General features: G+C 72.4%; 60 protein-coding genes and 1 riboswitch (2 of these 61 running past the window's edge). Of the genes, 21 read left to right on the top strand and 39 right to left on the bottom strand.

Annotated features, from left to right (window positions below; all coding sequences use genetic code 11):
* Positions 1 to 787 carry the 5' portion of an alpha/beta fold hydrolase gene (locus ACZ7KF_RS26810; RefSeq protein WP_471080002.1) on the bottom strand. 44 nt of this gene lie to the left of the window's left edge, so only the first 787 of its 831 coding nucleotides appear in the window; its start codon is at positions 785 to 787; its stop codon lies beyond the left edge, outside the window.
* 99 nt (positions 788 to 886) lie between these two features.
* Complete coding sequence (locus ACZ7KF_RS26805) at positions 887 to 1540, bottom strand: NADPH-dependent F420 reductase (RefSeq protein WP_471080126.1); 654 nt, start codon at positions 1538 to 1540, stop codon at positions 887 to 889.
* 121 nt (positions 1541 to 1661) lie between these two features.
* On the opposite strand from ACZ7KF_RS26805, the gene ACZ7KF_RS26800 reads away from it, so the two are divergent.
* On the top strand, positions 1662 to 2546 hold the full coding sequence (locus ACZ7KF_RS26800) for an RNA polymerase sigma-70 factor (RefSeq protein ID WP_471079999.1): 885 nt from the start codon (positions 1662 to 1664) through the stop codon (positions 2544 to 2546).
* Between the two features lie 258 nt (positions 2547 to 2804).
* The gene (locus ACZ7KF_RS26795; RefSeq protein WP_471079996.1) at positions 2805 to 3566 is read left to right on the top strand and encodes a GntR family transcriptional regulator; all 762 of its coding nucleotides are present in this window, start codon (positions 2805 to 2807) and stop codon (positions 3564 to 3566) included.
* Between the two features lie 207 nt (positions 3567 to 3773).
* Here the strand turns inward: ACZ7KF_RS26795 and ACZ7KF_RS26790 are convergent, their stop codons facing one another.
* Positions 3774 to 4928, bottom strand: a complete 1155-nt coding sequence (locus tag ACZ7KF_RS26790) for an ROK family transcriptional regulator (RefSeq protein ID WP_471079994.1) — start codon at positions 4926 to 4928, stop codon at positions 3774 to 3776.
* A gap of 463 nt (positions 4929 to 5391) precedes the next feature.
* Between ACZ7KF_RS26790 and ACZ7KF_RS26785 the strand changes: the two genes are divergently transcribed.
* Positions 5392 to 5835 (top strand): hypothetical protein, encoded by a 444-nt coding sequence (locus ACZ7KF_RS26785; protein ID WP_471079992.1) that lies wholly within the window; start codon positions 5392 to 5394, stop codon positions 5833 to 5835.
* Here the strand turns inward: ACZ7KF_RS26785 and mug are convergent.
* The 9 genes from mug to ACZ7KF_RS26740 all read right to left on the bottom strand — a co-directional run bounded on the left by mug (position 5796) and on the right by ACZ7KF_RS26740 (position 16292).
* Positions 5796 to 6383 carry a G/U mismatch-specific DNA glycosylase gene (mug, locus tag ACZ7KF_RS26780; RefSeq protein ID WP_471080123.1) on the bottom strand — a complete coding sequence of 196 codons (588 nt, stop codon included), beginning with the start codon at positions 6381 to 6383 and terminating at the stop codon, positions 5796 to 5798. The genes ACZ7KF_RS26785 and mug overlap by 40 nt on opposite strands.
* Complete coding sequence (gene purB, locus ACZ7KF_RS26775) at positions 6380 to 7822, bottom strand: adenylosuccinate lyase (protein ID WP_471079990.1); 1443 nt, start codon at positions 7820 to 7822, stop codon at positions 6380 to 6382. The genes mug and purB overlap by 4 nt, the downstream gene beginning before the upstream one ends.
* A 153-nt stretch (positions 7823 to 7975) precedes the next feature.
* Complete coding sequence (locus ACZ7KF_RS26770) at positions 7976 to 8764, bottom strand: SGNH/GDSL hydrolase family protein (protein WP_471079988.1); 789 nt, start codon at positions 8762 to 8764, stop codon at positions 7976 to 7978.
* 178 nt (positions 8765 to 8942) lie between these two features.
* Entirely contained in the window at positions 8943 to 9962 is a 1020-nt protein-coding gene (locus ACZ7KF_RS26765) for a hemolysin family protein (protein ID WP_471079986.1), read from the bottom strand.
* On the bottom strand, positions 9959 to 11320 hold the full coding sequence (locus ACZ7KF_RS26760) for a hemolysin family protein (RefSeq protein WP_471079984.1): 1362 nt from the start codon (positions 11318 to 11320) through the stop codon (positions 9959 to 9961). Before ACZ7KF_RS26760 ends, ACZ7KF_RS26765 begins: the two co-directional genes overlap by 4 nt.
* A gap of 151 nt (positions 11321 to 11471) precedes the next feature.
* On the bottom strand, positions 11472 to 11897 hold the full coding sequence (locus ACZ7KF_RS26755) for a GNAT family N-acetyltransferase (RefSeq protein WP_471079981.1): 426 nt from the start codon (positions 11895 to 11897) through the stop codon (positions 11472 to 11474).
* Between the two features lie 44 nt (positions 11898 to 11941).
* Positions 11942 to 12829, bottom strand: a complete 888-nt coding sequence (locus ACZ7KF_RS26750) for an LLM class F420-dependent oxidoreductase (protein ID WP_471079978.1) — start codon at positions 12827 to 12829, stop codon at positions 11942 to 11944.
* 78 nt (positions 12830 to 12907) lie between these two features.
* Entirely contained in the window at positions 12908 to 15475 is a 2568-nt protein-coding gene (locus ACZ7KF_RS26745; RefSeq protein WP_471079975.1) for an ABC transporter permease, read from the bottom strand.
* A gap of 4 nt (positions 15476 to 15479) precedes the next feature.
* Positions 15480 to 16292, bottom strand: a complete 813-nt coding sequence (locus tag ACZ7KF_RS26740; protein ID WP_471079973.1) for an ABC transporter ATP-binding protein — start codon at positions 16290 to 16292, stop codon at positions 15480 to 15482.
* A 133-nt stretch (positions 16293 to 16425) separates the two neighbouring features.
* On the opposite strand from ACZ7KF_RS26740, the gene ACZ7KF_RS26735 reads away from it, so the two are divergent.
* Complete coding sequence (locus tag ACZ7KF_RS26735; RefSeq protein ID WP_471079970.1) at positions 16426 to 16668, top strand: toxin-antitoxin system HicB family antitoxin; 243 nt, start codon at positions 16426 to 16428, stop codon at positions 16666 to 16668.
* Between the two features lie 18 nt (positions 16669 to 16686).
* A complete protein-coding gene (locus ACZ7KF_RS26730; protein ID WP_471079967.1) occupies positions 16687 to 17061 on the top strand; it encodes a fic family toxin-antitoxin system, toxin component in 375 nt (124 codons plus the stop codon).
* Between the two features lie 13 nt (positions 17062 to 17074).
* Here the strand turns inward: ACZ7KF_RS26730 and ACZ7KF_RS26725 are convergent, their stop codons facing one another.
* From ACZ7KF_RS26725 to bioB, 4 genes are all read right to left on the bottom strand, one after another.
* A complete protein-coding gene (locus tag ACZ7KF_RS26725) occupies positions 17075 to 17767 on the bottom strand; it encodes a class I SAM-dependent methyltransferase (protein ID WP_471079964.1) in 693 nt (230 codons plus the stop codon).
* A gap of 150 nt (positions 17768 to 17917) precedes the next feature.
* Positions 17918 to 18634, bottom strand: coding sequence for a dethiobiotin synthase (bioD, locus tag ACZ7KF_RS26720; RefSeq protein WP_471079961.1), 717 nt, complete (start codon positions 18632 to 18634; stop codon positions 17918 to 17920).
* A 1-nt stretch (position 18635) separates the two neighbouring features.
* On the bottom strand, positions 18636 to 19925 hold the full coding sequence (locus ACZ7KF_RS26715; RefSeq protein ID WP_471079958.1) for an adenosylmethionine--8-amino-7-oxononanoate transaminase: 1290 nt from the start codon (positions 19923 to 19925) through the stop codon (positions 18636 to 18638).
* Positions 19918 to 21135: a biotin synthase BioB gene (gene bioB, locus ACZ7KF_RS26710; protein ID WP_471079955.1), complete on the bottom strand. Its 1218-nt coding sequence runs from the start codon at positions 21133 to 21135 to the stop codon at positions 19918 to 19920. The genes ACZ7KF_RS26715 and bioB overlap by 8 nt, the downstream gene beginning before the upstream one ends.
* 147 nt (positions 21136 to 21282) lie before the next feature.
* Here bioB and ACZ7KF_RS26705 point away from each other — a divergent pair, with 147 nt between their 5' ends.
* Positions 21283 to 22410, top strand: a complete 1128-nt coding sequence (locus ACZ7KF_RS26705; RefSeq protein ID WP_471079952.1) for an 8-amino-7-oxononanoate synthase — start codon at positions 21283 to 21285, stop codon at positions 22408 to 22410.
* 57 nt (positions 22411 to 22467) lie between these two features.
* Here ACZ7KF_RS26705 and ACZ7KF_RS26700 read toward each other — a convergent pair whose 3' ends face one another.
* Together ACZ7KF_RS26700 and ACZ7KF_RS26695 are read right to left on the bottom strand one after the other, a co-directional pair.
* On the bottom strand, positions 22468 to 22689 hold the full coding sequence (locus tag ACZ7KF_RS26700) for a DUF397 domain-containing protein (protein WP_471079949.1): 222 nt from the start codon (positions 22687 to 22689) through the stop codon (positions 22468 to 22470).
* 9 nt (positions 22690 to 22698) lie between these two features.
* The gene (locus tag ACZ7KF_RS26695; protein WP_471079947.1) at positions 22699 to 23559 is read right to left on the bottom strand and encodes a helix-turn-helix domain-containing protein; all 861 of its coding nucleotides are present in this window, start codon (positions 23557 to 23559) and stop codon (positions 22699 to 22701) included.
* A 213-nt stretch (positions 23560 to 23772) separates the two neighbouring features.
* On the opposite strand from ACZ7KF_RS26695, the gene ACZ7KF_RS26690 reads away from it, so the two are divergent.
* Positions 23773 to 24228, top strand: a complete 456-nt coding sequence (locus ACZ7KF_RS26690; protein ID WP_471079944.1) for an ATP-binding protein — start codon at positions 23773 to 23775, stop codon at positions 24226 to 24228.
* Here the strand turns inward: ACZ7KF_RS26690 and ACZ7KF_RS26685 are convergent.
* The 4 genes from ACZ7KF_RS26685 to ACZ7KF_RS26670 form a co-directional block, all read right to left on the bottom strand.
* Complete coding sequence (locus ACZ7KF_RS26685) at positions 24225 to 24506, bottom strand: hypothetical protein (RefSeq protein ID WP_471079942.1); 282 nt, start codon at positions 24504 to 24506, stop codon at positions 24225 to 24227. The genes ACZ7KF_RS26690 and ACZ7KF_RS26685 overlap by 4 nt on opposite strands.
* Positions 24507 to 24651: 145 nt before the next feature.
* The gene (locus ACZ7KF_RS26680) at positions 24652 to 25125 is read right to left on the bottom strand and encodes a C40 family peptidase (RefSeq protein WP_471079939.1); all 474 of its coding nucleotides are present in this window, start codon (positions 25123 to 25125) and stop codon (positions 24652 to 24654) included.
* A 3-nt stretch (positions 25126 to 25128) separates the two neighbouring features.
* A riboswitch (cyclic di-AMP (ydaO/yuaA leader) is annotated at positions 25129 to 25283 on the bottom strand.
* Between the two features lie 420 nt (positions 25284 to 25703).
* Positions 25704 to 26009, bottom strand: a complete 306-nt coding sequence (locus ACZ7KF_RS26675) for a hypothetical protein (protein ID WP_471079936.1) — start codon at positions 26007 to 26009, stop codon at positions 25704 to 25706.
* A gap of 8 nt (positions 26010 to 26017) precedes the next feature.
* Positions 26018 to 26653 carry an ATP-dependent Clp protease proteolytic subunit gene (locus ACZ7KF_RS26670; RefSeq protein WP_471079933.1) on the bottom strand — a complete coding sequence of 212 codons (636 nt, stop codon included), beginning with the start codon at positions 26651 to 26653 and terminating at the stop codon, positions 26018 to 26020.
* Between the two features lie 252 nt (positions 26654 to 26905).
* Between ACZ7KF_RS26670 and ACZ7KF_RS26665 the strand changes: the two genes are divergently transcribed.
* The 9 genes from ACZ7KF_RS26665 (at position 26906) to ACZ7KF_RS26625 (ending at position 34833) form a co-directional block, all read left to right on the top strand.
* Positions 26906 to 27940, top strand: coding sequence for a S1C family serine protease (locus ACZ7KF_RS26665; protein ID WP_471079930.1), 1035 nt, complete (start codon positions 26906 to 26908; stop codon positions 27938 to 27940).
* 31 nt (positions 27941 to 27971) lie between these two features.
* Positions 27972 to 28250 (top strand): type II toxin-antitoxin system Phd/YefM family antitoxin, encoded by a 279-nt coding sequence (locus ACZ7KF_RS26660; RefSeq protein ID WP_471079927.1) that lies wholly within the window; start codon positions 27972 to 27974, stop codon positions 28248 to 28250.
* 230 nt (positions 28251 to 28480) lie between these two features.
* The gene (locus ACZ7KF_RS26655) at positions 28481 to 28783 is read left to right on the top strand and encodes an urease subunit gamma (protein ID WP_059248006.1); all 303 of its coding nucleotides are present in this window, start codon (positions 28481 to 28483) and stop codon (positions 28781 to 28783) included.
* Between the two features lie 10 nt (positions 28784 to 28793).
* A complete protein-coding gene (locus tag ACZ7KF_RS26650; RefSeq protein WP_471079923.1) occupies positions 28794 to 29105 on the top strand; it encodes an urease subunit beta in 312 nt (103 codons plus the stop codon).
* On the top strand, positions 29098 to 30819 hold the full coding sequence (locus tag ACZ7KF_RS26645) for an urease subunit alpha (RefSeq protein WP_471079920.1): 1722 nt from the start codon (positions 29098 to 29100) through the stop codon (positions 30817 to 30819). Before ACZ7KF_RS26650 ends, ACZ7KF_RS26645 begins: the two co-directional genes overlap by 8 nt.
* 10 nt (positions 30820 to 30829) lie before the next feature.
* Positions 30830 to 31504, top strand: coding sequence for an urease accessory protein UreF (locus ACZ7KF_RS26640; protein ID WP_471079917.1), 675 nt, complete (start codon positions 30830 to 30832; stop codon positions 31502 to 31504).
* Between the two features lie 77 nt (positions 31505 to 31581).
* Complete coding sequence (gene ureG / locus ACZ7KF_RS26635) at positions 31582 to 32259, top strand: urease accessory protein UreG (protein WP_471079914.1); 678 nt, start codon at positions 31582 to 31584, stop codon at positions 32257 to 32259.
* Entirely contained in the window at positions 32247 to 33014 is a 768-nt protein-coding gene (locus ACZ7KF_RS26630; RefSeq protein WP_471079912.1) for an urease accessory protein UreD, read from the top strand. The genes ureG and ACZ7KF_RS26630 overlap by 13 nt, the downstream gene beginning before the upstream one ends.
* A gap of 223 nt (positions 33015 to 33237) precedes the next feature.
* On the top strand, positions 33238 to 34833 hold the full coding sequence (locus ACZ7KF_RS26625) for an alpha/beta hydrolase (protein WP_471079909.1): 1596 nt from the start codon (positions 33238 to 33240) through the stop codon (positions 34831 to 34833).
* A 51-nt stretch (positions 34834 to 34884) separates the two neighbouring features.
* On the opposite strand, the gene ACZ7KF_RS26620 is transcribed toward ACZ7KF_RS26625, so the two are convergent.
* Together ACZ7KF_RS26620 and ACZ7KF_RS26615 are read right to left on the bottom strand one after the other, a co-directional pair.
* Positions 34885 to 35907, bottom strand: coding sequence for an NAD-dependent epimerase/dehydratase family protein (locus ACZ7KF_RS26620; protein WP_471079906.1), 1023 nt, complete (start codon positions 35905 to 35907; stop codon positions 34885 to 34887).
* A 58-nt stretch (positions 35908 to 35965) separates the two neighbouring features.
* Positions 35966 to 36688, bottom strand: a complete 723-nt coding sequence (locus ACZ7KF_RS26615; RefSeq protein ID WP_471079903.1) for a lysophospholipid acyltransferase family protein — start codon at positions 36686 to 36688, stop codon at positions 35966 to 35968.
* Between the two features lie 363 nt (positions 36689 to 37051).
* Here ACZ7KF_RS26615 and ACZ7KF_RS26610 point away from each other — a divergent pair, with 363 nt between their 5' ends.
* The 3 genes from ACZ7KF_RS26610 (at position 37052) to ACZ7KF_RS26600 (ending at position 39091) form a co-directional block, all read left to right on the top strand.
* Positions 37052 to 37840: a bestrophin-like domain gene (locus ACZ7KF_RS26610; protein ID WP_471079900.1), complete on the top strand. Its 789-nt coding sequence runs from the start codon at positions 37052 to 37054 to the stop codon at positions 37838 to 37840.
* 137 nt (positions 37841 to 37977) lie between these two features.
* Positions 37978 to 38379 (top strand): DUF6153 family protein, encoded by a 402-nt coding sequence (locus ACZ7KF_RS26605; protein WP_471079897.1) that lies wholly within the window; start codon positions 37978 to 37980, stop codon positions 38377 to 38379.
* Between the two features lie 91 nt (positions 38380 to 38470).
* The gene (locus tag ACZ7KF_RS26600) at positions 38471 to 39091 is read left to right on the top strand and encodes a DUF305 domain-containing protein (RefSeq protein ID WP_471079894.1); all 621 of its coding nucleotides are present in this window, start codon (positions 38471 to 38473) and stop codon (positions 39089 to 39091) included.
* A gap of 52 nt (positions 39092 to 39143) precedes the next feature.
* Here ACZ7KF_RS26600 and rocD read toward each other — a convergent pair whose 3' ends face one another.
* From rocD to ACZ7KF_RS26560, 8 genes are all read right to left on the bottom strand, one after another.
* Positions 39144 to 40361, bottom strand: coding sequence for an ornithine--oxo-acid transaminase (gene rocD / locus ACZ7KF_RS26595; RefSeq protein ID WP_471079891.1), 1218 nt, complete (start codon positions 40359 to 40361; stop codon positions 39144 to 39146).
* On the bottom strand, positions 40361 to 41170 hold the full coding sequence (gene ddaH, locus ACZ7KF_RS26590; protein WP_471079888.1) for a dimethylargininase: 810 nt from the start codon (positions 41168 to 41170) through the stop codon (positions 40361 to 40363). Before ddaH ends, rocD begins: the two co-directional genes overlap by 1 nt.
* Before the next feature lie 153 nt (positions 41171 to 41323).
* Entirely contained in the window at positions 41324 to 41809 is a 486-nt protein-coding gene (locus tag ACZ7KF_RS26585) for an Lrp/AsnC family transcriptional regulator (RefSeq protein ID WP_471079885.1), read from the bottom strand.
* Positions 41810 to 41845: 36 nt separating this feature from the next.
* Complete coding sequence (locus tag ACZ7KF_RS26580; RefSeq protein WP_471079882.1) at positions 41846 to 42013, bottom strand: hypothetical protein; 168 nt, start codon at positions 42011 to 42013, stop codon at positions 41846 to 41848.
* Positions 42014 to 42128: 115 nt separating this feature from the next.
* Complete coding sequence (locus ACZ7KF_RS26575) at positions 42129 to 43079, bottom strand: cytochrome c oxidase assembly protein (protein WP_471079879.1); 951 nt, start codon at positions 43077 to 43079, stop codon at positions 42129 to 42131.
* 182 nt (positions 43080 to 43261) lie between these two features.
* Positions 43262 to 44287, bottom strand: a complete 1026-nt coding sequence (locus tag ACZ7KF_RS26570; RefSeq protein WP_471079876.1) for a 6-phosphofructokinase — start codon at positions 44285 to 44287, stop codon at positions 43262 to 43264.
* Between the two features lie 202 nt (positions 44288 to 44489).
* Positions 44490 to 45218, bottom strand: coding sequence for a type 1 glutamine amidotransferase (locus ACZ7KF_RS26565; RefSeq protein WP_471079873.1), 729 nt, complete (start codon positions 45216 to 45218; stop codon positions 44490 to 44492).
* Positions 45219 to 45239: 21 nt separating this feature from the next.
* Positions 45240 to 46478, bottom strand: coding sequence for a DUF1727 domain-containing protein (locus ACZ7KF_RS26560; RefSeq protein ID WP_471079870.1), 1239 nt, complete (start codon positions 46476 to 46478; stop codon positions 45240 to 45242).
* Positions 46479 to 46629: 151 nt separating this feature from the next.
* Here ACZ7KF_RS26560 and def point away from each other — a divergent pair, with 151 nt between their 5' ends.
* Positions 46630 to 47169, top strand: a complete 540-nt coding sequence (gene def / locus ACZ7KF_RS26555; RefSeq protein ID WP_471079867.1) for a peptide deformylase — start codon at positions 46630 to 46632, stop codon at positions 47167 to 47169.
* A 4-nt stretch (positions 47170 to 47173) separates the two neighbouring features.
* Here the strand turns inward: def and ACZ7KF_RS26550 are convergent, their stop codons facing one another.
* The gene (locus tag ACZ7KF_RS26550) at positions 47174 to 47818 is read right to left on the bottom strand and encodes a TetR/AcrR family transcriptional regulator (RefSeq protein ID WP_225829012.1); all 645 of its coding nucleotides are present in this window, start codon (positions 47816 to 47818) and stop codon (positions 47174 to 47176) included.
* Positions 47819 to 47988: 170 nt separating this feature from the next.
* Between ACZ7KF_RS26550 and ACZ7KF_RS26545 the strand changes: the two genes are divergently transcribed.
* On the top strand, positions 47989 to 49218 hold the full coding sequence (locus ACZ7KF_RS26545) for an acyl-CoA dehydrogenase family protein (protein WP_471079864.1): 1230 nt from the start codon (positions 47989 to 47991) through the stop codon (positions 49216 to 49218).
* A gap of 103 nt (positions 49219 to 49321) precedes the next feature.
* On the opposite strand, the gene ACZ7KF_RS26540 is transcribed toward ACZ7KF_RS26545, so the two are convergent.
* The 6 genes from ACZ7KF_RS26540 to ACZ7KF_RS26515 form a co-directional block, all read right to left on the bottom strand.
* Positions 49322 to 49840 carry a cupin domain-containing protein gene (locus ACZ7KF_RS26540; protein WP_471079861.1) on the bottom strand — a complete coding sequence of 173 codons (519 nt, stop codon included), beginning with the start codon at positions 49838 to 49840 and terminating at the stop codon, positions 49322 to 49324.
* Between the two features lie 7 nt (positions 49841 to 49847).
* Complete coding sequence (locus ACZ7KF_RS26535) at positions 49848 to 51068, bottom strand: cytochrome P450 (protein ID WP_471079858.1); 1221 nt, start codon at positions 51066 to 51068, stop codon at positions 49848 to 49850.
* Positions 51065 to 52126, bottom strand: coding sequence for a type III polyketide synthase (locus ACZ7KF_RS26530; protein ID WP_471080120.1), 1062 nt, complete (start codon positions 52124 to 52126; stop codon positions 51065 to 51067). The genes ACZ7KF_RS26535 and ACZ7KF_RS26530 overlap by 4 nt, the downstream gene beginning before the upstream one ends.
* A gap of 303 nt (positions 52127 to 52429) precedes the next feature.
* On the bottom strand, positions 52430 to 52663 hold the full coding sequence (locus tag ACZ7KF_RS26525; protein ID WP_225829008.1) for a DUF6213 family protein: 234 nt from the start codon (positions 52661 to 52663) through the stop codon (positions 52430 to 52432).
* A gap of 26 nt (positions 52664 to 52689) precedes the next feature.
* Positions 52690 to 54075 carry an NADP-dependent succinic semialdehyde dehydrogenase gene (locus ACZ7KF_RS26520; protein WP_471079855.1) on the bottom strand — a complete coding sequence of 462 codons (1386 nt, stop codon included), beginning with the start codon at positions 54073 to 54075 and terminating at the stop codon, positions 52690 to 52692.
* Between the two features lie 75 nt (positions 54076 to 54150).
* Positions 54151 to 54186, bottom strand: partial view of an NUDIX hydrolase gene (locus ACZ7KF_RS26515; RefSeq protein ID WP_471079852.1) — the 3' portion only. It continues 438 nt past the right edge of the window; the window shows 36 of its 474 coding nt (coding positions 439-474); the start codon falls outside the window, past its right edge; the stop codon is at positions 54151 to 54153.

The following is a 54186-nucleotide window of genomic DNA, read 5'->3' as shown; positions in this document are numbered from 1 at the left end:
CGTCGTTCATCGGGCAGTGGCCGCAGCCGGGCAGCCGCACCAGCCGGGCCTGCGGGATGAGTTGCTTGGCGCAGACGCCCTGGCGGCGCAGGAGCAGCCGGTCCCGGGTGCCCCAGGCCACCGTGACCGGCAGCCCCGACAGGTCGTCGGTGAACCGTACGGTGGTGCCCGCCCGCAGGGTCGCCTCGAAGCCGGTGGCCGCCACGAGCGCCAGCGTCTCGGCGACCACCGCGTCCGGCGCCCGCCGCGCGGGGCGTGCGTAGATGGTGCTGGTCAGCGCGGTACGGCCGGCCGCCGTGCGGGCCAGCCGCTGCACCAGCGGCAGCGGAAGCCGCTGGGCGATGCCCCGCATCGCGAGCAGCACGGTGAAGGCGTACCGCCGCTCGGCCTCGGTCCAGAAACCGGCGGGGGACAGGGCGGTGACGGAGCGTGCGAGCTTCTCCCGGCCCAGCTCCAGCGCGAGCAGACCGCCCAGCGAGTTGCCGGCTACGTGCGGGCGGTCCAGCTCCAGCGCCTCGAACAGGGCGCCGAGCACGGAGTTGGTGGAGGGCAGGTCGTAGGTCAGACCGTCCGGCAGGGCCGGGGAGGCACCGAAGCCCGGCAGGTCGACGGTGATCACGTCGCGCTCGGTGGCCAGGATGTCCACGACCGGGTCCCACGCCTGCCGGTGGTGGCCGATGCCGTGCAGCAGGACCAGCGGTGCGCCGCGGCCCACGCGCGCGTAGGACACGGTCACATCGCTCGGGCCGTGCGGGGTGGGGACCTTGAAGGAGACGGTGGCGGACATGGGTGCTCCTCGGCTGGGCTGCTGACGGACGCCGTAGACAGCTTGTCAGCAATTACTACCCGTCGGTAGCCCCCAGGTGCCGGCCGCGCCCTCCGCTCCTCAGCGAGGGCGATGGACCCCGATGTTGAAGTCGGCGTCCCCGAAGCGGCCGAACAGGGCCAGCCACAGCGGCAGATACATCTCCACCGCGCGTGCCGCCCGGATGTCGCCCAGGTCCAGCACCCGCCCGGCCGGCCAGCCGAACTCCCCGAGCAGCGCCGTCACGTGCTCCTTGGCCCGGGTGTCCGCCCCGCACACGAACACATGGTGCTCGCCCGGCACCCGTCCCGGATCCACCATCACCCGGCAGTTGACGGTGTTCAGCGTCTTCACCACGCGCGCGTGCGGGAACGCCCGCTGGATCCGCTCGCCCACGCTGTCCGACTCCACCGGGTCCAGCCGTGCCCGACCGTCCTCGAACGCCAGCGGATTGGAGACGTCCACGAGCACCTTGCCCGCCAGGTGTTCCGCACCCGCCGCCTCCAGCGCGTCGAGCGCCACCCGCCCGCCCACCGCGTTGACGACCACCTCGCCCGCCGCCGCCGCGTCGGCGAAGGTCCCCGCGTGCGCCCGGCCGGCCGCGGCCGTGGCCCACTCCAGCGCCACCGGGTTGTCCCGGGAGCGCGAGCCGAGGGTCACCTCGTGCCCCAGCTCCAGCAGCCGGCCGGCCAGGGTACGGCCCACCTCGCCCGTGCCCAGCACCGCGTACCGCATCGCCCACCTCGAGGTCACCGGCCGCCGCTCGTCGGCGGTCCGCGGTCATTGTGATCCGGACCGCTCCCGGAGCCGGGCATTCCGGGTGGACACCGGAAGGCGTGTCGGATGGGATGGACCGGTGACCGCCGACCTCGCCACCGATGTCTTCGAAGAACACCGGCCCCTGCTCACGGGGGTCGCCTACCGCATGCTCGGCCGGGTCGCCGACGCCGAGGACGTGGTCCAGGAGGCCTGGCTGCGCTGGTACCACGCGGACCGCACGGAGGTCCGCGAACCGCGCGCCTATCTGGTGCGCATCACCACCCGGCTGGCCATCGACCGGCTGCGCCAGGTGCAGGCGCGCGGCGAGGCGTACATCGGGCCGTGGCTGCCGGAGCCCTACCTCGCGGAGTTCACCGACGCCGCCCCGGACTCCGCCGAACTGGCCGTGCGGGCCGACACGGTCTCCCTCGCCGTGCTGGTCGTCCTGGAGTCGCTGTCGCCGCTGGAACGGGCGGTCTTCGTGCTGAGGGAGGCGTTCGGCTACCCGTACGCCGAGATCGCCACGCTGCTCGACCGGGGCGAGCCGGCGGTACGGCAGCTCGCCGCACGGGCCCGCCGGCACGTGGCGGAACGGCGCCCCCGGTACGAGGTCGACCCCGCCCGGCGCCGGGACCTGACCGAGCGTTTCCTCGCCGCCGCGGCGGAGGGCGACCTGCGGGGCCTGATGGCCATGCTCGCCCCGGACGTCCAGCTGGTCGGCGACAGCGGCGGCAAGGCCAAGGCGCCGGTGCGTGTCCTGCACACCGCCGACAAGGTCGGCCGTTTCCTCGTCGGCGTCGCCCGGTCGGCCCCGGCGGACCTGTCCTTCCGCGTCCTGGAGGTCAACGGCGGCCCCGCCCTGCTGATCCTGTCCGGCGACAAGCCCGACAGCCTGTTGCAGCTGGACGTCGCCGACGGCCGCGTCACGGCCGTATACATCCACCGCAACCCGGACAAGCTCCGGTACCTCGCCGGCCGCTGAACCACCGTCCCCCGTGAGCCCCCGTCCCGCGACGGGGGCTCCCTCGTGCTACGGCGGTTTTGCCGGGACGTCACACACACTGCCGCGTACGAACGCCTCGTGAACGCTCCGCGGCGGGTCGGCCACGCGTTCCCCAAGGGACCGAGGATTGGTCTTGACCAAGGGTGACGGCCGCCCTATCGTCGCAGAGAAGTGCAACAACCTTTAATAAACAAGGGCGCTAAAAACCGCCGGACCACGGCTCTCGCGGAGGACAGGGTGGGGACCACGCAGCTGGAATCGGTACCGGAACCGAAGTACTGGCATCTCAAGACCGTGCTCACGGAGGCACTGGACTCCGAGTTCGCGGTGGGTGAGATCCTGCCCAACGAGCGCGATCTCGCCGCCCGCTTCGGCGTGGCCCGCGCCACGCTCCGCCAGGCCCTCGAACAGCTGGAGCTGGAAGGCCGGCTGCAGCGCCGCCGGGGGGTCGGCACGACCGTCGCGCCCCCGCGCGTGGGGGTGGCCGTCGGGACGGAGCAGCACAACTGGCCCGGCGCCGCCGGAGACGCCTGGCAGCCCCTCGACAGCGACCAGGCGATGCCGCCCGCCGCGGTGGCCGCGGCCCTGGAGACCGGCGCGGACGAGCCCGTCCACACGGTCCGCCGCTCCCGCACGTCCCACGGCCAGCAGGTCGCCACCGAACTGCTCTACATCCCGGCGGCCTCGGTGCCGGGCCTGACCGCGATCGACGCCCCGTCCGGTGCGGCACGCGCGCGTGCGGTGCTGCGGGAACTGCAGCACCTGCCGCTGGAGGGGGAGGAGCGCGCCGTCGAACTGGGCTCCGCGCGCGCGGACGACGCGAAGGAACTGGACCGGCTGCCCGGCTCGCCCGTCCTCGTCGTCACCACCCGCTTCATCGCCGAGGGCCGCACCGCGGCACTGTCGGTGGCGACCTACCGCGCCGACACCTGCCGGCTGACCTTCGGCGAATCGACGGGCGTGGAGATACACCACGACCCGGAGCGAAAGGCCTCCTGAGCCACGAGGCGTCCGGGAACCCGTCCGGGGGACGGGTTCCCCAGGAGCGGACCGCCGGCTCACCGCCGCGTCACCGCGTCCCGCTCACCGTGCATGCTCAGCGCCGCGTCACCGCTCCACGCTCAGCGCCGCGCCACGCTCAGCGCCGCGTCACCGCTCAGCGCCACGCCCAGCGCCGCGTCACCGCGTCACGCTCACCGTGCATGCTCAGCGCCGCGTCACCGTGCCGTCCACCGCGAACAGCTGCTCCTCCACGTGGTCCAGGGCCAGCCGCAACGCGCCGGTCGCGACCGCCGCCTCGCCCAGCAGCGACAGGGCGACCCGCGGCGGACGCAGGCAGTAGCGGGCCAGTTCGCGGCGCAGGGGTTCCAGGACGCCGTCCAGACCGGCCGCCCAGCCCCCGACCACGACCAGCTCCGGATCGAGGGCCAGCACCAGCGCGGCCACGTCGTGCACCAGCCGCTGGATGAACCGCTCCACGGCCGCCAGCGCCCGCTGATCGCCCTTGCGCGCCAGCGCGAACACCTCGGCGACCGCCTGCTCGTCCAGCGGGTGCAGCGGCTCGTCGGTGGTGGACAGCAACGCCTCCGGCGTCGCCTCCCGGCCCAGCAGATGGAGCGCGCCGATCTCCCCGGCCGCCCCGCCGTAGCCCCGGTGCAGGCGTCCGCCGATCAGCGAACCCGCCCCCGGGCTCAGCCCGGCCAGCACGAACACCACGTCGTCCGTCTCCGTCGCCGAGCCTTTCCAGTGCTCGGCGACCGCCGCCGCGTTGGCGTCGTTCTCCACCAGCACCGGACACCGGAAGGACCGGCTCAGCCGCTCGCCGAGCTTCAGCCCCGTCCACTGCGGCAGGGCGGTGCTCAGCCGTACCGTGCCGTCCGCGTCCACGATGCCCGGTGTGCCCACCCCCACCGCCCGCAGCGAGCTACGGGCCACCCCGGCCCGGCGCAGCAGCTCGGCGACCGCGCCCCGCAGCCGGTCGAGCCGCTCGTCCGCCGGGGCGGTCTCGTCGACCTCCTTGGCCTGCGCGCCCAGCACCCGCCCGTCCAGGTCCGACAGCAGCGCGGCGACCCGGTGCGGCCCGATCTCCAGGCCCAGCAGATGCCCCGCCTCGGCCCGGAACCGGAACCGCCGCGCCGGCCGCCCCTGCCGGCGGGTGCCGCCGTCGTCGGCCGTGGCCTCCACCACGAGGCCACCCTCGATGAGGCCCTCCACGACGCCCTCGACGGTCGGCCGGGACAGCCCGGTGACGCGGGTGATCTCGGTGAGCGTCGCGCAGTCCGTGGCACGCAGTGCATGCAGCACCACCGCGGAATTGATCCTTCGCAGCAGCGAGGGATCGCCGCCGGTCAGCTGCCCCACCGTCCGTCCTCCCAGCTCGCGGGCGTGTTGGCCGGATCGTACTCGGCTCGGCGCACCCCCGGCGAGTGCCGTGTCCCACACGTGGCCGCACCCCGCGGCCGCCCGGGCTCCGCGAACCCCGGCTCCTAGGCCGCGATCACCGCCCGGCCGCGATCACCGCCCGGCCGCGATCACCGCCCGGGCGCGGTCGCGCGCGCCCGGCGCCCGGGGCGGGGGAGGAGGACTCCACCGGCGGGGGAGCGGCCGGTCCCCGGACCCGGCCGGGCCGTTGCCACGAGCGGCATCGACGTACGGGACCCCGACGAGGAGAGGACTACGGCGTACGGCACCTCAACAAGGAGAAGGAGTACGGCGGTCGGAGAGTCGTGGATGCCGTCCCGCTCGCGGGCGGGTGGAGCCCGGGGCGCGGGGGCGGCGCCTGACGGACCGCCAATTGTCAGTGGTGCCCGCTTTACTGGAACGCATGGACATCGCGGAGTGCCTGGCCCTCATCGACCTGCTGTGCGCCCGGGAGTTCCCGGCGGCGTTCGGCAGGACGGAGTTCGGCGAGAGCGGGCCCGGCCATCACATAGCCGCTTTACGGACCAGTGAGGAGTTCTGGGAGGGGGACGGCAGCGAACGGGAGGCGACGGAGGCGCAGTACGAGGCCGACCGCGACGGCCTCGCGGAGCGGCTCGCCGAGCGCTGGGGGACGCCCCAGCACATCAGCCTGTACAGCGTGTTCGACCGCACCACGGAGGGCGAGGACGTCGCGGAACCCTGGGCCGGGCTCAGCAACCACGTCCCGGACGTCCAGCTGTGGCAGGAGCCCGGGACGGGCCGCTGGGTCGCCCTGGCCGTCTCTCAGTGGGACAAGGAGCTGCCTTTTCAGCTGCTCGGCATCGTGACGTCGGTCGACCCGCCGTGACCGGACGCGCCCGCCGCCTCCCGCAGCCGGGCGTACTCCTCGGCCATCGTGGCCGCCGTCCAGTGCGCGTTCAGACCACTGGGATTGGGCAGCACCCACACCCGGGTGCCCCCGATCGACCGCTCCTGCGGGCCCACCCGCGCCGTGCGGTCACCGAAGGCGGCCCGGTACGCGGTCACCCCGACCACCGCCAGCCACCTCGGCCTCAGCCGCGTCACCTTCGTGGTCAGCAGCCGCCCGCCCTCGACGTACTCCTCGGCGGTCAGCTCGTTCGCCCGGGCGGTCGCCCGCGCCACCACGTTGGTGATGCCGAGCCCGTAGGACAGCAGTTCGCTCTGCTCGGCCGGCTTCAGCAGGCGCGGTGTGAAGCCGGACAGGTGCAGTACCGGCCAGAACCGGTTGCCGGGGCGGGCGAAGTGGTGGCCGGTCGCCGCCGTCATCAGGCCCGGGTTGATCCCGCAGAACAGCACATGAAGGCCGTCCGCGACCACGTCCGGGACGAGGCGGTCGCGGGCGGCCTCCAGGTCCGCCTTGGTCAGGCGGGTCAGAGGATCGCTCCGGGGGTGTAGCCGGCGGCCTCCGGGTGCTGCTTGACGATCTCCTCGATCCGGCCGACGACCACACCGACCTGGTCGGCGGCGGCACCGGTGAAGGAGAGCTTGTCGGCCATCAGGGCACCCAGCTGGGCACGGTCGAGCGGCAGGCGCTCGTCGGCGGCGAGCTTGTCGAGCAGGTCGTTGCGCTCGGCGCCCTGCTCGCGCATCGCGAGCGCGGTGGCCACGGCGTTCTCCTTGATCGCCTCGTGCGCGACCTCGCGGCCGACACCGGCCCGCACGGCACCCATGAGCACCTTGGTGGTGGCCAGGAACGGCAGGTAGCGGTCCAGCTCGCGGGCGACGACGGCGGGGAAGGCGCCGAACTCGTCGAGGACGGTCAGGAAGGTCTCCAGCAGACCGTCGAGGGCGAAGAACGCGTCCGGCAGCGCGACCCGGCGCACCACCGAGCAGGACACGTCACCCTCGTTCCACTGGTCGCCCGCCAGCTCGCCCGTCATCGAGGCGTAGCCGCGCAGGATGACCATGAGGCCGTTGACGCGCTCGCAGGAGCGGGTGTTCATCTTGTGCGGCATCGCCGAGGAGCCGACCTGGCCCGGCTTGAAGCCCTCGGTCACCAGCTCGTGCCCGGCCATCAGCCGGATCGTCTTGGCCAGCGAGGACGGGGCCGCCGCCAGCTGCACCAGCGCGGTCACCACCTCGTAGTCCAGCGAGCGCGGGTAGACCTGGCCGACGGAGGTGAAGGCCTGCGAGAAGCCCAGGTGCCGGGCGATCCGGTTCTCCAGCTCGGCGAGCTTGGCGGCGTCGCCGCCGAGCAGATCCAGCATGTCCTGCGCGGTGCCGACCGGGCCCTTGATGCCGCGCAGCGGGTAGCGGCCCAGCAGCTCCTCGACGCGGCCCTGGGCGACCAGCAGCTCGTCGGCGGCGGTCGCGAAACGCTTGCCGAGGGTGGTGGCCTGCGCGGCCACGTTGTGCGAGCGGCCGGCCATGACCAGCTCGGCGTACTCGCCGGCGAGCTTGCCGAGGCGCGCCAGCACGGCCACGGTACGGTCGCGCGTCAGCTCCAGCGAGAGCCGGATCTGCAGCTGCTCGACGTTCTCGGTGAGGTCACGGGAGGTCATGCCCTTGTGCACGTGCTCGTGCCCGGCGAGGTCGTTGAACTCCTCGATCCGCGCCTTCACGTCGTGCCGGGTGACCTTCTCGCGCTCGGCGATCGAGGCCAGGTCGACGGTGTCGAGGACGCGCTCGTAGTCGGCGATGGCCTCGTCCGGCACCTCGATGCCGAGGTCCTTCTGGGAGCGCAGCACGGCGAGCCAGAGCTGCCGCTCCAGCTTCACCTTCTGCTCGGGGGACCAGAGTGTGGCGAGCTCGGCGGAGGCGTAGCGTCCGGCGAGGACGTTCGGGATGCGGGGCTTGGCGGGCGCAGAAGTCACGTGTCCAGAGTCTACTGGCGATTTGTGCAGGCCAGCGCCACGGCCGTATTCGGCGGAAGCTACGAGACGTGCGCCACTCCGTGGGGGTCCGCGGACCCCGCGAGCGGCCCGCGTGGCACGGTCGCGGCGCGCACCGGCGGGCCGGCGTCCCGGCTACGCCTGTCCCTCGTACGGCAGCAGTTCCGCGCGCTTGGGCGGGCGGCCGTCGCCGGAGGAGCGGCCGGTGAGGCGGCGGCCTATCCAGGGGAGCAGGTACTGCCGGGCGAACCGGACGTCGGTGACCCGACGTGTCACCCAGCCCGGCGGGGCGGTCGCCGGTACCGGCACGTGCCACTCGGTGTCCTCGGGGGCGTGTCCGAGCGTCTGCCACACCGCCTCGGCGACCCGGCGGTGCCCCTCCGCCGTCAGATGCAGCCGGTCCACGTCCCACAGTCGGGGGTCGGCCAGCGAGGGCGCCCCGTACAGGTCGACCACCAGCGCGCCGTGCTTGCCGGCCAGCTCGTCCACGCAGGCGAACAGTTCCTCCATGCGCGGCCGGAAACGCTCCAGCACCGGGCCCTGGCGGCCGGGGCTGCGCATGAGCACGAGCTGCTTGCAGGAGGGCGCCAGCCGTTCCACCGCCTCCGTCAGCAGGCCCCGGACGCGGCCCATGTCGCACTTGGGGCGCAGGGTGTCGTTGAGCCCGCCGACGAGCGTGACGACGTCGGCGTTCATCGCGGCCGCGACGTCCACCTGCTCGTCGACGATCTGTCCGATCAGCTTCCCGCGCACGGCCAGGTTGGCGTACCGGAAGCCGGGCGTGCGGGCGGCCATCCGCGCCGCGAGCACATCGGCCCAGCCCCGGTAGGAGCCGTCGGGCAGCAGGTCCGACATGCCCTCGGTGAAGGAGTCGCCGACCGCGACCAGGCTGGTGTACGGGGGAGGTGTGGGATTCGTCTGCATGGCGACAGCGATGGTATCCCGGCGCCATACCCGTCGGTCGGTCGCCCCGTTGCCCCGGCGCCCCACCCGCCGGCCGCCCCGTGTCCGCGGGCCGGTCGCGTTCCCGGCCGGCCGCAACCCTCGGCCGGTCGTACCCGCGAGGCCCCCGAGGCCCTGCCGTGGCGCGCCCCCCGCAACCTCACGCCGGTGCCCGCCGGCCGAACAGCTCCCTGAGTACGTCCTCCATGGTCACCAGGCCCGCCAGCCGCCCGTCGTCGCCGAGCACGGCCGCGAGATGGGTCCGGCTGCGCCGCATCGCGGTGAGCACGTCGTCCAGCGGTGTCCCCTCCCGCACGCGCGCGATGGACCGCATGTCACCCAGCCGGAACGGCACGTCCCGGGGCGAGGCGTCCAGCGCGTCCTTGACGTGCAGATAGCCCACGATCCGGCGGCCGCTGTCGACCACCGGGAACCGGGAGAAGCCCGTCTCCGCCGTCAGCCGCTCCACCTGTTCGGGGGTGACGCCCACGCGCGCGTAGACCACCCGCTGGAGCGGTACGACCACGTCCCGCACCGGCCGGCTGCCCAGCTCCAGCGCGTCGTGCAGGCGCTCCTGCGCCCGGCCGTCGATCAGGCCCGCCTCGCTGGCGTCCTTGACGATCTCGGCCAGCTCGGTATCGGTGAAAGTCGCCGCGACCTCGCCCTTCGCCTCCACCCGCAGCAGCTTCAGCAGCCCGTTCGCGAAGGCGTTGATCGCGAAGATCACCGGGCGCAGCGCCCTGGACAGCGCGACCAGCGGCGGGCCGAGCAGCAGTGCGCTGCGCACCGGTTCCGCCAGCGCGATGTTCTTGGGGACCATCTCGCCGAGCAGCATGTGCAGATAGGTGGCCAGGGTCAGCGCGATCACGAAGGAGACCACGTGACCCGCGCCGACGGGCACGCCCAGCGCGTGGAACACCGGCTCCAGCAGATGCGCGATGGCCGGCTCGGCGACCACACCCAGCACCAGCGTGCACAGCGTGATGCCGAGCTGGGCGGCCGCCAGCAGCGCGGACACGTGCTCCAGCCCCCACAGCACGCTCCGCGCGCGCCGGTCGCCCTCCTGGGCGAGCGGTTCGATCTGCGAGCGGCGCACGGAGATCAGCGCGAACTCGGCGCCCACGAAGAAGGCGTTGACGACCAGGGTCGCCAGACCGATCAGCAGCTGTACGGCGGTCATCGCGTGCCCTCCCGTGTCCCGCGGTTCCCGTCGGTCCCGTCGGTCCGTTCGTCGTTCAGCGGGGCGTGCATCAGCACCCGGGCGGCCCGGCGGCCCGAGGCGTCGACCACGTCCAGCCGCCAGCCGGCCACCTCGACACTGTCCCCGACGGCGGGTATCCGGCCCAGCTCGGTGGCGACCAGGCCGGCCAGCGTCTCGTACGGACCCTCGGGGACGCGCAGTCCCACGCGCGCGAGCTGGTCGGTGCGGGCGGCGCCGTCCGCCGAGTACAGGGCCCGGCCCTGCTCGTCGGCGCCGGCGGGGGCGAGGTCGGGTGTCTCGTGCGGATCGTGCTCGTCCCGGACCTCGCCGACGACCTCCTCCACGATGTCCTCCAGGGTGGCCACGCCGGCCGTGCCGCCGTACTCGTCGATGACGACGGCCATGGTGCGCCTGCCGGACAGCCGGTCGAGCAGCCGGTCGACGGTCAGGGACTCGGGCACCAGCAGCGGTTCGCGCATCACCTGGGCGACCGTGCGGTGGCGCCGCTGGTCCGCGGGGACGGCCAGCACGTCCTTGACGTGGGCGGTGCCGACGACCGTGTCCAGGCTGCCGCGGTAGACGGGGAACCGGGACAGTCCGGTGGCCCGGGTGGCGTTGGCGACGTCCTCGCAGGTGGCCTGGGTGTCCAGGGCGACGACCTGGACGCGCGGGGTCATCACGTTCTCGGCCGTGAGGTCGGCCAGGTTCAGCGTCCGGACGAACAGCTCCGCGGTGTCCGCCTCCAGGGCGCCCTCCTTCGCGGAGTGCCGGGCGAGGGCGGCCAGCTCCTGCGGACCGCGCGCGGACGCCAGCTCCTCCGCCGGCTCGATGCCGAGGCGGCGCACGAACCGGTTGGCCGTGTTGTTCAGATGGGTGATGAAGGGCCGGAAGGCCGCGCTGAACAGGCGCTGCGCGCTGCCCACCCGCCTGGCCACGGCCAGGGGCGAGGAGATCGCCCAGTTCTTGGGCACCAGCTCGCCGACGACCATCAGGAACACCGTGGACAGGGCCGTGCCCAGCACCAGTGCGACCGAACTCGCGGTGGTCCGCGACAGCCCCATCGCCGTGAAGGGGCCGGCGAGCAGCTTGGCGATCGACGGCTCGGCGAGCATGCCGACCACCAGGTTGGTGACGGTGATGCCGAGCTGGGCGCCGGAGAGCTGGAAGGTCAGGTTCCGTACGGCCTTCAGGGCGCCGGCGGCACCGCGCTCGCCGCGCTCGACGGCCCGCTCCAGCTCGCCGCGTTCCACCGTGGTCAGCGAGAACTCCGCCGCCACGAAGGCGCCACAGGCCAGCGACAGCAGGATCGCCACCAGGAGGAGGAGCACTTCGGTCATCGGGTCACCCCCGTCCCATGATCGGACAGGGCGGGGGAGAACGCGCGGTGTCGCGCACCGGGAGGGTCGCCCATGGGCGGACGCTCACAACCTTTCATAGAGGGCCGAGTGCTCCCTCAATGGTAAAGGATGAGCAAAAAACCTTCCGGGGTCAGTCCGTGAGCGGCTTCACCCAGCGCCGCCAGTGTTCCTCCGGCCCGTATCCGGCCGCGCGCCAGGCGTGCTGCGCGGTCTCGTTGCGCACGAGCACCATCGCGTCCGCACGCCGCCCGCCGAGCCGCGCGAACCGCTCCTCGGCGGCGGTCAGCAGCGCCGAGCCGATGCCCTGCCGCCGCCGTTCGGGATGCACCGCGAGCCGGTACAGATGGCACCGCCAGCCGTCGAACCCGGCGATCGCCGTGCCCACCAGCTCGCCACCCCGCTCGGCGAGGAGGAGCGCCCCGGGATCGCGGGCCACCAACCGCAACACACCGGCACGGTCGTCGCTGATGCTCGTCCCCTCGGCGGCCGTCCTCCAGAAGGCGAGGACGGCGTCGGCGTCGGCGGGCACGGCGGCCCGTATGCGCAGGTCTGTCATGGGGACAGGGTGGCGTCACCGCACCGGCCGCACCGGGATTTCCATCATGCGGACTCCTCCCGCAGCCGCTTCATCACCGGTGCGAACTCCTCCATGAACGGCTCCAGCACGGTCAGGTACGAGAACCCGAACCGCTCCCGCTGCGCCCGCGCCTTCGCCACCACGTCCTCCAGCGGGCCGGCCAGCACGATCGGCAGCGCGAGGGCCTCGTCCAGGGTCAGCCGGGGCTGCCGCTCCAGCAACGGCTTCAGCACGGGCTCGGGGTCGTCGGTGACGGCGACGAGCTGGATCAGCAGGTTCAGCTCGGCGGGCTCCGCCCGGTCCGCCGCCAGCGCGCGATAGCGGGCCACGCGCTCGTCCAGCTCGTCGGCGCCGAGCGGATCCAGCGTGCCCGGCGTGTCCCCCGGCCTGGCCCCCGTGAAGGCCGCGATGTCGGCGTGCTCGGCGGTCAGCCGCAGCATCCGGTCCCCGTTGGCGCCGATCAGCACCGGCACCCGGGACTGGGCGGGGCGCGGCTGGTGCTCCTCGGAGCCGAGCAGCCGCTCCACCTCCGTCACGGTCCGCCGCAGGTGGTCCACCCGCTCGCGCGGCGAGCCGTACGGCAGCCCGGCCGCCTCGTGCTCCGCCGCCACGTACCCGGTGCCGAGGCCGAGTTCGAGCCGGCCGCCGGTCAGCGCGTCCGTCGTCGCGACCTCGCGGGCCAGCAGCGCCGGGTTCCAGAAGCCCGCGTTGAGGACGAAGGTGCCCAGTCGCGGCCGTTCGGTCGCCTCCGCCGCCGCGACCAGCGCCGGGAACGGCGCGATCATCCCGAGATGGTCCGGGACGAGGATCACGTCGTAGCCCAGTTCCTCGGCGCGACGGCACTTGGCGCGCCACTCGGCAGCGGGCGCCGGGGTGAGCAGGTTGACTCCGAAACGGAACGGACGCGGCATGAACTCTCCTCAGTGAAGGACGACTTGAGCCGTGTCCGATTCCATCATGTCCGCCCCCGGGCGATCACTCGTGGCGGATCACTCGTGGGCGATCGCCGCCAGCACGTTCAGCCGCGACGCCCGCAGCGCGGGCAGCAGGGCCGCGGCCACGCCCACGACCGCCGAGCCGATCACCACGGCGACGATCGTGCCCCAGGGGACCGCGAACGCCGTCAGCCCGCGCAGCGCCAGCACCTGCTGCATGCACACGCCCCACACCAGCCCCAGCGCCAGTCCCAGCACCGCCCCGAACACCGCGATCACCACCGACTCCAGCCGGATCATCCGGCGCAGCTGCCGACGCCCCAGCCCGATCGCCCGCAGCAGCCCGATCTCCCGGGTCCGCTCCACGACCGACAGGGCGAGGGTGTTGACCACACCGAGCACGGCGATGACGATCGCCAGCCCCAGCAGCGCGTACACCAGATACAGCAGGACGGCGATCTGGTCGTGCACCAGATCCTTGTAGTCGGCCTGGTCGCGGACCTGGACCTGGGGGAACGCCGTGAGCGTCCGCTCCAGTCGGGTCCGCAGATCCGCGGGATCCGTGCCGGGGGCCGCGTTGACGTACAGTGCCGCGTCCTGGCCGCCCGGCGCGTACCTCTCCAGCGTCGCCAGGCCGAAGAAGACGCCGCCCTGCGTGCCGAAGCCCTCCGCCTGCTCCTGGTCGGTCAGCGCCCCGACGGTCAGCTCCGCCCGGCGCCCGCCCGGGAAGTCGATCGGCAGCACGCTGCCCACCCGTACACCGTGGTCCTCGGCGTAGTCGGCGTCCAGGGCGAGGTGCCCGTCGGCCAGGCCCTCCGCCGAACCGCCCCGCGCGTACGTGAGGTGCGCGACGTCGTCGAGCCGGCCGCCGTACCCGGTCGCGATCGTCGTCACCCGCCGGCCGTCCGGCAGGCGCACGGTGACGGGCGTGCGCCGCTGCGGTACGACGAGCCCGACCCCCGGTGTCGCGCGCACCCGGTCCCCGATCTCCCGGGTGAACGGTGTGAAGTTGGCGTTCTGCACGACGAAGTCGGCGCCCAGCGTGCGGTCGATCTGCCGGTCGAACGACGCGGACATCGAGGCGCTGGCCACCGACATCCCGCCGACCAGGGCCAGGCCCACCATCAGCGCGGCGGCCGTGGCACCGGTCCGGCGCGGGTTGCGCAGGGCGTTGCGCTGGCTCATCCGGCCGACCGGGCCGAACAGCGCGGGAAAGACCCCGCCCAGCACCCGGATCACCGGCCGTACCAGCAGCGGCCCGGCGACCACGGTCGCGATCAGCGTCAGGGCGACACCGACACCGAGCAGCGAGGCCGCCTGAGCGGTCCGCGTGGCCGCCGCGCACCCGGCCAGCGCCGCCGCGCCGACCGCCCCGACCACCGCCCCGACGATCGCCCGGACCGTCAACGGCTTGCCGGCACCGCCCACTTCGGCGTCCGCGAGCGCCGCCATCGGCGACACGGCCGCCGCCCGCCGGGCCGGCAGACAGGCGGCCACGAAGGTGACCCCGAGACCGACGACATAGCAGGCGACGGGTGTTCTCCAGCCGATCACCATCTCCGCGGCCCTCAGGTTCATCCCGAACGCGCTCATCAGCCGGATCAGCGCGAACGCCAGGCCCAGGCCGGCGGCCAGCCCGAGCGTCGAGCCGACCAGCCCCAGCAGCAGGGCCTCGGTGAGCACCGAGCGCCGTACCTGCCGCCGGTCCGCGCCCAGCGCCCGCAGCAGCCCCAGTTCGCGGGTGCGCTGGGCGATCAGCATGGAGAACGTGTTGACGATCAGGAACACACCGACCAGCACGGCGACGCCGGCGAAGCCCAGCATCACGTACTTCACCACGTCGAGGAACGCGCCCAGGGCGGCCGCGGCCGACTCGGCCTGTTCGCCCGCGGTCTTCAGGTCGTAGGTCCTGGTGCCGATCGCCGCGCCGATCCGGCGTTCGAGTTCCGCGTCGGACACCCCCACGGCCGCGTCCGCGGAGATGCCGGTCGCCTTCGCGGCCGAGCCGAGCAGCTCCCGGCCGGCCACCGCCGGGTCCAGGAAGAGCAGCGCCGCGCCGGGGTTGGTCGTGGTGAAGGTGGCGATGCCGACGACCCGGACCCGGAACGTGCCCGGCTGGGCCTGCACGGTCAGCGTGTCACCGATCCGCACATGCCTCCTGCCGGCCGTGTCCGCGTCGAGCAGCGCCTCGCCGGCCCCGCGCGGAGCGTGCCCGGAGGTGAGCCGCACCGGGCTGTGGCGGGTGGCGTACCAGGCCGTGGCGATGGTCGGGGCGCCGGTGGTCGGGCCCACCGACCGGTTGTGGCCGTCGACCACGAAGGCGTTCCGCACCGACACCTCGGCGCGGGCCGCCGCGACCCCGTCGACCTGCGCCACCCGGTCGCGCAGCGCGGCCGGCACGGTCTGCACCGCACCGCTGGTCCGTGCCGACGTCAGGTCCTGCTGGGGCCGGACCGTCACATCGGCGGCGGTGGAGGCGAAGAGCCGGTCGAAGGTGCGGGTGACGGTGTCGGAGAAGATGAGGCTGCCCGCGACGAACGCCACGGACAGGACCACGGCCAGTGCGGACAGCGCCAGCCGCCCCTTGTGTGCCAGGAAGCTCCGCAGGGTCGCCTTCAGCACCGGGTCAGCCCTCCTGGGCGGTACGGTCGTCGCCGGGCCGGCCCCGGACCACGTCGAACCGCTTCATCCGCTCCAGGACGGCCTCCGCCGTCGGCTGCGGCATCTCGTCCACGATCCGCCCGTCGGCCAGGAACAGCACCAGATCGGAGTGGGCGGCGGCACCCGGGTCGTGCGTCACCATGACGACGGTCTGCCCCAGCTCGTCCACGGCACCGCGCAGGAAGCCCAGCACCTCCAGACCGGCCCGCGAGTCGAGATTGCCGGTCGGCTCGTCGGCGAAGACCAGCTCGGGCCGGGAGGCCAGCGCCCGCGCGCACGCGACCCGTTGCTGCTGGCCGCCGGAGAGCTGGGCCGGCCGGTGCCGCAGGCGGTCCCGCAGCCCGAGCGTGTCGATGACCTGGTCCAGCCACCGCGGGTCGGGTCTCCGGCCCGCGATGTCCATCGGCAGGGTGATGTTCTCGCCCGCGGTCAGCGTCGGGATGAGGTTGAACGACTGGAACATGAACCCGATCCGGTCCCGCCGCAGCCGGGTCAGCTCGCGCTCCCGCAGCCCGGTGATCTCGGTGCCGCCCAGCCACACCCGGCCGGCCGAGACGGTGTCGAGACCCGCGAGGCAGTGCATGAGCGTGGACTTCCCCGACCCCGAGGGGCCCATCACGGCGGTGAACCGGCCCCGCGCGATGTCCACGTCCACCGCGTCCAGGGCGAGCACGGCCGTCTCACCGGAGCCGTACGCCTTGGTCAGCCCGCGGGCGCGGGCCGCGACCGCGCCGTCCGGCGTGCGGTCGGATACGTGCTGTGCAGCAGGTGTCGACAAGACCGCCTCCCGGTCGCCGGTACTGCCCGTCCCGGGCGAGCGTAAGGGACACCCGGGACCCGGCGCACGGGGTCCGGCGCGGCGCAACCGTGCGCCCTTGCCGTCGCTAGCACCCCGGCGCTAGCGTCGAGGCATGGCGAAGACCCAGCTGAACGTGCGCGTGGACGAGGGCACGGCCCGCGCGGCCCGCGAGCGCGCCCTGGCCCGCGGAATCAGCGTCAACCGCTACATCGAAGAGCTGGTCAGACAGGACGCCGGGGAAACGGGGCGCACATTCGTCGAGGCCGCCGCCGACTTCATGACGCGGTACGAGTCCGTGTTCGCCGAGGAGTTCGCCGAGACCCGCGGCACCGACGCCGGTGACGGCGGCGCCTGAGTCCCCGAATCCGATCCCTTGAACGATCTCCGCATCGACCTCGCCTGGCTGCTCATGCTCGCCGAACAGCGGACCCCGGGGGACCCGCAGGTCACCGACTGGGGCGCCCTGGTCGCCGCCGTCGCCCGGCACCGGGCCGAGATATTCGGCGTGCCCGTCTACGGCGACCCGCACGCCCGCGCCGCCGCCCTGCTCCAGCTGCTGATCCACGTACCGGCGCTGGAGCGCGCCAACGCGCTGTTCGCCTCGGCGGTCGCCTACGCCTATCTGGTCGCCAGCGGCGTGAAGGTGATCACCACTCCCGAACAGGTCCGGGACCTCGCCCGGCTGGTGAAGGACGGCGCGGCCGGCGTCGACGACATCGCACGCGAGCTGCGCCGCTGGAGCGCATGAGGCGAGCGGCCGGTCAGCGCCCGCCCGGCTCGTCCGGCCGCCAGGCGACCCCCAGCGCACAGGAGGAGGACGGCAGCGCCGGCCCCTTCTCCGGGATCATCACCCGCCGGTGCGGCCCGAGGCGGAACCCGGCCTCGCGCAGCGCGGCGACCGGCTCCCGGGCCAGATGGCAGCCGCCGGCCAGGAGCGGCCACGGGCCGAGGTCCAGGGCCTGCTGGGTCAGTGTCATCATCCGGCCGCCGCCCCGCCCGTGCTCGAAGAACCGCACCTCGCCGCCCGGCCGGAGCACCCGCCGCACCTCGCCGAGCGCCCGGGCGACATCCCGCACGCTGCACAGCACCAGCGACAGCACGGCCGCGTCGAACGCCTCGCTCTTGACCGGCAGCGCCTCCGCCGCACCCGGCACCACGTCGACCGGCACCTGGGTGCGCAGCGCGGCATCCAGCGCCAGCCGGCGGAGCAGCGGCTCCGGTTCGATCGCGACGACCTCCGCGACCGTGCCGGGATAGTGCCGGAAGTTCAGCCCGTTGCCGGCCCCGATCTCGATCACCCGCCCGGACAGCCCGGCGAGCAGCCGCTCCCGCACCCCGGCCAACCCGAGCCGGGACTCGGCGCTCACGCTGAGCCGGGCGTAGGAGCGGGCGAACAGCGGATGGTGGACGGCATCCCGTGCCGGCCGACCGGAGCGGGTGGACAGCAGCCGCATGGCAACCTCCCTGGACAGGACGGTCCTGGGAAGAGTCTCCCCCGGGACACGGTCGCGCACCCGTACCGAACGGCGGAGCCCGTCCGCCGGACCCGGCCGCACCCGGGCCCCGCGGACGGCGGCGAGGTCCCGAACGCAGGCTCCGACCGGCTACGGCGCCTCCCGCACCCGGAACGCCTCCGCGTCCCAGGTGCCGTCCAGCCGCGGCGCGAGCCAGCCCGGTGCCGCCGTACGGAACACCGCGGGCGGCATCGCCCCGGCCCCGGCGGGCAGCGCGCCCAGCAGCGGAGCGCCGGCGACCTCGGGCAGGTCGGCCACATTGCAGCGGGTGGCGAGATCGGGCGCGCCGGGCCAGCTGCCGATCACTACACCGGCCAACTCCAGCTTCCGGTAACGGAGTTCGCGCGCCGTCAGCTCCGTGGTGTTCAGCGTCCCGAGCCCGGCCTGGGCGACGACCAGCACCGGCGCGTCCAGCAGCCGGGCCGCGTCGGCCAGCGTGCCGCCGGCCGCGTCGAACCGGACGAGCAGCCCGCCCGCCCCCTCGACCAGCACCAGATCGTGCTCGGTGGCCAGCTTGGCGGCCCGCTCGGCCACCTCGTGGGGATGCACCGGCGCCAGCCCGGCCCGCCGGGCCGCCGTGCCCGGCGCCAACGGCTCCGGGTAGCGGGCGATTTCGTCGGTCGTGACCGGGCCCGCGAGCCACGCGACCTCGTCCGCGTCCCCGCGCTCGTCCGGCAGTACGCCCGTCTGCGCGGCCTTCAGCACGGCCACCGAGCGCCCGGCCGCGAGCGCCGCGGCGGCGACGGCGGCGGTGGTGACGGTCTTGCCGACCTCCGTGCCCGTCCCCGTGATCACCAGTACCGGCATCTCAACCCTCCCGCGCCGCGGCGCACACCGCGCGCGCGATCCGTGCCACGTCCTCGTCCGAGGTGACGTACGGCGGCATCGTGTAGATCAGGTCGCGGAACGGGCGCAGCCACACGCCCTCCCGCACGGCGGCGTCGGTCGCGGCCTTCATGTCCACCGCGTGGTCGAGCTGGACGACCCCGATGGCGCCGAGGACGCGGACGTCCCGCACCCCGGGCAGGTCGCGCGCCGGCGCCAGGCCCTCCCGCAGGCCCGTCTCGATCCGCTTGACCTGCGACAGCCAGTCCTGCTCCAGCAGCAGCCCGATCGAGGCACAGGCCACGGCCGCGGCCAGCGGGTTGCCCATGAACGTCGGGCCGTGCGCGAGCACCGGCACCTCGCCCCGCGAGATGCCGTCGGCGACCCGCGCGGTGCACAAGGTGGCCGCCATCGTGAGATAGCCGCCGGTCAGCGCCTTGCCCACGCACATCACGTCCGGGGTGACGGCCGCGTGGTCCGCCGCGAACAGCGCGCCGGTGCGGCCGAAACCGGAGGCGATCTCGTCGAACACCAGCAGCACGTCGTGGGCGTCGCACGCCTCGCGCAGCACCCGCAGATAGCCGGGGGAGTGGAAGCGCATCCCGCCCGCGCCCTGCACCACCGGCTCCACGATCACCGCGGCCAGCTCGTCCGCGTGCCGCGCGATCAGCTCGCGCAGATGCTCCGCGTACGACTCCTCGTAGGCGGCGGGCGGGGCGTCCGCGAAGAGCTGACGCGGCAGCACGCCGCTCCACAGCTCGTGCATCCCGCCCTCGGGGTCGCACACCGACATGGGGTTCCAGGTGTCCCCGTGGTAGCCGCCGCGCCAGGTCAGCAGCTGTCGCTTGCCCGGCCGGCCGAGCGAACGCCAGTACTGCAGGCACATCTTCAGCGCGACCTCGACCGACACGGACCCCGAGTCGGCCAGGAACACATGCTCCAGGCCCTCCGGTGACATGTCGACAAGGAGCTTCGCGAGCCGGACGGCGGGCTCGTGCGTGAGCCCGCCGAACATGACATGACTCATCCGCCCGAGCTGCCCGCGCACGGCCTCGTCGAGGACCGGGTGGCCGTAGCCGTGGATGGCCGACCACCACGACGACATGCCGTCGACCAGCTCGCCGGCACCGTCCGCCAGCCGCAGCCGGACCCCGCTCGCCGACTCCACGACGAGCGGTTCCACCTGCCCGGGCATCGGGCCGTAGGGATGCCACACATGCTGCCGGTCCAGCTCCAGCAGCTCGGGCACGCTCAGGCCGGGACGGTCAGGCATTGGGCGCGAGATCCGTTCCGGCGCCCCGGCGGCGGACCGCGACCAGGTCGGTGCGCGGCTCGCCGGTCGCGGCGGGCACGTCCGCCGTACCGCAGACACCGCCGCCCGCGTGCGAGCCGCACCCGGCGCCGGCCTGCGAGCCGCATCCGGCCTCGGCGTGCGAGCCGCAGCCGGTCTCCGCGTGGGAGCCGCAGGCGCCGCCGGCCGCCCGGTGCTCCGGCAGGGTGATCCGGTCCGTGCCCTCCACCTCGAAGCCGGCGTCCGCGATCATCTCCAGGTCGGCCTTGCCTGCCTGGCCCTCGCTGGTCAGGTAGTCACCGAGGAAGATCGAGTTGGCCAGGTGCAGCGCCAGCGGCTGCATGGTGCGCAGATGGACCTCGCGGCCGCCCGCGATGCGGACCTCCACGTCCGGGCAGACGAACCGGACCATCGCGAGGATCCGCAGGCAGCGCTGCGGGGTGAGGTTCCACTCCTTGGCCAGCGGGGTGCCCTCGAACGGGATGAGGAAGTTCACCGGCACCGAGTCCGGGTCCAGCTCGCGCAGCGAGAAGACGACGTCCACCAGGTCCTCGTCGGTCTCGCCCATGCCGGCGATCAGGCCCGAACAGGCGGACAGGCCGGCCGCGTGCGCCTTGTGCACCGTGTCCACCCGATCGGCGTACGTGTGGGTGGTGGTGATGTCCCCGTACGTGGACTCGGAGGTGTTGAGGTTGTGGTTGTAGGCGTCCGCGCCCGCCGCGCGCAGCCGCTCGGCCTGGCCGTCGGAGAGCAGACCGAGGCAGGCGCACACCTCGACGTCCTCGTTCTGCTCCTTGATCGTCTTGATGGTCTCGGACACCCGGTCCACGTCCCGGTCCGTCGGACCGCGTCCGCTGGCCACCAGGCAGACCCGCTTGGCGCCGCCCGCGAGGCCCGCCGCGGCGGCCTGCGAGGCCTCGTCCGGCTTGAGCCAGGTGTACTTCAGGATGTCGGCCTTGGAGCCGAGCCGCTGGGAGCAGTAGGAGCAGTCCTCCGGGCACAGGCCGGACTTGAGGTTGACCAGATAGTTGAGTTTCACCCGGCGCCCGAACCAGTGCCGGCGCACCTTTCCGGCCGCGGTCACCACGTCGAGCAGGTCGTCATCGGCGGTGGCCAGTACGGCGAGCGCTTCCTCGCGGGTCGGCAGCTCGCGCCGAAGCCCCTTGTCCACCAGCGTGTTCAGCAGGTCCATGAGGCCCGATCCTGTCCTACGGGACCGCCCCGGGCCAAGGAGACTTCGCACAACAGAGCCGGTTCACCGTGTGGGTATTGCCACACCCTGGGTAGCTGGTCGTGCCGCTAGGGTCTGTCCGCTACCTACAAAAGCACCGGAGGACCCATGGCGTTCGGCTGGATCGACGAGCAGGCCCGGGCGCGCCGCAGCGCCGGACTGGTCCGCACCCTGCGCCCGCGCCCCGCCGACTTGCCGCTGCTGGACCTGGCGAGCAACGACTACCTGGGCCTGGCCCGCCATCCCGAGGTGACCGAGGGAGCGGCCGAAGCCGCCCGGACCTGGGGCGGCGGTTCCACCGGCTCCCGGCTGGTCACCGGCACCACCGCTCTGCACACGGAGCTGGAGCGGGCGCTGGCCGAATTCTGCGGTGTCGAGGCGGCCCTGGTGTTCTCCTCCGGATACGCGGCCAACCTGGCCGCGGTCACCACGCTCGGCCCGCACGGCTCGCTCATCGTCTCCGACGCGGGCAACCACGCGTCGCTCATCGACGGCTGCCGGCTCGCCCGGGGCGACCGCCAGGTCGTCGGGCACGCCGATCCCGAGGCCGTGCGCAAGGCTCTGGCCACCCACGCGGGCCCGGCGATCGTCGTCTCCGACACGGTGTTCTCCGTCGACGGGGACGAGGCGCCGCTGGCCGCGCTGGCCGCGGCGTGCCGGGAACACGGCGCGGGTCTGGTGGTGGACGACGCCCACGGGCTCGGCGTGCTGGGCGACGGCGGCCGGGGCGCGCCGTACGCGGCGGGGCTGGCGGGCGCGGACGACGTGGTCGTCACGGCCACCCTGTCCAAGTCGCTGGGCAGTCAGGGCGGGGTGGTGCTCGGCCCGGCCCGGGTGATCGACCATCTGGTCAACGCGGCCCGGACGTTCATCTTCGACACGGGCCTGGCGCCCGCGGCGGCCGGTGCCGCGCTGGCGGCGCTGCGGCTGCTGCGGCGCGAGCCCGAACGGGCGGCCCGGGCCCGGGAGGTGGCCGCGGAACTGCACGCACGGCTGACCGCCGCGGGCCTGGAGGCGGTACGTCCGGACGCCGCGGTGGTCTCCGTGCGGGCCCCGTCCCCGGAGCAGGCGGTGCGCTGGGCGGCCGACTGCCGTACGGCGGGCCTGGCCGTGGGCTGCTTCCGCCCTCCCTCCGTGCCCGACGGCATCTCCCGGCTGAGGCTGACCGCCCGCGCGGACCTCTCCGGGACCGAGATCGAACGCGCTGTACGAGTCATCGGCGAGACGCGACCATGAGTCGGCGTGACACGGCCGTGTGTCGCACGAAAAATGATTAGAGACGATCGAATCTGATCAGAGGGTGGTCACGAAGTCGGCCCAGCTGTCGGCGGAGAAGAGCAGTGCGGGTCCGGCCGGCTTCTTGGAGTCGCGCACGGCGAGCAGTCCGGCCCCGGGGCCGGAGCGCGGCCGGGCCGTCTCCACGCAGTTGTTGGCGCCCGTGCTGTAACTGCTGCGCAGCCAGCGCACGTCGTGCAGATCGGTACTGGCAGGGACGTTCCGAGGCAGTGCTGACATGGTGCCTCCTTACGCGCCGTCACCTATCCCGGCGATGTAGTCCAACGAGTCCTCGGGGGAAAGGGCGTGGAACTGAAGGGTGTTGAAGGCCTCGGAGTAGGCCATGAGGTCTTCTTTCCGCTCCAGATAGAGGCTACTCGTCAACTGGTCGAGAACAACAACATCCAGATCAGAAGTGCTCGGAAATGAGAAGATAACGAAAGGCCCGGTCAGGCCGACATGTGCTCCGGCCCCGAACGGCAGTACCTGCAGCCGTACTTGGGGCAGACGGGCGGCCTCCGTCAGCCGCTGAAGCTGCCGGGCCATCACCCCCGGCCCGCCGACCTCGCGGCGCAGCACCGCCTCGTCCAGTACGGCGCTCAGCACCAGCGGCGGATCCGACCGCAGCACGTCCTGCCTGGCCAGACGCACCTCCACCAGCGTGTCCAGGCGGTCCCCGGCCACGTCCTTCACCGCCGCCCGGGTCACCGCGCGGGCGTACTCGGGAGTCTGCAACAGCCCCGGCACGACCGTGGTCTCCAGGGTGCGCATCGCGCTCGCCTGCGACTCCAGGCTGATGAAGTCCCGGTAGGTGGGCGGCAGCACTCCGCGGTAGGCGTGCCACCAGCGGTGCCGGCCGCCCGCGTCCTGCGGCCCCGCCAGCATCAGCAGCACCTCGCGCAGATGCCGGTCCCGCACCCCGTAGGCGTCCAGCAGCAACCGCAGATCGGCCGGTTTCACACCGCTGGAGCCGGTCTCGATGCGGCTCACCTTCGACTGGTGCCAGCCCACCAGCCGGGCCGCCTCACCGCTCGTGAGCCCGGCGCCGGTGCGCAGCATGCGCAGTTCGGCGCCCAGTTTGCGGCGGCGCACTGCCGGACCGTTCTGCATGGGCTCCTCCTTACTCCCTACGGGCCGCCCGCATACGGCCTCTCGTCGCAGAGTTCACCGCATCGAGCGACAGATATATGCACATCTTGGTGGATCGCTCCCCGTGACCGGCCCGTTGGTGGCAGTCTGGCGAACAAGCACCAGTCCGGGACCGTACTCGAACCCCCCGCCGTCTGTCGGACCGCGGTCCCGTGGGAAAGGGACGACGTCGCCATGGCAGACCAGCTGGAAGCATCCGTCACTCTGCCGAGCGATCCCGCCTCGGTCTCCGCCGCGCGCTCCTACGTGGTGGGGACCCTCGCCGAGTGGGGCCTGCCGTCGGACACCGACGTGGCCGACACCGTGCGACTCATCGTGTCCGAACTCGCCACCAACGCCGTACAGCACACCTTCGGACAGTCACCCACCTTCACGGTCGACATCGCCTTGCACCACGACGCACACCTGCGCATCGGTGTCACGGACAGTCATCCACGCTTCCCGAAGAGACTGCCCGCCGCGGTCCAGCAGGACAACGGCCGCGGCATGGTCATCATCCGCTGGCTCACCGCGGAGTGCGGCGGCAGACTCCGGATCCGGCCCACCCGCGAGGGCGGCAAGACGGTCTCGATCGAACTCCCCTGGGCGATCCCGGCCGCACCGGTGACGGCGGGACAGCAGGAAACCTAGCGCACGGAGGCCCGCCGGACCCGGCCGAACGCCCCTCGCAGCAGCGCCCGGAAGGCGTCCGCCGCCGGATTCGTCCCGTCGTTCGTCTCGTCCGCGCGGTACGCCACCGAGACCGTGCGGCGTACCCCCTCCAGAGGCCGTACCCCGACCGGTGCGCTCGCGGAGAGCCGTACGTCCGGACGCGCCCGGCGGAATGCGCTCAGCGACGGCGGCAGCCTGAGGGCATGGACGGACAGCTCATCGTCTTCACCGGCACCCGCGGTGGGACTCGCGGCCATGCCGGTCGCCGACTTCACCTGCACCGGCCGGGCAGGCGGCTGCGCCGGCCCCGGGCCGCCCGTGGGCTTCAGGCGGGCACCGGGGTGACGCTGACGGCCCCGGGAGCGGCCCCGCTGCTGGAGCCGCTCCCGGACTGACGACGGATCAGCTGACCCGGCCGTACCACACGCTCTTCGTCCAGATCTTCTGGAGCTTCACCACGTCTCCGGTCTTCGGGGCGTGCCAGATCTTCCCGTGGCCGGCGTAGATGCCGACGTGGTAGACGCTGGAACCCGAGTGGAAGAAGACCAGGTCGCCCGCCTTGCGGCTGCGGGCGGAGATGTGGTGGGTCTTGTTGTACTGCTGGGCGGCGGTGCGCGGCAGCTTCTTGCCGGCCTTCTTGTAGGAGTAGAGCGTCAGCCCCGAGCAGTCGAACCGGCGCGGTCCGGTGGCACCCCACGAGTACGGCGCGCCCTTCTTGGACGCCGCGATGTGGAGTGCTTTCGTCGCTGTCGTCGCGGCCGAGGCCTCGGTGGCGAGACCGGGCACGGCGATGGAGCCGCCCACGGCGGCCAGGGTGAGGGCCGAGGCCGTGCCGGCCCGGGCCATCAGCGACGGGACACGATTGAGCGCAGTCATGCGCAACCCTTCGTCAGCCGCCTGTGAAGGATGACCTGTCGGATTCGGGCTGGCGAAGTAGCCCGGCCGCGTTGCCGCGGCTTCACCCCAAGGGCTGCTCGGAGCCTGACGTCCGTCTGTCTCGAACAGACGCGCATCCGTTCCGGCGACCCGCCTTGCTTGGGTCCTCCACTCCTGCCGATCCACTCCTGTCGACCGGTCATCCGGGCGGCGGCAGGACTCGGCGTCCGCCCGGACCGCCCCGCCGCGGTGGCGGGGGCTTGTCGTCAGACAGGGATCTTGACTCACTACTGTCCGAAAATCCCAACGGAATCGGGGATTTGTGGCGTTACTCACCACTCACCCGTTCGGGTGGACACTGCTCTGTTCGAGCCGCCGTCAGATCCCGTACGTAGCGCCGGACCTGCGACTTTGCGCCTTCTCGACGACTCACGGACCCGCGCGTCGCGCAACTCGGGAGGCCCGGAAAACGATCTGGAAGTACACCGGTCGGTGGTACGTCGTTCGGGTCGTTTCAACTCCGGTCCCGACGGCTCGTGTCGACGCGCGGGCCCGGCCGGGCCGGACGGGCGTCCGCCTCAGGCGACGCCGTCCGGCGGGAGCGCGACGCGAGCGGCCCGGCGCTCGCCGTCCAGCACCCGCAGCGCCCGTGCCAGCGTGTCCCCGTGCAGCTCCGTCTCGCCCCGCTGATGCATCAGTGTGAGCGCGTCCCGCAGCTCTGCCGCCTTGCGCACCAGAGCCTGGGCCGCCCGCAGCCCGCGGTAGGTGTCCCCCGGGCGGGCCGGGTTGACGCGGCCCAGCAGGTCGACCGCCTCCAGGTAACGGTCGATCAACTCGCCCTCGGCGCGGGTCAGGGCGGGCAGCGGTGGGAGTTCCGGCAGCATGGGCGGGCTCACCTCGCGTCCGGTGCGCCGGGTGTGTCCCGGCGGCTCGGCACGATGCCGTCCACCAGACCGTACGCGAGCGCTCCGGGTGCGTCCAGGATCAGGTCACGCTCCAGATCCTCGTGGACCTGGCCGGCCGTGCGCCCCGTGTGCCGGACGAGCATCTCCTCCATCCGCGCGCGGATCCGGGTCAACTCCTCGGCCTGGATGAGGAGGTCGCTGGGCTGGCCGCGCACCGGCTCGGGCAGGGCGGGCTGCTCGATCACCATGCGGGCGCCGGGCAGGGCGAACCGCTTGCCCGGGGTGCCGGCCGCGAGCAGCACGGCGGCGGAGGCGGCGGCCTGCCCCAGGCAGTAGGTCGCGACGTCGCAGCTGACGTACCGCATCGTGTCGTAGACGGCCGTCATGGCGTCGAAGGAACCGCCCGGCGCGTTGATGTACAGCGTGATGTCCCGGTCCGGGGCCGCGTGTTCCAGGTACATGAGCTGCGCTGTCACATCGCCGGCCGCCGTGTCGTCGACCGGCGTGCCGAGGAAGACGATCCGGTCCTCGAAGAGCCTGGCGTAGGGATCGAGGGTGCGCACGGCGGCCCCGGTGCGCTCGGTGAACTCGGGCAGGACATGACGGGCGGACGGTCGGGACATGGGCACACCCCTCTTCGCGGCGGAGCCGCCGTCGGCGACTCTCTGTAAAAAATGTACAGGACGTACTGATCATTGGGTGGGTCATCGCCGCAACGCCCGCCAGGACAGCGCGTGGTCGCGCGCCTAAGCTGGAGGGGTAAGCGATCATTCCGGGCTGGTCCCGGTGGGGTGCCGCCCGTCGTCGGAAGGCTCCACGCCGTGGGTGCGAAAGTGAGAACCGCGCTCGCCGGAACAGCGGTCGCGTCATTGGTCATGGGTGGAACGGTGGCGTACGCGGTCCCGGCGGACGATTCGCCGCAGGACATCTTCGAGGAGGCCGCCCCGGCCACCGTCCACGTAGTGGGCAAGACGGGGTCCGGAAGCGGTTTCATCTACGACGCCGACAAGGGGCTCATCCTCACCAACGCGCATGTCGTCGCGGGGGAGAGCGCCCTCAAGGTCGTCGTCCAGGACAAGGGCGAGGTGCCCGTCCGGATCCTCGGCATCAATCCGTGCGAGGACCTGGCCGTCCTGCAGTTCAGCGCGCCCCAGGGCGACCTCAAGGACCTGCAGTTCGCCGACAGTCACGACGTGAGGGCCGCCGACGCCGTCACGGCCATCGGCTACCCGGCGTCCTTCGAGAAGAACGAGGAGGCGCAGAAGCCCGTCTACACCGCCGGCACCGTCCAGTCGCCGAACGTGCCGGCGGACCCCTCGCCCTCCCTGCCTCACTACGCGGACACGATCCAGCACTCCGCCACGGTCAACCCGGGGAACTCCGGAGGACCGCTCCTCGACGCCGACGGCAAGGTGATCGGCGTGAACACCCTCGGGAATCCCGAGGCGCAAGGGCAGTACTACTCGATCAGCAGCGACCACGTGCGCCCGCTGCTGGACGGGCTGGCCGCCGGTGACAAGCAGAACGACCCCGGATGGCTGGTCGGCTCCCTGGACGACCCGGAGCTGAGTTCCACCTACGCCGACGACCCCAAGGCGGAGCGGCTGGTGTCCGACGCGCAGGAGCGGCTGCTGAAGAGCGGCACCAGCGGACTGTTCGTGGAGGACGTGGCGACCAACTCGGAGGCGGCCAAGGCCAACCTGGAGGTCGGCGACGTCATCACCGCCGTCAAGGACACCCCCGTGGCCACGGTGGGCGACCTCTGCGACGTCCTGCAGTCCGCGACTCCCGGGGAGAAGCTCCCGCTCGAAGGCAAGTACAGCGTGAATGCCGGCGCGACCACGGACGAGGGCCACGTCACCCGATTCGGTGAAGACTGGTCCACCGACCTGCTCCTGCCGAAGAAGTAGGTCCCGCGGGGGCGCCCCGTAAGCTGGGGGTATGGCCTACGAGATTCCGGTGACGCAAGCCAGGGCTGAGCTCGCCGACCTGATCAACCGGGTGGTGTACGGCGGTGAGCGGGTTGTCGTGACCCGGCACGGCAAGCCGCTGGTCGCCTTGGTCTCGGCCGCCGACCTGGAGCGGCTCGACGCGCTGGACGAGCAGGCCGAGGAACACGTCATCAGCTCGGTGTCCGGGGTGCGCGAGTCCCGCTCCGTGCCGCGCGAGCAGCAGCGCTTCGGGATCGCGGCGGAGCACCGCCGGCCGGGCGCCTCCTGAGCCCGTATCCGTCCCAGCGGGAGCCCATAGCGCGGTCATGCGCGGGCCAAGGTCTGGTTAACGTCGTTGAAACTCCGGCGTTCTAGCCTGCCGATCCACGCCACCAGGGGTTTTGATGCCCGGGATCGACGACGATCCGGGCATTTGTCTGTGTGTTACACCTATCCCCGTCGCGGTGGCTGCGGCAGCCGGACCCCGCACGGTCCGGAGCAAGGACTGTGAGGTGGGACGTGCAACTGACCCCGCACGAGCAAGAGAGGCTGCTGATCCATGTGGCGGCCGACGTGGCCGAGAAGCGCAGGGCCCGCGGGCTGCGGCTCAACCACCCGGAAGCGGTCGCCCTCATCACGTCGCACATTCTGGAGGGCGCGCGCGACGGCCGCACCGTCGCCGAGCTGATGTCCTCCGGCCGCAAGATCCTGACCAGGGACGACGTCATGGACGGCGTCGCGGAGATGATCCACGACGTCCAGGTGGAGGCCACCTTCCCGGACGGCACCAAGCTCGTCACCGTCCACGAGCCGATCATCTGAGGGGGCCGCGATGATTCCCGGAGAGATCCTGTTCGCGGACGATCCCGTCGTCTGCAACGCGGGCCGCGAGGTCACCCGCCTGACCGTCCTCAACGCTGCCGACCGGCCGGTCCAGGTCGGCTCCCACTACCACTTCGCCGAGGCCAACCCCGGTCTGGACTTCGACCGCGCCGCCGCCCGCGGCAAGCGGCTGAACGTCGCCGCGGGCACGGCCGTCCGCTTCGAGCCCGGCATCCCCGTGGAGATCGAACTCGTGCCGCTGACCGGCGCCCGGATCGTGCCCGGACTGCGCGGGGAGACCGGAGGGGCCCTCGATGCCTGAGATCTCCCGCGCCGCCTACGCCGACCTGTTCGGACCGACCACCGGCGACCGGATCCGGCTCGCCGACACCGACCTGCTGATCGAGATCGAGGAGGACCGCTCCGGCGGCCCCGGCGCCTCCGGGGACGAGGCCGTCTTCGGCGGCGGCAAGGTCATCCGCGAGTCCATGGGCCAGTCCCGCGCCACCCGCGCCGAGGGCACGCCCGACACCGTGATCACCGGTGCCGTGGTCGTCGACCACTGGGGCGTGGTCAAGGCCGACGTCGGCATCCGCGACGGCCGGATCACCGCCCTCGGCAAGGCCGGCAACCCCGACACCATGGACGGCGTCCACCCCGGTCTGGTCATCGGCCCCGAGACCGAGATCATCGCGGGCAACGGGCGCATCCTGACCGCCGGCGCCATCGACGCGCACGTCCACTTCATCTGCCCCCAGGTCGCCGACGAGGCGCTGGCCTCCGGCGTCACCACCCTGGTCGGCGGCGGCACCGGACCCGCCGAGGGCTCCAAGGCCACCACCGTCACCCCCGGCCCCTGGCACCTGGCCCGGATGCTGGAGGCGATGGAGGCCTATCCGGTCAACGTGGGCTTCCTCGGCAAGGGCAACACCGTCAGCCACGAGGCGATGCTCTCCCAGATCCGCGGCGGCGCCGTCGGCCTGAAGCTGCACGAGGACTGGGGCTCGACACCCGCCGTCATCGACGCCGCGCTCACCGTCGCCGACCGCACCGGCATCCAGGTCGCCATCCACACCGACACCCTGAACGAGGCGGGCTTCGTCGGCGACACCCTCGCCGCGATCGCCGGCCGGGGCATCCACTCGTACCACACCGAGGGTGCGGGCGGCGGCCACGCACCGGACATCATGTCCGTGGTCTCCCAGCCGAACGTGCTGCCCAGCTCCACCAACCCCACCCGGCCCTTCACCGTCAACACGACCGAGGAACACCTCGACATGCTGATGGTGTGCCACCACCTCAACCCCGCCGTCCCCGAGGACCTGGCGTTCGCCGAGTCCCGGATCCGGCCGTCCACCATCGGCGCGGAGGACATACTCCACGACCTCGGCGCGATCTCGATCATCTCCTCCGACTCCCAGGCCATGGGCCGCGTCGGCGAGGTCGTCCTGCGCACCTGGCAGACCGCCCACGTCATGAAGCGGCGCAGGGGAGCCCTGCCCGGCGACGGGAACGCCGACAACCACCGGGTACGGCGCTATGTCGCCAAGTACACGATCAACCCTGCGCTCGCCCAGGGCCTCGCCGCCGAGATCGGCTCCGTCGAGACCGGCAAGCTCGCCGACCTGGTGCTGTGGGAGCCCGCGTTCTTCGGCGTCAAGCCGCTCCTCGTGCTCAAGGGCGGACAGATCGCGTACGCGCAGATGGGCGATGCCAACGCCTCCATCCCCACCCCCCAGCCCATCCTGCCCCGCCCCATGTACGGAGCCATCGGCCGGGCCCCGGCCGCCAACTCCGTCAACTTCGTCGCCGCGGCGGCGATCGAGGACGGGCTGCCGGAACGGCTGGCGCTCGGCAAGCGGTTCGTGGCGATCGAGTCCACGCGTGCGGTCACCAAGGCCGACATGCGCGAGAACGACGCCCGGCCCGACGTCCGGATCGACCCCGACAGCTTCGCCGTCCGCATCGACGGCGAACTGGTCGAGGCCGCTCCGGCCGCCGAACTGCCCATGGCCCAGCGCTACTTCCTCTTCTGACGGCGGTGTGATGTCACGAGCAGCACTGCTCGTCCTGGCCGACGGCCGCTTCCCCGCCGGAGGGCACGCGCACTCCGGCGGGGCGGAGGCCGCCGTGCGGGCGGGCCGCATCACCGACGCCGCGACCCTGGCGGAGTTCTGCCGGGGCCGGCTGCACACCGCCGGACTGGTCGCGGGAGCGCTCGCGGCGGCGGCCGCGCTCGGCGCCGACCCGGGCGAACTGGACGCGGCGGCGGACGCGCGCACCCCGTCCCCGGCCCTGCGCGGCGTCGCGCGGCGTCTGGGGCGGCAACTGCTGCGGGCCGCGCGGACGACCTGGCCGTCCCCCGAACTCGACGCCCTGGCACGCCGGTTCCCCAAGGGTGCCCATCAGCCCGTGGTGCTCGGACTGGCGGCCCGGGCAGCCGGACTCGGCCCCGGGGACGCGGCCCACTGCGCGGTCTACGAGAGCGTGAGCGGACCGGCGACGGCGACCGTGCGGCTGCTGAGCCTCGACCCGTTCGACGCGACCGGCGTGCTGGCCCGGCTGGCGCCGGAACTCGACCGCGTCGCGGACGCCGCGGTGGAGGCGGCGCGCAGGGCGACGGCCGAGGGTGTCGACGCGCTGCCCGCCGGTTCGGCACCGCTGCTGGAGGTCATGGCGGAGGCCCATGCCGCGTGGCCGGTGCGGCTGTTCGCCTCATGAGTCAGCCCGCCCACCCCCCTTCCCCGGACCCGGAGCGGCCGTCGCCCGCACGAGCCCTCTCGCACAAGGAGCCGCACATGCACCTCGACCACACCCACACCGGCCCCGCCGCCGTCAGCGCCGACGCGCACCGCCCCGACGGAACCCGGCGCGCCCTGCGCATCGGGCTCGGCGGGCCCGTCGGATCCGGCAAGACCGCCACCGTCGCCGCCCTGTGCCGGGCGCTGCGCGAGGAGCTGTCCCTCGCGGTCGTCACCAACGACATCTACACCCGCGAGGACGCCGAGTTCCTGCTGCGGGAGGCCGTGCTGCCGCCCGAGCGGATCACCGCTGTCGAGACCGGCGCCTGCCCGCACACCGCGATCCGCGACGACATCTCCGCCAACCTCGAGGCCGTCGAGGACCTGGAGGACGCGGTCGGTCCGCTGGATCTGATCCTCGTCGAGTCCGGCGGCGACAACCTCACCGCCACCTTCTCCAAGGGGCTCGTGGACGCCCAGATCTTCGTGATCGACGTGGCCGGCGGCGACGACATCCCCCGTAAGGGCGGCCCCGGCGTCACCACCGCCGACCTGCTGGTCGTCAACAAGACCGACCTCGCCCCGTACGTCGGCTCCGACCTCGCCCGGATGGCCGCCGACGCCAAGGCGCAGCGCGCCGAACTCCCGGTCGTCCTGCAGTCGTTGCGCGGCGAGAGCGGCGTGTCCGACGTGGCCGCGTGGGTCCGTGAGCGGCTCGGCGCATGGACGGCGTGACCGCCACCGGGGTACGGGCGAGCGCCCGGATCGTCGCCCGCGCCGACGGCCGCGGCGCCACGGTCCTGCCCGTACTGGACGGCGAGGGTCCGCTGGCGCTGCGCCGCACCCGGTCGACCGGAACCGAGGCGAAGGTCATGGTCGTCGGCGCGATGAGCGGACCGCTGGGCGGCGACCGCTTCACGCTGGCCGCCCGGGTGGAGGAGGGCGCCCGGCTGCACGTCGGATCGGCCGCCGCCACCCTCGCCCTGCCGGGCCAGAGCAAGGGCGAGGCCCGGTACGAGGTGACGCTCGACGTGGCGGACGGCGCCGAACTGCGCTGGCTGCCCGAGCAGTTGATCTCCGCCGACGGCAGTGACCTGTACGTCACCACTCGGGCGGAACTCGGTGCCGGTGCCCGGCTCGTGCTGCGCGAGGAGCAGGTGCTGGGACGCGCCGGGGAGCCGTCCGGGCGGCTCACCAGCCGGCTGACCGTGCGGGTCGCCGGCCGGACCGTGCTCGACCAGGAACTGGCCTGCGGGCCCGGCGCGCCGGGCGGCTGGGACGGGCCGGCGGTCCTGTCCGGGCACCGGGCGGTGGGCCAGCTGGTCGTCGTGCGCCCCGAGTTCGCGGCCCATCCGGTCCAGGCGCGAGTCCTCGGGGAGTACGCCGCGCTGGTGCCGTTGACCGGCCCGGCCGCCCTTGTCAGCGCCGTCGCCCCGGACGCGCTGCGGCTGCGAAGGCTCCTGGACGAGGTGCTGACCGAGCTCGGCTGAAGCGCGCGCCGAGAGGGGGGCGGCAGGGGCGCGGGCAGCCGTCGCGCCGCCGGACGGGCGGGACGGCTCAACGCGGCCGGTCGGGACGGCACTTCGCTCAGCGGGACTTGATCATCCGGTTATCGGATTGGTAAAGAAGGGTGGCGTCCCCTGTCCTCAGCGGGCTCACAACCGAGAGGATCCCCCTCTGACCACTCACAGCGAGGTACGGGGAGGGGCCCACTTGAGGGAGAACAGACCGAAGAGCCGCCTGCTGGCACTCGGTTCCGCCGGAGCACTCGTCACTGCCACCCTGATCGCCGGTGCCATGTCGGCGCCCACGGCCGGCGCCGTCGGCCGGTCCGGCCCGGACCGGGAGGCCAAGGGCGCCCAGGTGGCCGCCGAGCGGGCCGCCAAGGCCGGCATCCACTGGCAGGACTGCCCGGCCGACTGGGGGCTGGCGAAGCCCATCCAGTGCGGCTGGGTCAGTGTGCCGGTCGACTACGCCCACCCCTACGGCAAGCAGATCAAGCTCGCCGTGGACCGCATCGGCAACACCGGCACGCAGAAGGAGCGCCAGGGCGCGCTCGTCTACAACCCGGGCGGTCCCGGCGGTTCGGGTATGCGCTTCCCCACCCGGGTCACCAACAAGAACCCCCTCTGGGCCAACGTCGCCAAGGCCTACGACTTCGTCGGCTTCGACCCGCGCGGCGTCGGCCACTCGGCGCCCATCTCCTGCATCGACCCGCAGGAGTTCGTCAAGGCGCCCAAGGCCGACCCGGTGCCCGACAGCACCGCCGACAAGACCGCGCAGCGCAAGCTGGCCCGTGCGTACGCGGACGGCTGCGGCGAGCGCAGCGGCGCGATGCTGCCGCACATGACCACGCCGAACACCGCCCGCGACCTGGACGTCATCCGTGCCGCCCTGGGCGAGAAGAAGCTCAACTACCTCGGCGTCTCCTACGGCACCTACCTCGGCGCGGTCTACGGCACCCTCTTCCCCGGCCACCTGCGCCGCATGATCGTCGACAGCGTGGTCGACCCCGCCCGCGAGAACATCTGGTACCAGGCCAACCTGAACCAGGACATCGCCTTCGAGGGCCGGTGGAAGGACTGGGAGGACTGGGTCGCCGCGAACGACGCCGCCTTCCACCTCGGCACCACCCGCGCCGCCGTCCAGGCCAAGTGGCTCCAGCTGCGCGCCACCGCCAAGAAGAGCCCGCTCGGCGGAGTCGTCGGCCCGGCCGAGCTGATCTCCTTCTTCCAGAGCGCGCCGTACTACGACTCCTCCTGGGTGCCGGTCGCCACGGTGTTCAGCAAGTACGTCGCCGGTGACACCCAGGCGCTCGTCGACGCCGCCGCCCCCGACCTGTCGGACACGGCCGGCAACATCAGCGCCGAGAACAGCAACGCGGTCTACACGGCCGTCGAGTGCGCCGACGCCAAGTGGCCCACCAGCTGGCAGAAGTGGGACCGGGACAACACCCGGCTCAACAAGGACTACCCGTTCATGACCTGGGCCAACGCCTGGATGAACCTGCCGTGCGCCACCTGGCCGGCCAAGCAGCACACCCCGGTCGAGGTCAAGACCCACAAGGGTCTGCCCCAGGTGCTGATCGTGCAGTCCACGCGGGACGCCGCCACCCCGTACGAGGGTGCCGTCGATCTGCACAAGCGCTTCAAGGGCTCGCGCCTGATCACGGAGAAGAACGCGGGCTCCCACGGCGTGACCGGCCTGGTCAACCCGTGCATCAACCAGCGCGTCGACGCCTACCTGCTCAAGGGCACCCTGGACGGCAAGGACGTGACCTGCGCCCCGCACGCCACGCCCAAGCCGTAACCTTCGCCGGTACGGTGACGAGGGGCGGCCGGGAATCCGGCCGCCCCTCTTTCACGCCCCGCGCCAGGCGTCCTCCGCCGCGTAGTCGAACAGGTCCGGGTACACCCGGGCGAGCAGCGGGAAGCACGTCCGCCACTCCCGCCCGCGTACCGCCCCGGTCAGCCACTCCACCGTCTCCGGCAGGCTCTCGGTGTACGACACCACCGGCCGGTAGCCCAGCTCGCGCTGCGCGGCGGACATGTCGAACACCACCGGCAGCGGCACCGACCACGGTGTCAGGCCCACCGAGCCGGCCGGCGGTCCGTCGAGGTACGTGGTCCGCGTCTCCACCCCCATCACGGCGTCGACGGCGGCCCCGATCTCCGCGACCGTCGGCGCCTGGTCGTCACAGGCGTTGAGCACCCGGGAGCCCGGCCGGGCCGCCGCCAGCCGCACCAGTTCGGCGATGTTCCGGGCGCTCGACGGATGGAACCGGCTCCGGCCGCCGTACGCCAGCACCCGGTCGCGCCGCCCGTCCAGATTGCGGCGCACGAAGTACAGTTCACGCGGCAGCGGACTGTACGGCCCGTGCACCGCGCCCGCCCGCAGCACCGTGACCGGCAACCTGTCGCCCGCGTGGAGGAGTTCACGCTCCACCGCGGCCTTGCGGGTGCTGGAGGAGGTCTCACCCGGCGCCACCGCCGGCTGGGTCTCGGAGACCGGCACCGGGAAGGCCGGGAAGCCGCCCGGCTCGTTCTGCGTGTCGAAGCCGCGCCCCGCGCCGTCCGCGTACACGGACACGCTGGAGATCACCACCGCCGAGCCGATCCGGTCCGCGAGATCCGTCAACTGCCGTGCGTGCCCGGCGTCGTAGGCGACCATGTCGACCACCAGGTCGCAGCCGTCGCCCACCACCTCGGCGAGAGCCGCGCCGTCGGCGCGGTCCAGCCGGACCGTCCGCACCCCCTCGTCCCAGGCCGCGTCCCGGCCGCCGCCGCGCGAGGCGGCCGTCACCGCCCAGCCGTCCCGTGCCAGCGCCGCCACCACCGGGCGGCCGATCTGCCCGGTCGCCCCTATCACCACAGCCCTCTTCATGCGGCGAGCCTAGGCACACCGGCCGGCGGGGGCACGGTTCTTCTGCCGACGGCAGAGGTCAACTCAGCGGCGCCCGCGGGAACCTGCGCTCCCTCGCGTGCTCCGCCGCCTGCCGCTCCTTGACGACGGCCGCGTACTCGTCGACGTACTCCTGCCCGGACAGGTTCAGGATGGCGTAGACGATCTCGTCGGTGACCGCCCGCAGCACGGCCTTCTCGTCCTCCATGCCGGCATAGCGGGAGAAGTCCAGAGGCTCGCCGAAGCGGATCGTCACCGGGTGGATCCTCGGTACGACCTTGCCGGGCGGCTGCGCCTCGAACGTGCCGATCATCGCGCAGGGCACCACCGGACAGCCCGCCGTCAGCGCCATCACGGCGACCCCCACCTTGCCCTTGTACAGCCTGCCGTCGTGCGACCGCGTGCCCTCCGGGTAGATGCCGAGCAGCTCCCCCTTGCGCAGTACCTTGAGCCCCTCCCGGATCGCGGCCCGTCCCGCCTCCTTCCCGGAGCGGTCCACCGGGATCTGCCCGGCGCTGCGGAAGAAGAAGGCGGTGAGCCGCCCCTTCACCCCGGGCCCGGTGAAGTACTCCGCCTTGGCCAGGAAGGTGATGCGGCGTTTCAGCATGGCCGGCATCAGGAAGTGGTCGGCGAAGGACAGGTGGTTCCCGGCGACGATCGCCGGGCCCGACGCGGGCACGTGCTCCAGCCCTTCGATCCGGGGCCGGAAGACCAGCTTGAGCAGCGGACCCAGCACCACGTACTTGAGCAGGTAGTAGAACACGGCTCGCTCCTCACTGTGCCGGACCCCCGGGGGACCGGCGTTTCCCGAGGGCAGCACGGAGATCGGGGACATGGGCTGATGTGCACCTGTCGTCATCTGTAGCCAGGTTCAGCCGGTCTTATGCTGATCGTCGGCCGGGTTCACTGACGAACGGTCAGGTCTTCGCCTGCGGCGGGCAGCGCGTTCCGCCACACCGTCATCGCGGGACGCCGTGCCGGGTGTCGCGAGCGCCGAACGTCCTCGTCCTGTGATCATGAAGTGTTCGAGAAAAGTGATCGACGAGGAGCTCCGGGTCGCGAGGGGCCGACGTGTCGCCGGCCCGGGGTACTCGCGGGACGCGCTGTGGGTGATGTGGTGAACTGGTTGACCTCGCTGCCTGCGGCGGTGCTGGTGGTGGGTGGGCTGTCGCTCGCCCTGCTGGTCGCGGCCGCGGCCCGGGTCGGCATCCGGGCGCTGGTACCGGTGGGGGAACACGACCGGGTGCCGCAGATCGCCACGCCCCTGATGCCGACCCTCGGCGCCGCCTTCGCGATCTTCGCGGCGCTCTCCCTGGCCAGTGAGGCCGGCTATCTGCGCGCGGCGGAAGGGCTGGTGAGCGACGAGGCGGCCGCGGCCTCCCGCCTGGCGTGGGCGGCGACGAGTCCGCGCGTCCGGTCGGAGCCGATCCATACGGCACTGCTGGACTACTTGCGGACCACGCGTGCCAGGGAATGGGAGGGAACGGCAGCGGCGTCCGGTGACGACGCGGGCACCGCTCGCGCGATCGCCCGGCTGGAGCGGAGTGTGCGTGCCGAGGCGGCCCGGCCCGAGGTGGGAACCCCGACGGGCACGGAGCTGGTGGCCGCCCTGGACGGTGTCACCAGTAGTCGCCGCGCCCGGATCGCGGCCGCCTCGCGCGACGTTCCCGCGCTCTACGTCGTCACGCTCGCGGTCAGCGGGCTGGCCCTGATCGTGAACTCCGGCGCGCTGGTCTTCCGCAGCAGCCTGCGCACGTCCCTGCTCATCGTGGGGGTGGCGAGTGTGGTCGGGCTGAGCCTGGCGTTGCTCTTCGCGCTGAGCGCGCCCTGGAGCGGACCCTTCATCGTCAGCGGGCATCCCCTCGACACCATTGTGGGGGACCTGAGGTCCGGCTTCTTCGACGGCGGACCGTAGACGGCGGGCCGGGGACCGGGCGGCGAGCCGTCGCGGGGACGGGGGCGTCGCGGAGGGCCCCCGGTTGCCGTCCGCGGTCCGCCACGGCCGCGTGCCCCTGCGCGCCGCCCGCGCCCGGCCCCCGTACGATGTCCCCGATGACCGGCACCCGCACGCACGCCCACCGACCGCCCCGGCGGCGGCACCGCGCGCTGCTCGTGCTGGCCCTGCTGGCCGGAATTCTCGGCATGCACGCTCTGGCGCCCGGCGGGGGCATGGGACACGCCGGGCACGAGCACGCCGCGCACCACGCGGTCGCCGTCACCGCACCGGACGACTGCCCGGACGGTGCCGGTCACTGCGGCGGCCACCGGCTGCACCACGCCGACCCCAGCTGTGCCTCGGGCGCGCCGGACGGCGGCCCGCAACTGCCCGCACCCGCCCCCGGCCCGGTGACCGTCCCCGCCGCTGCCGGCCGCCCGCACTCCGCTCCGGCCGCCACACCGGAGGGCGCCCGCGCCCCGCCCGACCTGGCCGAACTCCAACTCCTGCGGATCTAGAGGCCGCCCCGGCCGCACACCCCGTCGTACGCGGGTGCCGCGGTCGTGCGCACACGTGCCCGAAATCCCTTGAAGCAGCAGGAGTTCCCGCATGACCATCCGTACCCTCACCCGCCGCGCCGCCCTCGCCACGGTCGCCGTGACCGGTGCCCTCCTCCTGGCCGCCTGCGGCGGCGACAGCGACGACAGCGGCTCCGGTGCCCACACCGGCCACGGTTCCTCCGCCACCGCGAGCGCGTCGGCCGGCGCGCACAACGCCCAGGACGTCGCCTTCGCGCAGGGCATGATCCCGCACCACCAGCAGGCCCTGGAGATGGCGGAACTCGCCGCCGACCGGGCCTCCTCGGCCCGGGTGAAGGACCTCGCCGCGCGCATCGAGAAGGCACAGGACCCGGAGATCCGCACCATGACCGGCTGGCTGAAGGCCTGGGGCGAGCAGGTGCCCATGGCCGGCATGGACCACTCGGGCCACTCCGGGATGTCCGGGATGATGAGCGACGCCGACATGACCGCCCTGCAGAAGGCCACCGGGAAGGACTTCGACCGCCGGTTCCTGTCGCTGATGGTCGAACACCACCGGGGCGCCGTGGAGATGGCCACCACCGAGAAGGAGAAGGGCCGGGACGGCGCGGCCAAGGCGGTGGCGGACGCCATCGTCACCGCGCAGAACGCCGAGATCGAGGAGATGAAGCAGCTCCTCGGCACGAGCTGACGGCACGGCGGGCGGGGGCCGGTGACACCACCGGCCCCCGCCCGCCCCTTCCTCAGGCCAGCACCTTCTCCAGGGCCGCCAGCGCGGACCGCAGCTCCTCCGCCGTGACGGTCAGCGGCGGCGCCAGCCGGATCGTCGAGCCATGGGTGTCCTTGACCAGGATCCCCTCGCGCATCAGCCGCTCACTGATCTCGCGGCCGGTGCCGAGGGCCGGGTCGACGTCCACGCCGGCCCACAGCCCGCGCGAGCGGAAACCGGTCACGCCCCGGCCGACCAGCTCGGTCAGCCCGTCCCGCAGGATCACTCCCAGCTCGGCCGCCCGGCGCTGGAACTCACCGGTCTCCAGCAGCTCGACCACGGCCGTGCCGACCGCCGCCGCGAGCGGATTGCCGCCGAACGTCGAGCCGTGCTCACCCGGGTGCAGCACCTCCAGCACCTCGCGGCGGGCCACCACCGCCGACACCGGCACGATGCCGCCGCCCAGCGCCTTGCCGAGGAGCAGCACGTCCGGGACGACGTCCTCGTGCTCGACGGCGAGAGTACGGCCCGTGCGGCCGAGGCCCGACTGGATCTCGTCCGCGACGAACAGACAGCCCTTGCGACGGGTCAGCTCCCGCACCCCGGCGAGATAGCCGTCGTCCGGGATGATCACGCCGGCCTCGCCCTGGATGGGTTCGATCAGCACCGCGGCCGTGGTCTCGTCGACCGCCGCCTCCAGCGCGGCCAGGTCGTTGTACGGCACGATCCGGAAGCCGGGCGTGAAGGGACCGAAGCCGGCGCGGGCCGTCTCGTCCGTGGAGAAGCTCACGACGGTCGTCGTGCGGCCGTGGAAGTTCTCCGCCGCGACCACGATCGTCGCCCGGTCGGCGGGGACGCCCTTCACGTCGTACGCCCACTTGCGGGCCACCTTGATGCCGCTCTCCACCGCTTCCGCGCCGGTGTTCATCGGCAGCACCATGTCCAGGCCGGTCAGCTCCGCGAGCCGCTCGGCGAACTCGGCCAGCCGGTCGTTGTGAAAGGCCCGGGACGTCAGGGTCAGCCGGTCGAGCTGGCGGTGGGCGGCCTCGATCAGCGCCGGGTGCCGGTGGCCGAAGTTGAGGGCCGAGTAGCCGGCCAGCATGTCGAGGTAGCGGTTGCCCTCGACGTCCTCCACCCAGGTGCCCTCGGCCCGGGCCACGACCACGGGCAGGGGGTGGTAGTTGTGCGCGAGAACCGGCTCCTCCGCGCGGATCAGGTCGTCGGACGTACGCGGGCGCGCGGGTGCGGTCATCAGCGGATCTCCTGGGTGCAGCACTTGATGCCACCGCCGGCCTTGTGGAACTCCGACAGGTCGACGGCGACGGGGGCGTAACCGTGGTCGGCCAGGCGCTCGGCCAGCGCCTCGGCCTGCGGGGCGATGAAGACGTGGCGGCCGTCGGACACGGAGTTCAGGCCGAACGCCATCGCGTCGTCGCGGGTGGCGAGCACCGCGTCCGGGTACAGCCGCCTGAGGACCTCCCGGCTGCCCGCCGAGAAGGCCTCCGGGTAGTAGCAGATGTTGTCGTCGTCGAGGACGAACAGCGCCGTGTCCAGGTGGTAGAAGAACGGGTCCACCAGGGTCAGGCCGATCACCGGGTGGCCGAGGAACTCCTGCGCCTCCCGGTGCGCCTCACGGGTGGTGCGGAACCCGGTGCCGGCCAGCACGTAGCGGCCCGTCCACACCAGGTCGCCCTCGCCCTCGGTCACCGACTCGGGGCGGTACACGTCGTAGCCCGCGGCCTTGAACCAGGTGTCGTAGTGCTCCGACTCGGGACGGCGCTCCGGAGCGTGGAACAGGGAGCCGAAGACCCGGCCGCCGACCACGAACGCCGCGTTGGCGGCGAACACCATGTCCGGCAGGCCGCGTACCGGCTCGACGCTGTCGACGGTGTGGCCGTGGGCCCGGTAGGTGCGGATCAGCGACTGCCACTGCTCCCGTGCCAGGTCCACGTCGACGGGCCGGTCCGGATGCATCCAGGGATTGATCGCGTACTGGACGGCGAAGTGTCTGGGTTCGCAGACGAGAAAACGCCGGGAACGCGGCACACGGCTTTCGGACACAGAGGGTCTCCTCCGGTTTCCTGTGTGTCACTGAGGGGTGACACCACGGTAGGAAGGGAGGCAGACGGACGACAAGTGAGAAGAGCTGCGTGGATGCGCAGCATCGCTGCGTTGTGAGCCGCGCATGCGCACGACTCCTGCGCGCCCGTCGGGTCACTCGGGGGCCGCGTGGGTGGCGCCCGCTTCCGGGCTTTCCGGGAGCAGATGGGACAGCACCATCACGCTGATCGTCTTCCGGATGAAGGGTTCGGCGCGGATCCGCTCCAGCACCTCCTCGAAGTGCTCCACGTCCCGGGCCCGCACATGCAGCAGGGCGTCGGCGCCGCCGGTCACCGTCATGGCGGCCGCGATCTCCGGATGGTTGCGGACCACCTCCGCCAGGCGCCGGGGCGGGGCGGCGCCCTCGCAGTACACCTCGACGTACGCCTCCGTGCGCCAGCCGAGCGCCGAAGGCTTCACCGTCGCCGTGAACCCGGTGATCACCCCGGTCTCCCGCAGCCGGTCCACGCGCCGCTTGACCGCCGTGGCGGACAGCCCGATCGCCGCCCCGATCTCGGCGAAACTGGTCCGGGCGTTCCCCATGAGCGCGGTGATGATCTGGCGGTCCAGCTCGTCGAACGAGGGCGTCCTGCTGTTCATGCGGGCACTGTAGCCAGCCCGCTCCCGCGCCGCGGCTCAGGACTGGGTGACGACCAGCGCGAGCGTCAGCAGGCCCAGCACCACCCATCCGAACCACAGCCAGCCGTTGCTCCCGAGCGCGACCGTGTAGGCGGTCACGACGACCAGCCCGCCGACCGTGAGTGCCCCCATCGCTTTGGTGGAACCGTTCGTGTGACCGGGCATCGCGACACCCTCCTCCTGGTCCGTCCTCGACCATGGTGCCCCGATTCCCGCCCGAAGGGGATACGGCCGCGGGCCGGAGGCGATGCCTCCGGCCCGGACGAGGGGGGACGGCCGCTCAGCTCTCGCGCGCGCTCAGCGAGGCCAGATAGGCGTTGTACGCCTCCAGCTCCTTGTCGCCGTCGCGGTCCGCGGCCCGGTCCTTGCGCTTGGCCTGCCGCTGCTCTGAGCCGTACCACTGGAACAGCAGCGCGATCAGCACCAGCACCGACGGGACCTCGCTGAACGCCCAGGCGATGCCGCCCGCCGCGTTCTGGTCGGACAGCGCGTCGATGCCGAGCGAGGCGGGCGGGTTCTTGAAGGTCTCCACCATCGGCGTCGACGCCATCATCAGCGCGATACCGAAGAACGCGTGGAACGGCATGCCCGCGAACAGCTCCAGCATCCGCATCAGATAGCCGGGCCGGTGCGGCCCCGGGTCCACGCCGATGATCGGCCAGAAGAACACGACACCGACCGCGAGGAAGTGCACCATCATCGCGATGTGCCCGGCCCTGGAACCCATCAGGAAGTCGAACAGCGGGGTGAAGTACAGGGCGTACAGGCTCGCGATGAACAGCGGGATGGTGAAGGCGGGGTGGGTGATGATCCGCATGTACCGGCTGTGCAGCAGCATCAGCAGCAGCTCGCGCGGCCCCTTGCGGCCCTTGCCCGCGGTCGGCAGCGCGCGCAGCGCCAGCGTGACCGGGGCGCCGAGCAGGATCAGGATCGGCGACAGCATGCTGATCACCATGTGCTGCACCATGTGCACGCTGAACATGACCATGCCGTAGTCGTTCAGCTTCGTGCACATCACCAGCGCGATGGTGAGCACGCCGACGACGTACGACACGGTGCGCGCGACCGGCCAGGAGTCCCCGCGCCTGCGCAGCCGCACGACCCCCCAGCCGTAGAGGGCCAGCCCGGCCAGACAGGCGGTGAGGAAGAACGGGTCCGCCGACCACTCAAGCCCTCGGGCCAGCGTGAACGGCGGCAGATCCATCATCATGCCGTGCCCGCTGTGATCCATCCGCCGGCTCCTGTTTCGTGGGGGTTGTGCGAAGTCTGTCCCGCCCAAGGGTAGAACCGACCTCGGTCACCCCTTTGACCGGGGTCGGGTGCGACACGCCCCGGAGGGACGCGGAAACCGCGCGAGCACCCCCCCGGGGAGCCGCACCCGGCGACGGAAAGACACCCCCTACGGCGTGCCCCCTACAGGACGCACTCCGCCTCTTCGTACCGCTCGGCGGGAACGGTCTTGAGCGTCTCCACGGCCTCCGCCAACGGCACCGTCACGATGTCGGTCCCGCGCAGCGCCGTCATCCTGCCGAACTCGCCCCGGTGCACGGCCTCCACCGCATGCCATCCGAAACGGGTCGCCAGCACCCGGTCGTACGCCGTCGGCGTGCCACCCCGCTGCACATGCCCGAGGATCACCGGGCGGGCCTCCTTGCCGAGCCGCTGCTCCAGCTCGATGGAGAGCTGCCGGGCGATGCCCGCGAAGCGCTCGTGGCCGTAGATGTCCTTGCCGCCCTCGTCGAACTCCATGGAGCCGGGGCGCGGCTTGGCGCCCTCCGCGGCGACCACGATCGCGAACCGCTTGCCCGCCTCGAATCGCTCGCCGACCTTCTTCGTCAACTCGTCGATGTCGAAGGGCCGCTCGGGGACGACGACGGCGTGGGCGCCGGCCGCCATGCCCGAGTGCAGGGCGATCCAGCCGGTGTGCCGGCCCATGACCTCCACGATCAGCACGCGCTGGTGGGACTCGGCGGTGGTCTTCAGCCGGTCCAGGGCCTCCGTCGCCACGGTCACCGCGGTGTCGAAGCCGAAGGTGACGTCGGTGACGGCGATGTCGTTGTCGATGGTCTTGGGCACGCCCACGATGGGCAGGCCGTTGTCCGACAGCAGCCGGGCCGCCTTCAGCGTGCCCTCACCGCCGATCGGGATGATCGCGTCCAGGCCGAGTTCCGCGACATGGCCCCTGGCCCGCTCGACTCCGTCCCGCAGATGCTCCGGGCGGACCCGGGAGGAGCCGAGGATGGTGCCGCCGCGGGCGAGGATGCCGCCCACGGCGTCGAGGTCGAGCTTCAGATAGTCGCATTCCAGGAGGCCTTTCCAGCCGTCCCGGAAGCCGATGACCTCGTCGCCGTGGTCGGCGACGGCACGGTGCACGACGGACCGGATGACGGCGTTCAGGCCGGGGCAGTCGCCGCCGGACGTGAGGACACCAATGCGCATAGCCCGAAATACCTTCTCAACGTGGGCCGGGTAGACCGGACCACGTTGTCCGGCGGATTCCCGGCCACCCTACCGGCGCGAGGGGGTGGGGCCGTAGCGGGCGTCCGCCTGCTGGACGCGCCCGCACATGTGAGCGGACGAGCCGTCAGGCGGGCCCACCACGAGCCTGCCGGAACGCGCGGGGACCGCGCCGGGAAAAGGGTTACGCCGGCTGCTGCGCCGCGGCGATGCGCTCGCTCCGCAGCGCCTCGTACCAGCGGTCGTCGATCGGCGGCAGGGCGTTGACGTCCAGCGCCAGCTTCAGCATCAGGTCGGCGATCAGCGGGTTGCGGGCGAGGACCGGCCCGTGCATGTACGTGCCGAAGACGGTCCCGTTGTACGCGCCCTCCGTGCCGTCCCCGGTCCCGTTGCCCTTGCCGATCTGCACCCGGGCGAAGGGGCGGGCCGTGGGGCCGAGGTGGGTGACGCCCTGGTGGTTCTCGAAGCCGGTCAGCTGGGGCAGACCCAGCTGCGGGTCGATGTCCGCCAGCACGTCACCGACGCACCGCTCGCCCTCGCCGCGCACCGAGACCACGTCGAGCAGGCCGAGGCCCGGCTCGCGCTGGCCGAGGTCGTTGATGAACTCGTGGCCGAGGATCTGGTAGCCGGCGCAGACGGAGAAGACGATCGCGCCGTTCTCCACCGCGCGGTGCAGATGCCCGTCACGGCGCAGCCGCTCCGCCGCGAGCCGCTGGGGCCGGTCCTCGCCGCCGCCGATCAGGTAGATGTCGCCGGAGGTCGGGATCGGCTGGTCGCTGCGCACGTCGAGCCGGGCCACGTCCAGCCCGCGCTGCCGGGCCCGCCGCTCCACGACGAGGGCGTTGCCCTGGTCGCCGTAGGTGCTCAGCAGGTCCGGGTAGATCCACACCAGCCGCAGTTGGTTGTCGCTCATGAGGTGATCGCCCTTCGAAGATCAGTTGCCGACGCGGCGGCGCAGGTCCTGGAACGCGGTGTAGTTCGCGATGACCTCGATCCGGCCCGGCGGACACATCTGCACGGCCTGGTCGAGGTTCTCGCAGACCTGGAAGTGCTGGTTCGCGACCTCCAGTCGGACGGCGAGGTCCAGCTTCCGGTCACCGATGACGAAGATCGGGTGGCCGGTCAGCCGGGTGTAGTCGACGTCCCACAGCCAGGAGGTGTCGGTGCCGTCGGCTCCACGGGCGTTCACGGACAGGATCACCGGCGCCGGCGGCGGGTCGATCAGGGAGAACGTCTCCAGCCAGCCGGCCGGGTTCTTGGCCAGCAGCAGCCGGAGGTCACGGTTCTCGAACTGGACGACGTCGTACCGGCCGGCCACCGCCTGCACCTGGTACATCCGCTCCAGGGCGACCTGCGGCGGCACCCCGAAGACGGCGGCGACGGCCGCGGAGCTGGCCGCGTTCGCCTTGTTGGCGCGGCCCGGCAGCTGGAGATGGATCGGCCAGGCGGACCCGTGCGGGTCCAGCACGTGGTCGCCGGAGAGCGCCCAGGTCGGCGTGGGCCGGCGGAAGCCGCACTCGCCGCAGAACCAGTCGTCGCCGGGGCGCTGCATCACGCCACCGCACGACGGGCAGGACCAGGCGTCCTCCTGCCACATCTGCCCGGCCGCGACCCAGATCACGTTCGGGGACGAAGACGCGGCCCACACGACCAGCGGGTCGTCGCAGTTGGCGACGACGACGGCCTTGGAACCGGCCAGTCCCTCACGCCAGTTCTCGGCGAGCATCCGGGTCTCGGCCGCGCGGTCCAACTGGTCGCGGGAGAGGTTCAGCAGGGCGATGCACTTGGGGTCGGTGTCACGGGCCACACCGGCCAGGTACTTCTCGTCGACCTCGATGACGCCGAACTTCGAGTCGGAGCCGCCCGCGAGCGCGGAGGTGATACCGGCCGGCATGTTGGCGCCGAGCGCGTTCGACACGACCGGGCCCGCGGCGCGCAGCGCCTCCGCGATGAGCCGGGTGGTCGTGGTCTTGCCGTTGGTCGCCGACACCAGGACGACGTCCAGGTTCTGGGCGAGCCGGGCGAGCAGGTCGGGGTCGAGTCTCAGCGCGACCCGGCCACCGATCACCGACCCGCTGCCGCGTCCAGCGGCACGCGATGCCGCAGCGACCGCCTTGCCCGCGGTCACGGCCAGCTTGGCCCGCGGCGTGAGCGGGTCCGAGTTGCCTGCCATCAGTTCTCGATCCTCCTAGCGTACGCGCCGCGCCTGGGGCCATCCGGCAGCGTGGTGTGAACCTCAGCCTATCGAGATCCATTCCCACACCCGAATCCCGGCCCGACCTTCCACGGCGGGCATGAGCTGAACGAACCGTACCCTTGCCGCCATGCGACACGGTTCCATTCCGGGCGCCCGCGGGCGCGTCCGGCCTCTCATCCTGCTCGGCGACGCACCGCTGCGCGAGCCCTGCCGGGACGTCACCGACTTCGGTCCCGACCTGGCGGCGCTCGTGGAGGACCTGTTCGCCACGATGTACGCGGCGCAGGGGGTGGGCCTGGCCGCGAACCAGATCGGGGTCGGTCTGCGGGTGTTCGTGTACGACTGTCCCGACGACGAGGACGTGCGTCACCTCGGCCACGTGGTGAATCCCCGTCTGGTGACGGCGGACGGGGTCGTCGTCAGGGGACCGGAGGGCTGCCTGTCCCTGCCCGGGCTGGAGGCGGGAACCGAGCGACACGACCACGCGGTGGTCGAGGGGTTCACGGTCACCGGGGAGCCGGTCACCGTGCACGGCACCGGCTTCTTTGCCAGATGCTTGCAACACGAGTGCGACCACCTGGCGGGCCGGGTGTACGCGGACCACGTCACGGGCTGGCGCAGGCGCAGACTCCAGCGACAGATCTCCCGCGCCTCCTGGAGCCGGTGAGGGCTCAGAATCCCGGTCCGCCGACCTTGTCTCCCGCCGCCGCGAGCCGTCCCCACAGCAGATCCGCCAGGGACCGCACCAGTTCGGCCCGGGAGCAGGGCCGTTCCCCGAGCCACCAGTCTCCGGCGGCGTGCATCATCCCGACGATCCCGTGCCCCCAGACCCGGGCCAGCTGCTGGCTCTCCGGGCCGAGGTCCACCCGCTCCTCGATGACCTGGGCCAGCTCCTCGCCCATCCGCCGGAGCAGCGGGACGCTGTGCTTGCCCACGTCGAACCCCTGGTCGCCGCCCTGGCTCCCCTCCGCCGGGTGCATGAGGAACCGGTACACCTGGGGCCGGGCCTCGATGGCGGCGAGATATGTCTCCAGGGTGGACTCGACCCGCTCGCGCCGGTCGGCGGGGGCGTCCAGCGCGGCCCGCAGCGAGGCGAGCAGGGCATCGGTGTGCCGCTTGGCCAAGGCCGCGTAAAGGCCGCCCTTGTCGCCGAAGTGCCGGTACAGGATCGGCTTCGTGATACCCGCTTCCGCCGCGATCGCGTTCATCGACGCCTGCGGGCCGTCGCGCAGCACCACCCGGTCGGCGGCCTCCAGCAGCTCGCGCCGTCGGCGGTCGGCGGACCGCTGCTGATCGGTCCGCTGCGTGGTGTCCATGTGCTCTCCCCACCCGTGCTGATTCGGTGACGCCTGCGCAAAGTAACACTGACCGGGCCCCTGACATCGAACGGGATGCCGAGGCGTCATCGGCGGTTGACTTTTCCTACCGATCGGTAACACACTCCTGTTACCGCTAGTAACATTGCATTGCCGCCGCTGGAGGGGACATGGCCGAGTTCACCATGGAGCTGAACGACGAACAGAAGGAAGTCAGGGACTGGCTCCATGGCTTCGCGGCGGATGTGATCCGCCCCGCGGCGGCCGAGTGGGACGAACGCGAGGAGACTCCCTGGCCGGTCATCCAGGAGGCGGCGAAGGTCGGCATCTACTCCCTCGACTTCTACGCGCAGCAGTACTTCGACCCCACCGGCCTCGGCATCCCGATGGCCATGGAGGAGCTGTTCTGGGGCGACGCGGGCATCGCCCTGTCCATCGTGGGCACGGGCCTCGCCGCCGTGGGCGTCCTCGCCAACGGAACCGAGGAACAGATCGGCACCTGGATCCCGCAGATGTACGGCGACCAGAACGACGTCAAGGTCGCCGCCTTCTGCTCCTCCGAGCCCGACGCCGGCTCCGACGTCGCCTCCATGCGCACGCGCGCCGTGTACGACGAGGCCAAGGACGAGTGGGTGATCAACGGCACGAAGACCTGGGCGACCAACGGCGGCATCGCCAACGTCCACGTCGTCGTCGCCGTGGTCGACCCGGAGCTGGGCTCCAAGGGCCACGCCTCCTTCATCGTCCCGGCCGGCACGGCCGGTCTGGCCCAGGGGCAGAAGTTCAAGAAGCACGGCATCCGCGCCTCGCACACGGCCGAGGTCATCCTGGACGATGTCCGCGTCCCCGGCTCCTGCCTGCTGGGCGGCAAGGAGAAGCTGGACGAGCGGCTCGCCCGGGCCCGGGAGAAGGCGAAGGCCGGGGGCGGGGAGCGGGTGAAGAACGCGGCCATGGCGACGTTCGAGGCGAGTCGCCCCGCGGTCGGCGCGATGGCCGTCGGTACCGCTCGGGCCGCCTACGAGGTCGCCCTGGACTACGCCAGGACCCGGGAGCAGTTCGGGCGGCCGATCATCGACAACCAGGGGGTGGCCTTCCAGCTCGCCGACATGCGGACCCAGATCGACGCGGCCCGGCTCCTCGTCTGGCGGGCCTCCTGGATGGCGGTCAACGGGAAGCCGTTCACCGCGGCCGAGGGGTCGATGTCGAAGCTGTTCGCCAGCGAGACCGCCAAGAAGGTGACCGCGCAGGCCATCCAGATCCTGGGCGGCAACGGGTACACGCGGGAGTACCCGGTGGAGCGGATGCACCGGGACTCCGCGATCTACACGATCTTCGAGGGGACGAGCGAGATCCAGCGGCTCGTCATCGCACGCACCCTGGCCGGGATGCCGATCCGGTAGCGCCGCGGGGCGCGGGTGCACCGCGGTCCGCCGGCCGGGCGCGGCCCCGCCGCGCCCGCGCGGCGGAGCCGCGGGGCCGGCCACGGCCCCCCGGCCGGTGCGCTCACCGGTGTCTCAGAGGGGTGAGCTGCTCGATGTCGTACTTGGACCGCAGCGCCTCGATGGCCGCCTGGTCGGGTGGGCCCCCGTTGCCGAGGATCTCCAGCAGCTCCTCGAAATAGCGCTCGTGATCGGGTGGGGGAGACGCCTGGAAGAACATCTTCGCGGGGGTGTCCGTCGGGTTCGCGAAGGCGTGGGGGCAGCCGGGGGGTACGACGATGACCGTGCCCGGCGTCGCCCGGACCACCCGGTTGCCCGAACTCGACTCCCACGTGCGCCAGTTGTCGGGCGTGCGGATGCGCGGCTCGAAGGCGAGCACGTCCAGTTCGCCCTCCAGCACGTAGAACAGCTCCTCGCTGCGCGTGTGCACGTGGGCGCCGACGTCGAAGCCCGGCGGGACCTCCACCTCGAAGGTGGAGGAGGTCCGCGAATGCGTTCCCGTGACCTTGAAGGTCACACGCTGGGCAGGCGTGGCGACCACGCGGCCGTGGCCCGGTGGCACGAGCAGTCCCTCGGTCGACATGGGCGGCTCACCAGGTCACCGGCAGGGCCTCGGGCCCCCGGATCAACGCCCCCCGGCGGAAGACGACTTGGTCCGGCGGTACGGCCAGTCTCAGGCCGGGCACACGGTCCAGCAGGGCGTCCATCAGGAGTTCCTCCTCCAGTCGGGCCAGCATGCCGCCGGGGCAGTAGTGCGGGCCGAAGCCGAACGCCACATGGGGGTTCGGGCTGCGCGAGAAGTCGATGGTGTCCGGGTCGGGGAAGACCGCCGGATCGCGGTTGGCGGCCAGGTAGGAGACGTAGACCGGGTCGCCCGCACGGATGCGGACACCGCCGATCTCCAGGTCCGACAAGGCGATCCGGGACAGACCGACCGCGTTGCGGTGCGGGATGTAGCGCAGGAGTTCGTCGATCGCCCGGGGGCGGATCTCCGGCTGCGCGCGCAGTCGCTCCGCCAGCTCGGGGCGGCTCAGCAGCAGGTAGAACACCTGCCCGCTGTGGGCGGTGACCGCCTCGCCGCCGATCTGGAGGAGCACGGCGAAACCGACGGCCTGCTCCAGCGTGATCTCGCCGCGGCCCACCGCGGCTCCGAGCAGCGAGGCGACGTCCTCGCCGGTGCTGTTCTCGCGCAGTCCGATCAGGTCGGAGAAGTACGCGGCCATCTCCCGCTTCGCCCCCTCGCTGACCTCCTTGCCGTGCGAGGAGGACAGGATCAGCTGGGTCCAGGCGTGCATGCTGTGCCGGTCGCCGGCCGGGACCCCCATCAGCTCGCAGATCACCGCGATGGGGAAGGGGCCGAGGACCGCCGCCGTGAGATCGACGGGCGGCCCGTCCCGGAGGACCTCGTCGACCAGCTCGTCCAGCATGACGCGGGCCTTCTTCCGCACCCGCTCCACACCCTTCGCGGTGAACGCGGCGGCCACCGAGCGGCGCAGCAGGGTGTGCTCGGGCGGGTCGAGGAAGCCGACCGCGCCCCGCTCCGGGATGAAATGCGGGGCGAGCCGGGTGACCTGCTGGTTCTCCGTGACCGCCGCACGGCTGAAGCGGGGGTCGTTGACCACCGCGCGCACGTCGTCGTACCGGGTCACCAGCCAGGCCCAGCCCTCGCCGTGGGGCAGTTGGACCCGGGTGACCGGGCCCTCCGCCATCAGGTCGGACAGCACCGGGTCGAAGTCCGTCCCGGCCAGGTCGAGCGCCGGCCAGTGCCGGACCGGGGGAGGTTCCCCGGTGACCGTGGCTCTCGGGGTCATCGGCCGTCCTCGTCCGTGACCCAGCGGCCCACCGTCATCTCGGCGGTGATGCCGGGACCGAACCCGGCGAGCAGTCCGCGGGCCCGCTCGGCCGCGCCGCCCTCGTCGAACAGCCGGCGCAGCGCGTCCAGGACGACGGCGCTCGCGATGTTGCCGTACTCGGTGAGCGTGGCCCGGCTGAACCGGAACGCGTGCGGCTCGACCTCCAGGAACTTGCTGAGGTCGTCGAGTATTCGGGGACCGCCCGCGTGGATGATGTAGAAGTCCAGGTCGGACGCGTCCCAGCCGTGCAATCCGGCCAGGTCCTTCAGCGCCGGGGCGAGGGGCTCCATGGTCGTGGGCACCCGCTTGTCCAGCAGGAAGTGGAAGCCGGTCGCCCGGACGTCGTAGGCGATCCAGTCCTCCGTCTTCGGGATGAGGTAGGAGCCGTTGCGCTCCAGGCGGACGCCTGTGCCGCCGCGTCCACGGACCACGGCGGCGGCGATGCCGTCGCCGAACAGGCCGTTGGACAGCAGCGAGCCGACGCCGAGGTCGGTGGGCTGGTAGCACAGCGAGCAGAACTCGCAGGCCACGATGAGCGCGTTGGCGTTCGGGTAGGCCGAGCAGAAGTCGTGCGCCCGGTTGATCGCCGCCCCGCCGGCCGCGCAGCCCAGCTGGGCGATCGGCAGCTGGCGGGTGGTGCTGTCGAAGTCCATCTCGTTGATCAGCCAGGCCGTGAGCGAGGGCATCATGAAGCCCGTGCACGACACGTAGATGATCGCGTCGATGTCGCTGGTGAGCAGCTCCGCGTCGTCCAGCGCGCGCTGGATCACCGCGGGTACACGCGCCTTGGCCTCCGCCTCGTAGAGCTTGTTGCGGTCCTCGAACCCAGGGTGCTTGAGGGTCTCCTCGATGGGCTGGACGATGTGTCGCGTCTTGACGCCTGTGTTCTCGATCAGCCTCAGTGCCAGCGGGAGTTGTGGGTGGTCCGCGTGGCGGGAGCGCGCCAGTTCCAGCGTCTCCTCCATCGTGATCACGTGCTCCGGAACCGACACCGAGGGTCTGCACAAAGTCGCCATGAACCGTCCCTGCTTTCCGTTGTCCAGAGGGGCGTCGCCCACCGGTCAGAAGGTGGTTCACCTCTGTGGGTGCTACAGCAACCGTCACCCGGGAGAGCGACGATCTCGCGTTGGGTTACTCCGAACCGGGGACCCCGGCACCGGCTCGACGGCCGATTTCTGCCGCCGGACGAGGGAAAACGCGGTGACCGTCGTTAGGGCGGAGGCGTGCTCCGGACGAACGGGGGACGTGCTGGGGACGGCGACGGAGGGCTCCGGCCCGCGGCGCGCGGTGCCGGGCGCACGGCCCGGGGCGCGGAGGCTCTACGGCGCCCCGCTGCTGTGCGCGATGCAGGCCACGTCGATACGGTCCGCCAGCTTCGCCAGCTCGATGGTCAGCGCGGCAACCGTGTCCTCGTCCAGCCCCTGCTCCCCGGCATCGACAAGATGCAGCCACCGCGCTCCCACGGTCCGCAACAACTTACTCACGTCGGCCGCCGACACCTGCAAGGCACCGCGGTCGTCGACGATCAGAGGCAGAGTCACTTCGCGGTTCACAAAACGGGATGGTAGCCGCGCAGCGCTCACGCACCCTGCCAAACCGTGGTGATGTTGCAGAACTCCCGGATTCCGTGCCCGGACAGCTCACGCCCGTACCCCGACCGCTTCACCCCGCCGAACGGGAACGCCGGATGGGAGGCGGTCATCCCGTTGACGTACACGGCACCGGCCTCCAGGTCCCGGGCGAACCGCTCCACCTCGCTCTCGTCCCGCGTCCATACGTTCGAACTCAGTCCGAACGGCGAGTCGTTGGCGATGAGGACGGCCTCGTCGAGGTCGGTCGCGCGGTACAGCGTGGCGACCGGTCCGAACGCCTCCTCGCGGTGGATGCGCATCTCCCGGCCGATGCCGGCGAGGACGGTCGGCGGGTAGTACCAGCCGGGCCCGTCCGGTCGCCGGCCGCCGCACAGCACCTCGGCCCCGCTGCGCCGGGCGTCGTCCACCAGCTCCTCCAGGTCCTTCCTGCCCTGTTCGCTGGCGAGCGGCCCGATCTCGGTGTCCTCCGCCAGCGGGTCGCCGATCGTGAGGGCCCGCATGCCGGCGACGAACTTCTCCGCGAACGCGTCGTAGACGTCGGCGTGCACGATGAACCGCTTGGCGGCGATGCAGGACTGCCCGTTGTTCTGCACGCGCGCGGTCACCGCGACCTGGGCGGCGCGGTCCAGGTCGGCGGAGGGCATGACGACGTAGGGGTCGCTGCCGCCCAGCTCCAGCACCGTCTTCTTGATCATCTCGCCGGCGGTGGAGGCGACCGCCCGGCCCGCCGGTTCGCTGCCGGTCAGGGTGGCGGCCTTCACGCGCTCGTCGCGCAGGATGTCGTCCACCGCGCCGGACCCGATCAGCAGCGTCTGGAAACAGCCCTCCGGGAAGCCCGCCCGGTGGAACAGGTCCTCCAGGTACAGGGCGGTCTGGGGCACGTTGGAGGCGTGCTTGAGCAGGCCCACGTTGCCGGCCATCAGGGCGGGCGCGGCGAACCGGATCACCTGCCACAGGGGGAAGTTCCAGGGCATCACCGCGAGCACCGGGCCGAGCGGCCGGTACCGCACCCGTACGCGCGAGGCACCGGAGTCCGTCACATCGGCCTCGGGGGGCTCCTCGTCCGCCAGCAGCCCCTCCGCGCGCTCCGCGTACCAGCGCATCGCCTTGGCGCACTTCGCCGCCTCCGCGCGGGCCTGCGTGACCGGCTTGCCCATCTCGGTGGTCATGACGCGGCCGATCTCCTGCTGGTCCTCGTCCAGCAGATCGGCGGCCTTGGTCATCATCCGGGCGCGGTCGGCGAACGAGGTCGTCCGGTACGTGCGGAACGTGGCCTCGGCGAGCTGGAGCCGGCGTTCCAGCTCCTCCTCGCCCATGGCCTCGTACGTCTTGAGCGTCTCGCCGTTCGCCGGGTTCACCGTCGCGATGGGCATGGCTGACCTCCCTGGGAGCGGGCTTGTCTCGACCTTCGCGCGCGACCGGGCCCGGCGCAACGCGAAAGCCCCTGCTCAGCCCGAGTGCTCCGCCAGCCGGTCGAGAAACGC

The organism is Streptomyces sp. NPDC038200 (genome assembly GCF_055600785.1).
This window is presented reverse-complemented; position numbering and strand designations above follow the sequence as displayed.

What these genes read in the sequence shown, in the direction of transcription:
- ACZ7KF_RS26620 (WP_471079906.1), bottom strand. Translation starts at nt 35,907, where the DNA reads ATGAAGAGGGCTGTGGTGATAGGGGCGACCGGGCAGATCGGCCGCCCG.
- ACZ7KF_RS26805 (WP_471080126.1), bottom strand. Translation starts at nt 1,540, where the DNA reads ATGCGGTACGCGGTGCTGGGCACGGGCGAGGTGGGCCGTACCCTGGCC.
- ACZ7KF_RS26665 (WP_471079930.1), top strand. Translation starts at nt 26,906, where the DNA reads ATGGGTGGAACGGTGGCGTACGCGGTCCCGGCGGACGATTCGCCGCAG.
- ACZ7KF_RS26640 (WP_471079917.1), top strand. Translation starts at nt 30,830, where the DNA reads ATGTCACGAGCAGCACTGCTCGTCCTGGCCGACGGCCGCTTCCCCGCC.
- ureG (WP_471079914.1), top strand. Translation starts at nt 31,582, where the DNA reads ATGCACCTCGACCACACCCACACCGGCCCCGCCGCCGTCAGCGCCGAC.
- def (WP_471079867.1), top strand. Translation starts at nt 46,630, where the DNA reads ATGCGACACGGTTCCATTCCGGGCGCCCGCGGGCGCGTCCGGCCTCTC.
- ACZ7KF_RS26760 (WP_471079984.1), bottom strand. Translation starts at nt 11,320, where the DNA reads ATGACCGAAGTGCTCCTCCTCCTGGTGGCGATCCTGCTGTCGCTGGCC.
- ACZ7KF_RS26750 (WP_471079978.1), bottom strand. Translation starts at nt 12,829, where the DNA reads ATGCCGCGTCCGTTCCGTTTCGGAGTCAACCTGCTCACCCCGGCGCCC.
- ACZ7KF_RS26545 (WP_471079864.1), top strand. Translation starts at nt 47,989, where the DNA reads ATGGCCGAGTTCACCATGGAGCTGAACGACGAACAGAAGGAAGTCAGG.
- ACZ7KF_RS26770 (WP_471079988.1), bottom strand. Translation starts at nt 8,764, where the DNA reads ATGCAGACGAATCCCACACCTCCCCCGTACACCAGCCTGGTCGCGGTC.
- bioB (WP_471079955.1), bottom strand. Translation starts at nt 21,135, where the DNA reads ATGGACCTGCTGAACACGCTGGTGGACAAGGGGCTTCGGCGCGAGCTG.
- ACZ7KF_RS26735 (WP_471079970.1), top strand. Translation starts at nt 16,426, where the DNA reads ATGGCGAAGACCCAGCTGAACGTGCGCGTGGACGAGGGCACGGCCCGC.
- ACZ7KF_RS26685 (WP_471079942.1), bottom strand. Translation starts at nt 24,506, where the DNA reads ATGGCCGCGAGTCCCACCGCGGGTGCCGGTGAAGACGATGAGCTGTCC.
- ACZ7KF_RS26605 (WP_471079897.1), top strand. Translation starts at nt 37,978, where the DNA reads ATGACCGGCACCCGCACGCACGCCCACCGACCGCCCCGGCGGCGGCAC.
- ACZ7KF_RS26650 (WP_471079923.1), top strand. Translation starts at nt 28,794, where the DNA reads ATGATTCCCGGAGAGATCCTGTTCGCGGACGATCCCGTCGTCTGCAAC.
- ACZ7KF_RS26755 (WP_471079981.1), bottom strand. Translation starts at nt 11,897, where the DNA reads ATGACAGACCTGCGCATACGGGCCGCCGTGCCCGCCGACGCCGACGCC.
- ACZ7KF_RS26550 (WP_225829012.1), bottom strand. Translation starts at nt 47,818, where the DNA reads ATGGACACCACGCAGCGGACCGATCAGCAGCGGTCCGCCGACCGCCGA.
- ACZ7KF_RS26600 (WP_471079894.1), top strand. Translation starts at nt 38,471, where the DNA reads ATGACCATCCGTACCCTCACCCGCCGCGCCGCCCTCGCCACGGTCGCC.
- ACZ7KF_RS26715 (WP_471079958.1), bottom strand. Translation starts at nt 19,925, where the DNA reads ATGCCTGACCGTCCCGGCCTGAGCGTGCCCGAGCTGCTGGAGCTGGAC.
- ACZ7KF_RS26705 (WP_471079952.1), top strand. Translation starts at nt 21,283, where the DNA reads ATGGCGTTCGGCTGGATCGACGAGCAGGCCCGGGCGCGCCGCAGCGCC.
- ACZ7KF_RS26670 (WP_471079933.1), bottom strand. Translation starts at nt 26,653, where the DNA reads ATGTCCCGACCGTCCGCCCGTCATGTCCTGCCCGAGTTCACCGAGCGC.
- ACZ7KF_RS26570 (WP_471079876.1), bottom strand. Translation starts at nt 44,287, where the DNA reads ATGCGCATTGGTGTCCTCACGTCCGGCGGCGACTGCCCCGGCCTGAAC.
- ACZ7KF_RS26530 (WP_471080120.1), bottom strand. Translation starts at nt 52,126, where the DNA reads ATGGCGACTTTGTGCAGACCCTCGGTGTCGGTTCCGGAGCACGTGATC.
- ACZ7KF_RS26585 (WP_471079885.1), bottom strand. Translation starts at nt 41,809, where the DNA reads ATGAACAGCAGGACGCCCTCGTTCGACGAGCTGGACCGCCAGATCATC.
- ACZ7KF_RS26645 (WP_471079920.1), top strand. Translation starts at nt 29,098, where the DNA reads ATGCCTGAGATCTCCCGCGCCGCCTACGCCGACCTGTTCGGACCGACC.
- ACZ7KF_RS26700 (WP_471079949.1), bottom strand. Translation starts at nt 22,689, where the DNA reads ATGTCAGCACTGCCTCGGAACGTCCCTGCCAGTACCGATCTGCACGAC.
- ACZ7KF_RS26575 (WP_471079879.1), bottom strand. Translation starts at nt 43,079, where the DNA reads ATGGATCACAGCGGGCACGGCATGATGATGGATCTGCCGCCGTTCACG.
- ACZ7KF_RS26565 (WP_471079873.1), bottom strand. Translation starts at nt 45,218, where the DNA reads ATGAGCGACAACCAACTGCGGCTGGTGTGGATCTACCCGGACCTGCTG.
- ACZ7KF_RS26540 (WP_471079861.1), bottom strand. Translation starts at nt 49,840, where the DNA reads ATGTCGACCGAGGGACTGCTCGTGCCACCGGGCCACGGCCGCGTGGTC.
- ACZ7KF_RS26630 (WP_471079912.1), top strand. Translation starts at nt 32,247, where the DNA reads ATGGACGGCGTGACCGCCACCGGGGTACGGGCGAGCGCCCGGATCGTC.
- ACZ7KF_RS26660 (WP_471079927.1), top strand. Translation starts at nt 27,972, where the DNA reads ATGGCCTACGAGATTCCGGTGACGCAAGCCAGGGCTGAGCTCGCCGAC.
- ACZ7KF_RS26560 (WP_471079870.1), bottom strand. Translation starts at nt 46,478, where the DNA reads ATGGCAGGCAACTCGGACCCGCTCACGCCGCGGGCCAAGCTGGCCGTG.
- bioD (WP_471079961.1), bottom strand. Translation starts at nt 18,634, where the DNA reads ATGCCGGTACTGGTGATCACGGGGACGGGCACGGAGGTCGGCAAGACC.
- ACZ7KF_RS26695 (WP_471079947.1), bottom strand. Translation starts at nt 23,559, where the DNA reads ATGCAGAACGGTCCGGCAGTGCGCCGCCGCAAACTGGGCGCCGAACTG.
- ACZ7KF_RS26580 (WP_471079882.1), bottom strand. Translation starts at nt 42,013, where the DNA reads ATGCCCGGTCACACGAACGGTTCCACCAAAGCGATGGGGGCACTCACG.
- ACZ7KF_RS26535 (WP_471079858.1), bottom strand. Translation starts at nt 51,068, where the DNA reads ATGACCCCGAGAGCCACGGTCACCGGGGAACCTCCCCCGGTCCGGCAC.
- ACZ7KF_RS26785 (WP_471079992.1), top strand. Translation starts at nt 5,392, where the DNA reads ATGGACATCGCGGAGTGCCTGGCCCTCATCGACCTGCTGTGCGCCCGG.
- ACZ7KF_RS26725 (WP_471079964.1), bottom strand. Translation starts at nt 17,767, where the DNA reads ATGCGGCTGCTGTCCACCCGCTCCGGTCGGCCGGCACGGGATGCCGTC.
- ACZ7KF_RS26520 (WP_471079855.1), bottom strand. Translation starts at nt 54,075, where the DNA reads ATGCCCATCGCGACGGTGAACCCGGCGAACGGCGAGACGCTCAAGACG.
- ACZ7KF_RS26680 (WP_471079939.1), bottom strand. Translation starts at nt 25,125, where the DNA reads ATGACTGCGCTCAATCGTGTCCCGTCGCTGATGGCCCGGGCCGGCACG.
- ACZ7KF_RS26675 (WP_471079936.1), bottom strand. Translation starts at nt 26,009, where the DNA reads ATGCTGCCGGAACTCCCACCGCTGCCCGCCCTGACCCGCGCCGAGGGC.
- ACZ7KF_RS26765 (WP_471079986.1), bottom strand. Translation starts at nt 9,962, where the DNA reads ATGACCGCCGTACAGCTGCTGATCGGTCTGGCGACCCTGGTCGTCAAC.
- rocD (WP_471079891.1), bottom strand. Translation starts at nt 40,361, where the DNA reads ATGACCGCACCCGCGCGCCCGCGTACGTCCGACGACCTGATCCGCGCG.
- ACZ7KF_RS26690 (WP_471079944.1), top strand. Translation starts at nt 23,773, where the DNA reads ATGGCAGACCAGCTGGAAGCATCCGTCACTCTGCCGAGCGATCCCGCC.